Origin of the sequence: Oribacterium sp. P9, from assembly GCF_046365365.1 — a bacterium.
Taxonomy (GTDB): Bacteria; Bacillota; Clostridia; order Lachnospirales; family Lachnospiraceae; genus Oribacterium.
Window position 1 is genome coordinate 1 of record NZ_JBKEIS010000004.1, and the last position, 57671, is coordinate 57671.

38 protein-coding genes and 3 tRNA genes (1 of these 41 running past the window's edge) are annotated in these 57671 nt (G+C 56.2%); 1 reads left to right on the forward strand and 40 read right to left on the reverse strand.

Features of this window, described 5'->3' with window-relative positions; genetic code table 11:
- Positions 1–990: IS4 family transposase (locus ACK8P7_RS04135; protein ID WP_410042968.1), on the reverse strand; the 990-nt coding region annotated here is incomplete at its 3' end.
- Between the two features lie 399 nt (positions 991–1389).
- On the opposite strand from ACK8P7_RS04135, the gene ACK8P7_RS04140 reads away from it, so the two are divergent.
- Entirely contained in the window at positions 1390–2481 is a 1092-nt protein-coding gene (locus ACK8P7_RS04140) for a prephenate dehydrogenase/arogenate dehydrogenase family protein (RefSeq protein WP_410042969.1), read from the forward strand.
- 145 nt (positions 2482–2626) lie between these two features.
- Here the strand turns inward: ACK8P7_RS04140 and ACK8P7_RS04145 are convergent, their stop codons facing one another.
- The 39 genes from ACK8P7_RS04145 to ACK8P7_RS04335 all read right to left on the reverse strand — a co-directional run.
- Positions 2627–7231 carry a PolC-type DNA polymerase III gene (locus tag ACK8P7_RS04145; RefSeq protein ID WP_410042970.1) on the reverse strand — a complete coding sequence of 1535 codons (4605 nt, stop codon included), beginning with the start codon at positions 7229–7231 and terminating at the stop codon, positions 2627–2629.
- 169 nt (positions 7232–7400) lie between these two features.
- The gene (gene ispG, locus ACK8P7_RS04150) at positions 7401–8459 is read right to left on the reverse strand and encodes a flavodoxin-dependent (E)-4-hydroxy-3-methylbut-2-enyl-diphosphate synthase (RefSeq protein WP_410042971.1); all 1059 of its coding nucleotides are present in this window, start codon (positions 8457–8459) and stop codon (positions 7401–7403) included.
- 126 nt (positions 8460–8585) lie between these two features.
- Positions 8586–9893, reverse strand: a complete 1308-nt coding sequence (locus ACK8P7_RS04155; RefSeq protein WP_410042972.1) for a M50 family metallopeptidase — start codon at positions 9891–9893, stop codon at positions 8586–8588.
- A 114-nt stretch (positions 9894–10007) separates the two neighbouring features.
- Positions 10008–11168: a 1-deoxy-D-xylulose-5-phosphate reductoisomerase gene (locus tag ACK8P7_RS04160; RefSeq protein WP_410042973.1), complete on the reverse strand. Its 1161-nt coding sequence runs from the start codon at positions 11166–11168 to the stop codon at positions 10008–10010.
- A gap of 135 nt (positions 11169–11303) precedes the next feature.
- The gene (locus ACK8P7_RS04165) at positions 11304–12155 is read right to left on the reverse strand and encodes a phosphatidate cytidylyltransferase (protein WP_410042974.1); all 852 of its coding nucleotides are present in this window, start codon (positions 12153–12155) and stop codon (positions 11304–11306) included.
- Between the two features lie 148 nt (positions 12156–12303).
- Positions 12304–13041, reverse strand: a complete 738-nt coding sequence (locus ACK8P7_RS04170; protein WP_410042975.1) for an isoprenyl transferase — start codon at positions 13039–13041, stop codon at positions 12304–12306.
- Between the two features lie 107 nt (positions 13042–13148).
- Positions 13149–13703: a ribosome recycling factor gene (frr, locus tag ACK8P7_RS04175; protein WP_410042976.1), complete on the reverse strand. Its 555-nt coding sequence runs from the start codon at positions 13701–13703 to the stop codon at positions 13149–13151.
- A 213-nt stretch (positions 13704–13916) separates the two neighbouring features.
- Positions 13917–14627: a UMP kinase gene (gene pyrH, locus ACK8P7_RS04180; protein WP_410042977.1), complete on the reverse strand. Its 711-nt coding sequence runs from the start codon at positions 14625–14627 to the stop codon at positions 13917–13919.
- 82 nt (positions 14628–14709) lie between these two features.
- Positions 14710–16269: a hypothetical protein gene (locus ACK8P7_RS04185; protein ID WP_410042978.1), complete on the reverse strand. Its 1560-nt coding sequence runs from the start codon at positions 16267–16269 to the stop codon at positions 14710–14712.
- A gap of 107 nt (positions 16270–16376) precedes the next feature.
- Positions 16377–17861 (reverse strand): DUF1846 domain-containing protein, encoded by a 1485-nt coding sequence (locus tag ACK8P7_RS04190; RefSeq protein WP_410042979.1) that lies wholly within the window; start codon positions 17859–17861, stop codon positions 16377–16379.
- 412 nt (positions 17862–18273) lie between these two features.
- Positions 18274–19341, reverse strand: a complete 1068-nt coding sequence (rsmH, locus tag ACK8P7_RS04195) for a 16S rRNA (cytosine(1402)-N(4))-methyltransferase RsmH (RefSeq protein ID WP_410043074.1) — start codon at positions 19339–19341, stop codon at positions 18274–18276.
- A gap of 116 nt (positions 19342–19457) precedes the next feature.
- A complete protein-coding gene (locus ACK8P7_RS04200; RefSeq protein WP_410042980.1) occupies positions 19458–21977 on the reverse strand; it encodes an EAL domain-containing protein in 2520 nt (839 codons plus the stop codon).
- A 306-nt stretch (positions 21978–22283) separates the two neighbouring features.
- The gene (gene fliB / locus ACK8P7_RS04205) at positions 22284–23297 is read right to left on the reverse strand and encodes a flagellin lysine-N-methylase (RefSeq protein ID WP_410042981.1); all 1014 of its coding nucleotides are present in this window, start codon (positions 23295–23297) and stop codon (positions 22284–22286) included.
- A gap of 6 nt (positions 23298–23303) precedes the next feature.
- A complete protein-coding gene (locus ACK8P7_RS04210) occupies positions 23304–24458 on the reverse strand; it encodes a tRNA dihydrouridine synthase (RefSeq protein ID WP_410042982.1) in 1155 nt (384 codons plus the stop codon).
- A 118-nt stretch (positions 24459–24576) separates the two neighbouring features.
- Positions 24577–25440 (reverse strand): patatin family protein, encoded by an 864-nt coding sequence (locus ACK8P7_RS04215; RefSeq protein WP_410042983.1) that lies wholly within the window; start codon positions 25438–25440, stop codon positions 24577–24579.
- Positions 25441–25623: 183 nt separating this feature from the next.
- A complete protein-coding gene (locus ACK8P7_RS04220) occupies positions 25624–26355 on the reverse strand; it encodes a L,D-transpeptidase family protein (protein ID WP_410042984.1) in 732 nt (243 codons plus the stop codon).
- A gap of 120 nt (positions 26356–26475) precedes the next feature.
- Positions 26476–27252, reverse strand: coding sequence for a tRNA pseudouridine(38-40) synthase TruA (gene truA, locus ACK8P7_RS04225; protein ID WP_410042985.1), 777 nt, complete (start codon positions 27250–27252; stop codon positions 26476–26478).
- Positions 27253–27507: 255 nt separating this feature from the next.
- Positions 27508–28452, reverse strand: a complete 945-nt coding sequence (gene tsf / locus ACK8P7_RS04230; RefSeq protein ID WP_410042986.1) for a translation elongation factor Ts — start codon at positions 28450–28452, stop codon at positions 27508–27510.
- 114 nt (positions 28453–28566) lie between these two features.
- Positions 28567–29316, reverse strand: a complete 750-nt coding sequence (gene rpsB / locus ACK8P7_RS04235) for a 30S ribosomal protein S2 (RefSeq protein ID WP_410042987.1) — start codon at positions 29314–29316, stop codon at positions 28567–28569.
- Between the two features lie 257 nt (positions 29317–29573).
- Positions 29574–31613 (reverse strand): type I DNA topoisomerase, encoded by a 2040-nt coding sequence (gene topA, locus ACK8P7_RS04240; protein ID WP_410042988.1) that lies wholly within the window; start codon positions 31611–31613, stop codon positions 29574–29576.
- A gap of 229 nt (positions 31614–31842) precedes the next feature.
- Positions 31843–32739, reverse strand: a complete 897-nt coding sequence (gene dprA / locus ACK8P7_RS04245; RefSeq protein ID WP_410042989.1) for a DNA-processing protein DprA — start codon at positions 32737–32739, stop codon at positions 31843–31845.
- Positions 32736–34289, reverse strand: coding sequence for a YifB family Mg chelatase-like AAA ATPase (locus ACK8P7_RS04250; protein ID WP_410042990.1), 1554 nt, complete (start codon positions 34287–34289; stop codon positions 32736–32738). The genes dprA and ACK8P7_RS04250 overlap by 4 nt, the downstream gene beginning before the upstream one ends.
- A gap of 434 nt (positions 34290–34723) precedes the next feature.
- A complete protein-coding gene (locus tag ACK8P7_RS04255) occupies positions 34724–35917 on the reverse strand; it encodes an RluA family pseudouridine synthase (RefSeq protein WP_410042991.1) in 1194 nt (397 codons plus the stop codon).
- Between the two features lie 146 nt (positions 35918–36063).
- Positions 36064–36936 (reverse strand): SDR family NAD(P)-dependent oxidoreductase, encoded by an 873-nt coding sequence (locus ACK8P7_RS04260; RefSeq protein ID WP_410042992.1) that lies wholly within the window; start codon positions 36934–36936, stop codon positions 36064–36066.
- Positions 36937–37108: 172 nt separating this feature from the next.
- Positions 37109–37192, reverse strand: a tRNA-Leu gene (locus ACK8P7_RS04265).
- A 113-nt stretch (positions 37193–37305) separates the two neighbouring features.
- Positions 37306–39900: a PIN domain-containing protein gene (locus tag ACK8P7_RS04270; RefSeq protein WP_410042993.1), complete on the reverse strand. Its 2595-nt coding sequence runs from the start codon at positions 39898–39900 to the stop codon at positions 37306–37308.
- A 325-nt stretch (positions 39901–40225) separates the two neighbouring features.
- Positions 40226–40311 (reverse strand) — tRNA-Ser (locus ACK8P7_RS04275).
- A gap of 184 nt (positions 40312–40495) precedes the next feature.
- Positions 40496–41452, reverse strand: a complete 957-nt coding sequence (locus ACK8P7_RS04280) for an ABC transporter ATP-binding protein (RefSeq protein WP_410042994.1) — start codon at positions 41450–41452, stop codon at positions 40496–40498.
- The gene (locus ACK8P7_RS04285) at positions 41436–42530 is read right to left on the reverse strand and encodes an ABC transporter ATP-binding protein (protein WP_410042995.1); all 1095 of its coding nucleotides are present in this window, start codon (positions 42528–42530) and stop codon (positions 41436–41438) included. Before ACK8P7_RS04285 ends, ACK8P7_RS04280 begins: the two co-directional genes overlap by 17 nt.
- Position 42531: 1 nt before the next feature.
- Positions 42532–43611 (reverse strand): ABC transporter permease, encoded by a 1080-nt coding sequence (locus tag ACK8P7_RS04290; protein WP_410042996.1) that lies wholly within the window; start codon positions 43609–43611, stop codon positions 42532–42534.
- A 2-nt stretch (positions 43612–43613) separates the two neighbouring features.
- Positions 43614–44549, reverse strand: coding sequence for an ABC transporter permease (locus ACK8P7_RS04295; RefSeq protein WP_410042997.1), 936 nt, complete (start codon positions 44547–44549; stop codon positions 43614–43616).
- Positions 44550–44808: 259 nt separating this feature from the next.
- A complete protein-coding gene (locus ACK8P7_RS04300) occupies positions 44809–46539 on the reverse strand; it encodes a peptide ABC transporter substrate-binding protein (RefSeq protein WP_410042998.1) in 1731 nt (576 codons plus the stop codon).
- A gap of 351 nt (positions 46540–46890) precedes the next feature.
- Positions 46891–48834 carry an ABC-F family ATP-binding cassette domain-containing protein gene (locus ACK8P7_RS04305; RefSeq protein ID WP_410042999.1) on the reverse strand — a complete coding sequence of 648 codons (1944 nt, stop codon included), beginning with the start codon at positions 48832–48834 and terminating at the stop codon, positions 46891–46893.
- 125 nt (positions 48835–48959) lie between these two features.
- The gene (locus ACK8P7_RS04310; protein ID WP_410043000.1) at positions 48960–50123 is read right to left on the reverse strand and encodes an MBL fold metallo-hydrolase; all 1164 of its coding nucleotides are present in this window, start codon (positions 50121–50123) and stop codon (positions 48960–48962) included.
- A 170-nt stretch (positions 50124–50293) separates the two neighbouring features.
- Positions 50294–50364 (reverse strand) — tRNA-Trp (locus tag ACK8P7_RS04315).
- A gap of 61 nt (positions 50365–50425) precedes the next feature.
- The gene (radA, locus tag ACK8P7_RS04320; RefSeq protein ID WP_410043001.1) at positions 50426–51811 is read right to left on the reverse strand and encodes a DNA repair protein RadA; all 1386 of its coding nucleotides are present in this window, start codon (positions 51809–51811) and stop codon (positions 50426–50428) included.
- A 71-nt stretch (positions 51812–51882) separates the two neighbouring features.
- Entirely contained in the window at positions 51883–54453 is a 2571-nt protein-coding gene (locus ACK8P7_RS04325; protein ID WP_410043002.1) for an ATP-dependent Clp protease ATP-binding subunit, read from the reverse strand.
- Positions 54454–54567: 114 nt separating this feature from the next.
- Positions 54568–56169 carry a cadherin-like beta sandwich domain-containing protein gene (locus ACK8P7_RS04330; protein WP_410043003.1) on the reverse strand — a complete coding sequence of 534 codons (1602 nt, stop codon included), beginning with the start codon at positions 56167–56169 and terminating at the stop codon, positions 54568–54570.
- A gap of 123 nt (positions 56170–56292) precedes the next feature.
- Positions 56293–57671 carry the 3' portion of an SH3 domain-containing protein gene (locus ACK8P7_RS04335; RefSeq protein WP_410043004.1) on the reverse strand. It continues 697 nt past the right edge of the window, so only the last 1379 of its 2076 coding nucleotides appear in the window; the start codon falls outside the window, past its right edge; it ends in the stop codon at positions 56293–56295.

Here is a 57671-nt window from a genome sequence, read left to right on the forward strand (position 1 = left end):
AACATTGATATAGAATTCCTGCATGATCGAGACGGCAGTTGCTCCTGAAAATTCTTCAAGGCATAGGCGGGTTTTGAGCTCTCTGTACTTTACTTCGATCGGCCAGCGATAGAAATAAAGTTCACGGAACATCGACGGCGTGATGCCTGGATCAAAGATGTTTGTGGCGAGATATTCTTTGGTTCCATTCGGAAGGTCGACCTCGACGACTCGTATCTTTACATCTTTCGTTCCGAGTTTCGGGTTGCCAGACAGGATGGATATAGTGTCTCCTTTGCAGTTTTTAACTATCTTTGCGTTGTTTTTCAGGCGCATAAGGCAAAGATGATTTCGCTCAGAAAAGAAGCGAAACATACCTTCAGAGTAATAGCCTCGATCAAAGATGACGATGCTGTTATCGGTGAAGATATCAAGTGCTTCAAGATTTGCGATGTGCTCCTTCGCTGCCGTACGCTCTGAGGCAAAATACGGGCTGAGAGAAGCGTGAACGATGTAATCATCCAGAACATCATAGATGATCGATGCCAGCCCCGAAGTGAAGCGTCGCTCTGGATTTGGATAGGTCGACATTTCGCCAAAGAATTCGAAATTGGATTTCGAATTCGGCAGTTCGATCTTGGAACCATCAACAGCTAAAAGATGGTAACCATTCCATGTCCGTCTTTGAGGCTGCTGCTTATAAAACAAATCTACGGAGATGTTAAAGAGTGAAAGGAATAAATCCGGATGAATGGACTGGCGGGCTTTGGAGAGCGCCTGCTTGGAAACATCAGGAAATTCAAGGTTTTTCAGCTCCGTTCGGATTTTGAAAAGGTTCTGATACATGGACGCTTTCGAGGTGAAGAGCAGGTACATGATTACATGAAAAATCGATAGTTTCCGCTTACGGACGAAGCGATTTTTTTCACGATAAGCATCGAGGTTATCCGGATTTGTGATATAATCACGGATGGATTGAATAATGTTTTTGCAGATGTTGATTCGATTCATAAGACTGACCTCCTTGAAGTGCGGTTAAGGGTTCGCGCCGCTGCGAACATCCCCTTGATTGACAAGGTCGCGAAGCGACCTCACTTTTGGGAGGTTTTGTCAAGTCTTTTGATAAATATATTTGCAAAAAATAAGACCCACGCTTTCGCGTGAGTCTAAGTGTTAAGTTGACGACATTGGGGTCTGACCCCATTAATTTTTTATAAACAGATTATTAACTGAAGTTTATGGGGTCTGACCCTCTGCACATCTGTAATAATATATGCTTGATAAACTTATCGAATACCTTTCATTTGGTTGACTTTAGCACTTTTTAGTGCTAAAGTCTCGTGTGTTTGGAATAATCACATCTTATGTTATCATGTGATATATGATCACTATCAAAGGGAGTGTAACGATATGACAACAGTAGCATTTATCGGTTTTGGTCTCATCGGTGGTTCCATCGCGAAGGGTCTCAAGAAGGCGGACCCGACGACCAGAATCTTCGCCTATGCGCGTAATAAATCAAGTGTCGAGGTGGCGCAGGAGGACGGGATCGTAAACGTCGTGCTCGATTCGCCGTACAGCGAGCGTCTGAAGGAAGCAGACATGATCTTCCTCTGCGCTCCGGTCGAGGTCAATGTCTCCTACATGGAGGGTGTGGCGAAGCTCATGAAGGACGGCGCGGTTCTTACGGATGTGGGGTCCACGAAGACTGCTATCTGTGAGAAGGCCATCGAGCTTGGTCTCGGGGACAAGTTCATCGGCGGTCATCCGATGGCCGGCTCCGAGCAGACCGGCTACGCTGCGGCGACCGACTACCTCTTCTCAAACGCCTACTACATCATCACGCCGATCTCGGAGAATCCGGCCCTCGTGGACGCACTCCGCAACGTCGCGACGACCCTCGGTGCGATTCCGATCGTGGTCAATGCGGAGAAGCACGATGCAGCCACCGCAGCGGTTTCTCACCTACCGCATATCATCGCAAGCTCTCTCGTAAACATCGTGAAGGATTCCGATGATGAGACCCAGCTCATGAAGACCCTCGCTGCCGGCGGCTTCCGTGATATCACACGAATCGCCAGCTCCAGCCCGGAGATGTGGGAGCAGATCTGCGACACAAACAGTAAGCCGCTCGTCGAACTCCTCGACCGCTACATCGCGGAGCTGCAGGACATCTCGGCCTCCCTCAAGAAGGATGCGTCTGACCAGAAGATCCTCCATATGTTCGAGTCCTCCCGTGCGTACCGGAACTCGATCAGTGCGAAGAACAAGGGTGTCCTTTCAGCCGATTACAGCTTCTCCGTCGACATCGAAGACGAAGTCGGTGCGATCTCGACCATCTCCGTCATCCTCGCATCGAAGGGCGTCTCCATCAAGAACATGGGCATCAACAACAGCCGCGACCACGGCGAAGGCGCGCTCCGCATCTCCTTCTACGACGAAGAATCCGAAGAGAAGGCCCGCAAGGTTCTCGAGCGCTACCGCTACGACATCCGCGCTTAATAAAAATTTAATGGGGTCTGACCCCATTAAATTTTTCTAAACAGAATCTAAACTGAAGTTTATGGGGTCAGACCCCATTACGAAATTCTTAAGAAACAGGAACCCCGGAGGACAGTCTGTCCTCCGGGGTCTTTTATTACGGGCATCATCCCAGCATATCAAAAATACTCATCTGGTTCGACGACGGGATGTCGCCGAGCAGTCCAAGCTCCGAGAATTTATCGACGAAGCCCTTCGGGCAGTGCGTCCGGTTCATGAAGTCGTCCTTACTGAGGTAGCGCGCACCACTCTTCGCACCGTCCTCGATGCCCTGTGCTACGGCCTCGCCGAGCCCGGCCATGGAGGTAAAGCTCGGCATGATCTTCCGGTCCGGTGTGATCGTGAAGTCCTTCGCCTTCGCCTTATAGATGTCGAGCGGCGCGAACTCGATGCCGCGCGCATACATTTCCTCGCAGATCTTCATATCGCGGAGACACACCGCTTCCGTATTCGTCGGATGCGGGATCTTCATATACTCATCGATGTAGTAGCGGAGCTTGTCGATACCGCCGCACATCTTATCGTAGTCGAAGCCGTCCGCACGGATACTGTAGTACGCAGTGTAGTACTCGACCGGATAGAATACCTTACAGTAGGCGACACGCCACGCCATCATGACATAGGCGGCGGCATGGGCCTTCGGGAACATGTACTTGATCTTCTTGCAGGCATCGATGTACCACTGTGGGACACCGTGATCGAGCATGTCCTGACACCACTCGTCCTTCAGGCCCTTATGCTTTCGAGTGAACTCCATGATGGTGAAGGACTCACCCGGGTCCATGCCCTTATGCATGAGGTAGACCATGATATCATCTCGACAGCAGATCGCCTCCTGCAGGGTGGTCGTGCCGTTCTTGATGAGGTCCTGTGCGTTGTTCAAGTAGACATCGGTACCGTGGCTAAGGCCCGAGATACGCACGAGGTCCGAGAGGTACTTCGGCTTCGTATCCTCGACCATCTGCATCGCGAAGGAGGTACCGAACTCCGGGATCCCGAGGCAGCCGAGCTTGACGCCGTGGATGTCTTCAGGTCGGATGTGCAATGCTTCCGTCGAAGCAAAGAGGCTCATCACCTCCTTGTTATCAAGCGGGATGTCGTTAACCGGATCGATCCCCGTCAGATCCTGCAGACGCCGGATCATGGTCGGATCATCGTGACCGAGGATGTCGAGCTTCAGCAGGTTATGGTCGATCTTATGGTAATCGAAGTGGGTGGTGATGATCGGGCTTTGCATATCATTGGCCGGATGCTGTACCGGGGTGAAGGTGTTGATCTCCTCGCCATGAGGCAGTACGACGATACCGCCCGGGTGCTGGCCCGTGGTCCGGCGCACGCCGACACAGCCCTGTACGAGACGGTCGATCTCCGCACTTCGCTTATCGATGCCCTTCTCCTCATAATACTTCTTCACCATACCGAAGGCCGTCTTGTCGGCGAGGGTACCGATGGTGCCTGCCTTGAAGGTGTGGCCGTCGCCGAAGATGACACCGGTGTAGGCATGGGCCTTCGCCTGGTATTCACCGGAGAAGTTCAGATCGATATCCGGCTCCTTGTCACCGTTGAAGCCGAGGAAGGTCTCGAACGGGATATCGAAGCCCATACGGTTGAGCTCCGTACCGCACTTCGGGCACTTCTTCGGCGGCATGTCGCAGCCCGCCATACCGGAATACTTCTTGACCTCCGGTGAATCGAAGTCGTACCAGTAGCACTTCGGACAGACATAGTGCGGACTCAGCGGATTAACCTCGGTGATGTGCGCCATGGTAGCCGCAAAGGACGAGCCGACGGATCCTCGCGAGCCGACGAGGTAGCCGTCCTCTTTCGACTTATCTACGAGCTTCTGCGCGATGATATACATGACGGAGTAGCCGTTACTGATGATCGAGTTCAGCTCCGTCTCGAGACGGTCGGATACGATCTTCGGGAGCTCCGGTCCATAGATGCGGTGCGCGGTCTCGTGGCAGATCTGGCGCAGCGTCTCGTCGGAGTGCTCGATGACCGGCGGACACTTATCCGGACGGACCGGACGGATCTTATCGCACATGTCGGCGATCATGTTCGGGTTGTCGATGACGATTTCCTTCGCCTTTTCCGGCTCAAGGTAACTGAACTCGTCGAGCATCTCCTGCGTCGTACGGAAGTAGAGCTTCGCATCACTCTCCTCCTCGTCGAAGCCACGGCCGGCCTGGATGATTCTTCGGTAGATGTCGTCGTCCTCGTCGACATAGTGGCAGTCGCAGGTCGCGCAGACCGGCTTCCCGAGCTGCGATGCGATGTCAATGATCTTCAGATTATAATCGATCAGGTCCTGCGTACTGTTCGCGGTGTACTTGTCACTCGCGATCATGAAGCTGTTGTTTCCGAGCGGCTGCACCTCCAGATAATCGTAGAAGGAGGCGATGTTCATGAGCTGCTGCTCATCCGCTCCGCGGGTCATCGCCTGGAACACTTCACCGGCGACGCAGGCACTGCCGATGATGAGACCCTCCCGCAGTTCCCGGAGCAGGGACTTTGGGATACGCGGACGGGATTTAAAGTACTTTAAGTGGCTCTCGGAGATGAGTCGGTAGAGATTGATCCGGCCGACGTCGTTCTTCGCGAGCAGGACGATATGGTAGGAAGGAAGCTTCATGACGTTCGCGGCATGATCGAACTCGAGATGATCGATGTCGGACAGCAGCTTCGCACCCCGTGCCCGCACCATCTCGATCTCCTTTATGTAGATCTCCGCTGTGCATGCCGCGTCGTCCACGGCACGGTGATGATGCTCGAGCGAGACCCCGAGCTCCTTCGCGACGGTGTCGAGCTTATAGCGGTTCAGCTGCGGCAGCAGCAGACGGCTGAGACTCACAGTGTCGAGGATCGTCGGGGCATACGGAAGTCCGAGCCGCTTCGCGTTCTTCGCAACGAAACCGGTATCGAAGCCCGCGTTGTGTGCGACGATCACGGCATCCCCACACCAGTCAAGAAAGTCCGGGAGAACCTTCTCGATCTGATCTGCGTCCATGACCATGCTGTCGTCGATGCTCGTGAGCTGGGTAATGCGGAACGGAATCGGCACGCCCGGGTTCACAAAGACATCCATGCGGTCGACGATCTCGTTATTTCGAAGCTTCACCGCACCGATCTCGATGATGTGGTCGGTCTCGGCACTGAAGCCGGTGGTCTCGATATCGAAGACCACCGTGTCATGGTCGAGCCCCTGCCCCTTCTCGTTCTGCACGATCGTCTCTAGGTCATCGACGAGATAGCCCTCGCAGCCGTAAATCAGCTTGAAGTCCTTATCGTGCTTGATTTTCTTCAGGTAAATGTTGGCATCCGGGAAGGCCTGCACGACGCCGTGGTCGGTGATCGCCATCGCCTTCATACCGAAGGAAATTGCGGTGTCGATGTAGTCATTGACATCCGTAACACCGTCCATATCCGACATCTTCGTATGCAGATGCAGCTCCACACGCTTCTCCGGCGAGCGGTCCTCCCGCTTCGCGCGGTTCAGCTGATAGCGTACGATACCGTCGATGAAGCTCATCTCGACCTGCTTATCGAAGGAGTCGTAGGACACGGTGCCCTTGATCTTCAGCGCGGTGCCCGGCTTTACGAAGCTCTGCGCGAGCTCCATATCCTCGTCCTCGACGAAGATCTTCACGGAGATCGAGTCGGTGAAATCCGTGACGTCAAACTTGAGGATGTTCTTACCGGTACGGGTATGCACCGGATCGTGCACGAGGAAGATCTGACCGGCGACGATGACGTTACCGGAGCTCGCATCGACGTCCTCGAGCTTCACAGCATCGCCCTCGAAGTAACGACCGTAGAGCACCTCCTCGTTCTCGGACATCTTAAACGCACGCTTCCGCCGCTGGAAGGAGCCGTTACCGCCCCCGATGCCGCCGAAACGGCTTCCGGAGCCGCCCTCCCGCTGCGGAGCGCCTGTGTTCCGGGCGTTTGCATTGGCCGCCGGAGCTTCCGAAGCCGGATTCGCACAACGTTGCGCCGACGCAGCATTCCCCTGGGTTAATCCAAAGGAACCGCCACCGTCGATGGCGTCGCCGGCAGCATGGGCCATGCCGCTCAGATTGAACGGGTCGCGGGTATCCATGAAGTCTTCGCTCTGCTGCAGCGCCTGACGACGGCGCTGAGCCGCCTCCTCGTCCACCTCTGCGCCCGGCACATAATCGCGCGCGAGCTGCTCCGGGGCCACCATCTTTCGCGCCTCGTAGTGTATGTCAAGAAGAAGCTCCAGATGACAGCGCTTCTCGAAAATACTGTGAAGCGCAGCCTCGAGCTTCTTCGCAGCGGTCTTATAGAGATTCGACTCCGGCACGGTCAGCGACATCGTATCATCCGCGGTCCAGCTGAGCTTCCCGCGGGTCAGCATGTTGTAGAGCACGATGTCGTAGTTCTTCATCTCGAGAAGGATCGAATCACGGTACAGATCGTAGAGCGTACGCGGATTATACTGCGCACTCAGGTGGAACTCCTCGGCGATGCGGACCGTGATCTCCTTCCGGCCGAACAGCTGCTCCTTGATCGCCTTCTCGAGCGCGTAGACGCTCCGCTTATCGATGAGATGCGCGCTCAGGATATGGATACGGATCAGCTTCCGGTCACGCGTGATCGTCACCCGCGTCACATACGTATCCGTCACCAGCGCCTCGATCTCCTTCGGCAGATTCAAGCTGTCGAAAACTTCAAAAAATTTCTTCATAACGTTCCTTTAAGTGCTGATGGACAGGCGGTGGTGCGGAGAACTGCTTTACGCTTCTCCGCCCTCACTGCTTGCCATCACACCCTCTCAAGCTATCGTTGTGTAAAGCAATTCAAGGGGTCTGACCCCACAAAGGGGGTCAGACCCCTGTCTGTCAACCACTTCAAAATCAGAATTTTGCGATTTCCTCCCGGAGCACTTCGAGCAGCTGATCCTCCGGTACCTTGCGGATGATCTCGCCCTTCTTGATGAGGAGGCCCTCGCCCTTACCGCCGGCGATGCCGAGGTCGGCTTCCTTCGCTTCACCCGGGCCGTTCACGACGCAGCCCATGACCGCAACCTTCAGTGACTTATCATCGAACTCCTCCACCATGGTCTGAGCCTGATTGGCGAGCCCGATCAGATCGATGTTCGTACGGCCGCAGGTCGGACAGGACACGACCTCGATGCCGCCCTTCCGGAGCCCGAGGGTACGGAGGATGAGCTTCGCGGACTTGACCTCCTCGACCGGATCCGCGCTCAGCGATACACGGATGGTATTGCCGATCCCCTGGGAAAGGATCATCCCGAGGCCGAGGGCGGACTTGATGTTGCCGGACCACATAGTGCCGGCTTCGGTGATGCCGACGTGGAGCGGGTAGTCCGTCTGCTGGCAGATGAGCTCGTGCGCGCGGGTGCACATCAGGACATCGGAGGACTTGATGGAGATGACGAGATTATCATAGCCCATGTCCTCGATGAGATGGACCTTATCGAGCGCAGACTCCACGATGCCCTCAGCTGTGACGTGACCGCCATACTTCGCGATCAGGTCCTTCTCGAGGGAGCCGGAGTTTACGCCGACACGGATCGGGATGTTCCGCTCCTTCGCGCAGTCCACGACAGTCCGGATCTTTTCGTTCGAGCCGATGTTGCCCGGGTTGATGCGGATCTTATCCGCGCCGTTTTCCATCGCTTCGATGGCCATGCGGTAGTCGAAATGGATGTCGGCCACGAGCGGAATCGAGATCTGCTTCTTGATCTCGCGGATCGCCAGCGCGGCCTCGTGGGTCGGCACGGTGCAGCGGATGATCTGGCAGCCGGCCTTCTCGAGGCGGTGGATCTGCGCGACGGTCGCCGCGACATCCTCGGTCTTCGTGTTGCACATGGACTGGATTGCGATCGGGTTCTCCCCGCCGATCTTTACATTTCCGATCGAAACCACACGGGTCTTCTCTCTTGCTAACATCACATTTCCTCCTGTATATGCGGCCAATGCTCCGGCCTTCTATATCTTCACTTCGCGTTGCGGTTCCGATCGCGGTAGCCGCTTTGCGCACGCCTCTCCTGCTTTTTATCCTGCGGACAAGTGCTTTCAGTGCCCCAGCATCGCGCTGTATGCGCCGGTGAACAGATTCAGTATATCGTTCGACATGACCACGGCCATCAGAAGCAGCAGCAGGATCATGCCGATCTGGTTGATGCGCTCCTCGAGCTGTGGGTCGAGGCGTCGTCTTGAGATCATCTCGAGCAGGATGAACAGCAGGCGTCCGCCATCGAGGGCCGGCACCGGCAGCAGATTCATCACACCGAGGTTTGCCGAGAGCATCACGAGGAGCTCCAGCAGTACGAGGAAAGCATTGAGCGCACCGTACTGGGAGGACTGCTCGACCGTGGAGCCCATGACCGTCACCGTGCCGACCGGTCCCATGACCTCCTGGCGCTGTACGCGGCCATGGAACAGAAGTCGCAGGCTCTGGAGCACGACGGTCGTGTTGTAGCGAACCTCGTAAAAGGCATCCTCGACGAACTTCCGCGGGTCGGACGGCAGGAAGCGACCACCGTAAAAGCTGATACCGAGCTTATACTTCTGCTGCGTTGCATCATAGTACGGCTGAAAGTCGAGCGTCTTCTTCACTCCATCCCGAAGCACCACGGCCTCCAGCTTCGTGTTCTCATCGAAGTCGGTGGCATTTACATAGAGCCAGATGAAGAGGTCCCGGTAGCCCGGTACTGCACTCTTCGACTTTCCCTCATAGCCGATCGACTGCAGTGCATCCCCGCGCACGAAGCCGGCCTCCGCCACGGGTGTATCCGGCGTCGTGTCCATGACGTAAAGACGGTCATAGCCACAGAAGCCGACCAGCACGAAGGCGAGGATGGTCGCGAGGATGAAGTTGTTCAGCACACCGGCGATGCAGATGAAGAAGCGCTGCGGCGCCGACTTCTCGTTGAAGCTGTACTTCGCGATCTCATCACTCCGGAAACGGACACCGTCGTAGTCGACCCAGTGCAGTTCTGAACCGGCTTCCCGGTTCGGAAACGTGTCGGCATCTGTGCTGGATGCAGGACGACCGGCCTCAGGCTGGACATTCTCCCGACATTCTATGCCTGCATCATCGCCAGTGACAGCACGCTCCTCCGCGCGGCCCTGCGGGGTCGAGAAATCGCCGGAGCCGGCGTTGTCCTCTCCGAGCATCGCACAGCTTCCGCCGAGCGGCAGAAGCTTGAGGGAGTATCGTGTATTTCCGACGACACGGCTGAGAATCCGCGGCCCCATCCCGATGGAAAACTCGAGGACACCGACGTGACAGAGCTTCGCAGCCAGAAAATGACCGAGTTCATGGAAGAAAACCAGGAAGCCGAGGCCGAATATAGCGATGATAATACTGATAATAGTCATAAACTCCTTAATAAAAAGGGTCCCGGAGGGGCGGCAACAGAGGCCATACGTAGAGGCCGTGTGAAATCAAGCCGGGTCCCCTTAGCTGAACTGTTACTTAGCCGAAGAAGATACCTACACTCGTACGATTTGTGAGTGTGTCCGTACGAAGTCGCGGGCCCAGGCTTCGATCTCGAGGATCTCCGCGAGGGTCGGTGCCGCGAGGACGTGGCCCTCATGGGCGTCCATGGCTTCTTCGATGACGTCGGCGATCTCCAGAAAGTCGATGCGGTCCTGCAGGAACATCGCGACCGCTTCTTCGTTCGCGGCGTTGTAGACGGTCGGCATGGAGCCGCCGGTCCGGCCGGCGCGGTAGCCGAGGGCGAGGCCCTTAAAGGTCTCCATATCCGGATTTTCGAACGTAAGCTGCATCAGTGCTGCGAGGTCGAGTCGCTCGTCCTCCTTCAGCGCACGGCGGTTCGGCGCATACAGGGCGTACTCGATCGGGATACGCATGTCCGGCAGGCCGAGCTGCGCCTTCACCGCGCCGTCAACATACTGTACGGCAGAATGCACGATGGACTGCGGCTGCACGACGACCTGAATCTTATCGACCGGTACATCGAAGAGCCAGCTGGCTTCGAGGACCTCGAGACCCTTATTGACCATCGTCGCGGAGTCGATCGTGATCTTCCGTCCCATCGACCAGTTCGGGTGCTTCAGCGCATCCTCCTTCGTCTTCCCGCGAAGCTCGTCCCGCTTCTTTCCGCGGAATGGTCCGCCAGAGGCCGTGAGCAGGATCTTTTCGATGGCGTCATGTGGCTCGCCGGTGAGGGACTGCCAGATGGCACTGTGCTCGGAGTCGATCGGCTTGATCTCGATACCACACGACGCGGCCAGCGGCATGATGATGTGACCGGCGCAGACGAGGGTCTCCTTGTTCGCGAGGGCGACCTGCTTATGGGCCTTCAGTGCTGCGATGGTCGGCTGGATACCGATCATGCCGACGACGGACACCACGACCTCATCGCAGTGCTCCATGGTCGCGAGCTCGATCAGCCCGTCCATCCCGCTCAGCACCTTCACCGGGAGTCCGTAGCTTCGGAAGGCCTCCGCCTTCGCTTCATCATAGATGCAGACGGCCTCCGGATGGAGCTTCTCCACCTGCGGTTTCAGCTGCTCGATGGAGCCATAGACGGCGAGTCCGGTGACCTGGATCTCGGGATCCCCCTCGATCACATCGATGGTCTGGGTTCCGATGGAGCCCGTTGATCCCAGTATGACTAATCTTCTCATAATTTTCCTCGATTCATAAAGATTTCAATATCCTTCACTGCTTTCACAGAGACCACGCATCCTGCCGTGGCTGATGCAGGCAGCGGATGGGTATATGCTTCCTGGCGGCTGCATTGGCCACAGACAGCGACGGCGTCAGATCAGGAAGCTCAGGGCGAAGTAGACCGCCGGAGCCGTGAACAGGACAGAGTCGAAGCGATCCAGGATGCCGCCGTGGCCCGGGATCAGGTGCCCGTAGTCCTTCACCTCGTAATCGCGCTTGATGCCGGAGGCGGTGAGGTCGCCGACCATGGAGATCAGCGCGCCGATCGCACAGGAGATACCGCAGGCGATGCCAGGGTTTGCGATGATAGCGAAGCCGCGCCGGAAGACGGTCGCATAGAGACAGCCGAGCAGCGCTGCACCGAGGACACCGCCGAGGGCACCCTCCACGGTCTTCTTCGGGCTCAGGATCGGGGTCATCTTATGACGCCCGAAGAGCATGCCGGCGCAGTACGCGCAGGTGTCGGAGCCCCAGCTCGCGAGGAAGATGAGCCAGACGAGGTACTTGCCGTCCGGCAGCGTACGGGTCTGGTAGATGTAGCTCATCATGATGCCGGCATAGCAGAAGCCCATGAAGGCCTTCGCAACCTGAGAAATCTTGTAGGCCGGGTAGGTGATGACGTAGAAGGCCATCAGCGCCATGAGGCTGAGCACGATCATCAGAGGGTAGTACTCCTCGACATGGAACCAGACGATGATGTAGTAGCCGATGGTCGTGAGATAGCCGACCAGTCCGAGGGACGTGTGCTCGATGCCGAAGACGCGGTAGAGCTCGAAGAGTCCGATCATGGAGATCAGAAAGGTCAGGACAAACAGCGGGAGTCCGCCGCGTGGGACGGTGAGGATCGCGATCAGGACGAGCACGATACCGCTCAGAAGCCGCGTGACGAAGGACTTCATCTTCTTTTCATTTTGATCTTTCTTTAAGTTCTCAGTTTCTGCCATAGTGTACCTCAAAATACAAAGGACAGGCCACCCTTACACACTGTTGATACAACGCAAAAGGAAGCCTGTTCCGCTCGGATATTTATATTTTCTGCTGCCGAAGCGTCACGCCCGACTGACGGGAGCATTGTAGACCTTCAGAAGCACATCACTTTTTCCGACCACCGAAGCGTCGCTCCCGGCTGTTGAAACTGTCGATCGCCTTCAGAAGCTCATCTTTCGTGAAATCCGGCCAGAGCACTGGCGTGATGTAGTACTCCGCGTACGCACTCTGCCAGAGCAGGTAGTTCGATATGCGGAACTCACCGGAGGTGCGGATGACGAGATCCGGATCCGGCATACCGGCCGTGTCGAGGTAGCCGGCGAAGGCCTGCTCGGTCAGCGCCTCGATCTCCTCTTCACTCTTTCCTGCGCGGATCGCCTCGATCGTGTACTTACGAACCGCACGGACGATCTCGTCGCGTGAGCCGTAGTTCACGGCGAAAACGAAGGTCATGCCGGTGTTCTGCTTCGTCTCCTCCTCGAGACGGCGGATGCCCTCCTGGATGTCCGGTGCGAAGCGGCTGCGCTCACCGATCATGCGGGCGCGTACGTTATGCTCGTTCGCGACCTTGATGAGCTTCACCATGTAGAAGCGAAAGAGCTTCATCAGGGCACCGACCTCCTCCTCAGAGCGCTTCCAGTTCTCAGTCGAGAAGCCATAGACGGTCAGGTACTGCACGCCGAGACGCGCACAGTCGGCGACGGTCTTCTCCAGCGTCTCACAGCCCTGCTTATGGCCCATGGCACGCGGGAGGCCCTTATGCTCCGCCCAGCGTCCATTGCCATCCAGTATGATGGCGATATGGGCCGGGATGTTCCGGCCCTCAGAATTGATGATATCCACTGAAATCTCCTCTAAGACAGGGTGCGCAGGCCCGCGAACACGCACGGAGCGTGTCGCAATCCTCCTTCTGTCTCTCCAGATCGCTGTGCTCGTTACGAAGCCACCGATTAAACGGTCATGAGCTCCTTGTTCTTCGCCTCGACAGAGGAGTCGATCTTCTCACACATGTGATCCGTGAGCTCCTGGATGTCCTTGGTCGCTCTCGTAAGATCATCCTCGGTCATCTCGGAAGATTTCTCGAGCTTCTTTGCGAGATCCATGGCATCACGACGGATGTTACGGATGGCGATCTTCGCTGCCTCACCCTTCTTCTTAACATCCTTCGTCAGCTCCTTACGTCTCTCCTCGGTGAGCTCCGGGAATACGAGACGGATGACGGTACCATCGTTTACAGGATTGATACCGAGCTCGGACACATTGATGGCCTTCTCGATCTCCTTCAGCATGCTCTTATCCCATGGCTGAATCTGGATGAGACGTGCCTCCGGGACGGAAACATTGCCCACCTGCTGGATCGGGGTCGGTGTGCCGTAGTAGTCCACCGTGATACGGTCGAGTACGTGCGGGTTCGCACGGCCTGCGCGGATGGTCGCAAGCTCGTCCATCAGATTATCGTGGGTCTTGTGCATCTTTTCGATGTAAATGGTAAATTGATCATCCATGATCTGCTCCTCCTATTGTTACCCTTTTCGGGTTGTTGATAAGTTCAGTTCGGCCTGTGGGCCAATGCTTCTGTCCTCGTGCTGCATCTCTTCGCGCTGCGTCATCATCAGCACTGCGCTGGGATGTGCTGTGTATCTCTTCGCGCTGCGTCATCGACAGCACCGTGCTGTGCATGCTTCGCGCGGCGTTCTCGTCGGACATGTTGGGCATCCTCAGTCTGCGCTTACGCGGGTGCCGGTAATCTTTCCCTTCAGTGCGTTTGAGATGCCGTTCTTCTCGTTCAGGGAGAAGATCGCGAGCGGCATGTGGTTCTCCATGCACATGACGGATGCGGAAAGGTCGATGACGCCGAGGCGCTGGTCGACGACATCCTGGATACGGATGGTGTCGAACTTCTTCGCGTTCGGATTCGTCTTCGGGTCGGAATCGTATACACCGTCGATGGCCTTCGCAAGCAGGATCTCCTCGCAGTTCAGCTCGACGGCACGGAGTACGACGCCGGTGTCGGTCGAGAAGTACGGGTGGCCGGTGCCGCCGGCACAGAAGATGACTGTGCCCTTCTCCATCGCCTTGATCGCCTTATCCTTATTAAACAGCTCGGCCATGTCGCCGATCTGGATCGAAGACATCACCTTCGTCTTCATGCCCTGTGTCCGGAAAATCTCGGAAACATAGATGCAGTTCATCACGGTTGCGAGGATGCCGACCTGATCTGCCTTATAGCGATCGACCTCCACGGACTGACGACCACGCCAGAAGTTACCGCCACCGATCACGATGGCCAGCTGTACGCCGGCATCGACTGCGGTCTTCACTTCCTGTGCGACGGCCCGAATCGTATCATCATCAAAGCCGAAATGCTTTTCACCTGCCAGTGCCTCACCGGACAGCTTCAGCATGACTCTTCTATTCTTCTCTGCCATAGTATCTCCTTTTCATAGTGCGCGCGGGGCGTACGGAAACGACGCGTATCACGATCCCCCACAAGCTTCTATCTGAAGTATTCTACCATACTACAGGGCCGCGTGCTAGCTTAAGTTTTTCTTCGAATCGTTCCCTTAAGCGCGTTGCTTTCAGGAAATGCCCTGAAAGCACAACGTGCTTTCCTGCACAGTACTGAACGCAGATCTTTGCGAGGGCGTCGAGGAGGAACCAGGCGAGGAGGCGGCTGTTGTCGTCGGCGCTGCCTGCGTCCGGGTGCTTCCGATTCAGCGGGTGGTCGTAATTGCGTTTTCCTAGGCTTGTAAGGTAGCGGATCCGTTCGTCGGCGAGGAGGCGGATCAGCTGCTCTGTGTGGAGGATGTCCGGATGGTCGTCGGCGTTGGTTTCGCTGAAGGCACCGTCGTCGGTGTCTTCCCAGAGGTCGCCCGGCTCGAGGGTTGGGTCGTCCATCTCTTCGGCGGCCGCGATGAGCTTCTCGAGCTTCGCGTAGAGCGCGTCGATCTGCGCCTTATATTTTCCACGCAGAATGATCGATTTTCGGTCTCGTTCGGCGCATCCATACATTTCGCTTTGTGCTGCATTTCGGATATCCGTAGATCCATGCAGGTCATTTTCTACATATGGCTCGGTGTTTCCCGAAACCGCCTGCTGTTCGAACGCTTCCGCGGTTTCGGTCAATGCTTCCATCGCTGTTCTTCCCGTCGGTGTGCTGATGCGCTGGAAACCGAGGATGGCTGCGGCGGCGTCGAAGAGGCCGCTCGCTGAGGTGGAGCGGGTGGTGTTTTTATTTCGATCCTGCGCGATATACTGAGCGCGGGCGTCGTTCAGGCTGCAGAGATCGAGGAGGTGAACCTTTTCGGAGGCCGCCTGCTTCGCGACGAAGTCCCGGATGGCTTCATCCTCGTTATGGGCCATACGCGCGAGGTCATAGAGCATCGATACGGCGATCTGCCATGGCGCCGAGCTGTGAAGCTCCATATTCGTGCCGATCAGCTGATAGGGATGGATCGAGGCGAGACGTGTGAAGCCCTCGCCGGAGATCTCGAGGATCTCGCCGCCCCAGAGCGTGCCGTCGGAGCCGTAGCTGAGGTCATCGAGGCAGATGCCGAGCACGGCAGTGCTCGCGTGACGTACGTCCGCTGCTGCGGCTGTGCTGTGCGTTTTCAGCTGTTCGATGCGATGGGACGCTGTATCCATCTTCTCTGCATCTGCGCTCATCTGCCCATCCTCGCGAAGCGATGGAGTTCGCGTTGCATCGGACTGCATACTGGCATCCATCGCGTCGAGAATCGCGCGGTGACACTTCTGCATACGAAGCATCGGCACCCGATAGTGCTCCGCGAGGACTTCAGCGGCGTAGGTCGTTGGGAACTTCGGGTAGAGGTCGCAGGCGATGCGATCCGGCTGCTCCTCTCTCTCATCGAGGGTTGCGATGACCTGTGCAGCGAGGCGCTCCCCGAGCTGCTGCGGCGTTTCGAGCCCCAGCGTCATCGCTGTGAATGTGAAGTGCTCTGCAGGGTGCAGCTCATAGCGCAGCACATAGCCTTCACTGACATCTGCCCCGAGGGAGACGGTGATCCGACTGTTTCCGCTGTTTTCTTTTAGTTCACTGGTTCTGGTCATATTTTTCACTCTATAGTAGGCATGGTGTGCATTTTCCCGCCTCATCATGCCTACGATTGATCTCAATGATTACAAAAAACTGTGCCGTTGCCGGCACAGTTTGGAATTTACTTGTGGAAGAGCTTCTTCGTCTGGTACTGCGGCTCGCAGGTCACGTTGACGCCGAGCTTCTTAAAGGTGTTTTCGTCGACTTCAGACAGGATGACAGAGCTGTGTGCCTCACAGCCGCGGAGCTTCTCGAGCTGCTGCATCGCGGTCTCGGCGTTCGGGTCATGGGTCGCGCAGATGGTGAGGGCGATCAGCATCTCATCGAGGTGGAGACGCGGATTGTGGTTGCCGAGGTGCGCCGTCTTCAGGTGCTGGATCGGCTCGATGATCTCCGGGGACATGAGGTTCACGGAGTCGTCGATGCCACCGAGAACCTTCAGGGCATTCAGGAGCATCGCGCTCACCGCGCCGAGCAGCGAGGAAGTTTTTCCGGTGATGATGGTGCCGTCCGGGAGCTCAATCGCTGCGGCCGGGTCGCCGGTCAGCGCCGCCTTCTGCTTGGCCGCTGAAATCACCGGGCGGTCGTTCGTGGAGACATTGGCCTTCTCCATCAGAAGCTCGAGCTTATCAACGATGGACTGTGCGCCGTTTCCCTTGCGAAGATCGCAGAGCGCCGTGTAGTAGCGGCGGATGATCTCGAGGCGGGAGGCATAGCAGCAGTTCTCGTCGTTTTCGATGCAGTAACCGGCCATGTTGACACCCATGTCGGTCGGGGACTTGTACGGGCTCTCGCCGTAGATGCGCTGGAACATCGCGTTCAGGACAGGGAAGACCTCGACGTCACGGTTATAGTTGACCGTGGTCTTGCCATAGGCTTCGAGGTGATACGGGTCGATCATGTTGACGTCGTTGAGGTCGGCGGTCGCCGCCTCGTAGGCGAGATTGACCGGATGACTCAGCGGGATGTTCCAGATCGGGAAGGTCTCGAACTTCGCGTAGCCGGCCTTGACGCCGTGCTTGTTCTCCTGGTAGAGCTGGCTCAGGCAGACGGCCATCTTTCCGGAACCCGGGCCCGGTGCGGTCACGACCACGAGGGAGCGGGTCGTCTCGATGTAGTCGTTCTTGCCGAATCCCTCCTCGCTGATGATGAGCGGTACGTTGCCAGGATACCCGGAGATCGGGTAATGACGGTAAACCTTGATGCCGAGGGACTCGAGCTTCTTCTGGTAAGCGATCGCACTCTCCTGCCCATCGAAGCGGGTGAGCACGACGGAGCCCACATAGAGGCCATAGCCGCGGAACGCATCGATGAGTCGCAGCACGTCCATATCGTAGGTGATGCCGAGATCCCCACGGACCTTGTTCTTCTCGATGTCGCCGGCATTGATGACGATCACGACCTCCGCGTCATCCTTCAACTCACGCAGCATGCGGATCTTACTATCCGGCTGAAAGCCCGGAAGCACACGAGATGCATGGTAATCATCGAACAGCTTGCCGCCGAACTCAAGATAGAGCTTACCGCCAAACTTCGAAATACGCTCACGGATATGCTCCGACTGCATCTTAAGGTACTTATCGTTATCGAAACCCTTTTTAAACATCGTACTACTCCCTCTTATTCCCTGCTTCGCCGGTGCCACCCTGCACCGATCCACCGTTATTAAATATCAAAAAACAAATCGCAATTAGTATAAAAAAGTCAGTCTGTCTTGTCAATTCATATTGGATGCAAAGCAGCCCGAAGGGATGACAATAGTAACAGTTCAGGCAGGGGACCAGAAGGGGCGGCAACGGAGGCCATACGTAGAGACCGTGTGAAATCAAGCCGGGTCCCCTTAGCGGCACTTGGTACTATTTTCCTTAGCACCCTCTGCAACGCTGAGTTTTCATAAAGAAAACTCAGCGATTGCAGAGGGCCTAGTGCCGCTTAGGGTCCCCGGCTTAGAGTTCACCGGTCTCGGAGTACTGTGCCTCCGTTGCCGCTCCTTCGGGCCACTTACCGATATGTAAAGCTTATTTGATCGCCCAGCGGAGCTTCGTCGAGTGCGCCCGCGGGTTGATGAAGCACTCTTCCTTTCCCGGGCGGATGACGTCACGGGAGACCTCGCGATAGATGCCGGCCTTCTGCATCTCCTTGAAGAACTTCTTCACGAGACGGTCCTCACCGCTGTGGAAGGTAAGGATGGCGACGCGGGCACCCGGATTCAGACAATCCGGCAGCTTCTCGAGGAAGTCATAGAGCACCTCGAACTCACTGTTTACGTCGATGCGCAGTGCCTGAAAGACACGCTGGCAGGACTTCTTCACGGCGTCCTTCTGCTCCTTCTCCGGAAGGAAGGCGAGGGCCTTCGCGATGGTGCCCCGAAGCTCAGTCGTCGTTTCAAACTTCATCCCCTTATGGAGACCGCGGTCGATCTCCCTCGCGATACGCTCAGCATACGGCTCATCGGAATTCTCGATGAACATGTTCACCATGTCGTCATAGGACAGCGTGCGCAGGCGCTCGGAAGCCGATTCGCCGGCTTCCGGATTGAGTCTCAGGTCCAGCGGACCGTCGGTCTTATAGCTGAAGCCCCGCTCCGGATTATCGATCTGCATCGAGGAGACGCCGAGATCCGCGAGGACGAAATCGAATTTGTCGCCATTCCCCGTGACCTGGTCGATGTCCCGGAAATTCAGATGACGGATGGTGAGAATATCCTCCCCGTAGCCCTTCTCACGGAGACGCTTCTCGGTCTTCGCCGACTCGATCGGATCGACGTCCGTCGCGTAGAGGTGCCCCTGTCCATGGAGCTGCTCGAGCATCTTCTCCGTGTGCCCGCCGTAGCCGAGGGTGGCATCCATGCCGATCTCGCCCGGCTGAATCTTCAGCACATCGAGGATCTCCTTCGCCATGATCGAGATGTGCATCCCTGCCGGAGTCTTCCCCTTCTGGATGATCTTCACGATGTCGTCCTGGTACTTCTCCGGGTTCAGCTCTTTATACTTTTCGTCGAAGCGGCGCGGATACTTCCCGCTGTAGCGCTTCCGCCGCTGATGCTTCACTGGCTCTCCGCCTGCCGTAGAAGTAGTGGCAGACATCATTGTGTCAGCATTGTCCGCTGACTGTGCGCTGGCACCTGCTTCCGCGTCGTGCCGGATGTCGGCATTGCCCGCCTCCTGTGTATCGTTGGTCAAATGTTCGATTCTCTTCTCTGTCATGAATCCAGAAACTCCACTCTATAATATGGGACGGCATTGCCATCCATCGGGCGACTGAAGAAGTAGCCCTGAACGTCGTCACAGCCGAGGGCCGTGGCGAGGTCATACTGCGCGCGATTCTCGACACCCTCGATACAGAGTGTCATATTGAGGTCATGCGCGATGTTGACGATGTTCTTGATGATGTTGGTCTTTCCCTGCTGGAGGTAGGTGTCCGTCATCTTCTTATCCAGCTTGATACGGTCCGCCGGGATGAAGGTGAGGTAGTTCAGCGACGAGTAGCCCGTGCCGAAGTCGTCGAGGGCGAGGCCGATCCCGAGCTCCCGAAGCTGCCGGAAGAGCATGTTCGTCTGCTCCTTATACTCCATATAGAGACTCTCCGTAACCTCGATCTCGATGAGATCCGGCGAGATGTTTTCCTTCTGAAGCAGGGACTTCAGGTACTGCACGTACTCTTCATCCTGCAGCTGCTTCGCCGAGTAGTTGATGGACACCTTCTGAAGCTCCACGCCCTGGGCGCGCCAGACGGCCATCTGATGGATGACCTTTTCGGTGACGATACGGCCGATCCGGATGATCATGCCGTACTTCTCTGCTGGGGCAATGAAGCGGTCCGGATAGTATGCACCGCTCTTCAGGCGTACGAGGGCCTCGTAGCCGATGACTTTGCCGGTTTTCGTCGAGATCTGCGGCTGGTAGACGATCCGGAAACCGTCGTGATCACAGGCATCATGCAGGGTCAGGACGATATTGTCCTCCTCGAGGATGCGCTCATGCATCGTCGCATCGAAGAATACCGCCGTATGCTTGCCGCGGCTCTTCGCCTCTGTCAGCGCCTTGTCTGCCTCGGAGAAAAGCTCATTGATGAGGTGTTCCTTCCCGGCCGACGTCGTTACACCGATGCTGGAGGTAACGGTCAGATGCTGCTCTTCATAGATGTATGGTTCATTCAGGATGTTTCGGAGATACGATAGCATCTCGCCGCTGTCCTGGTTGATTTCATTCGCAAACAGGATGGCGAACTCATCACCTCCGTAACGGGAAACAAAGCCCTGGTACTTCACCGCGACGAGGCGGAGGCGACGGGCCATCTCCTTCAGTACATAATCGCCGGCGCCGTGGCCGAAGGTATCGTTCAGGGTTTTAAAGTTATCGATATCGATGAGCATGAGGGTATGGGTGCCGCCCTCCTGCAGCAGCTCCTGCATGCGCACATCGGCATGGCTCCGGTTCGGCAGCTGTGTCGTCGTATCATGCTCATACATATACTGCAGCTTGTTTCTGGAGTAGGTCAGCTCGCGGGTCTTGCGCCGCTTCTCTTCGTTTGAGATTTCGAGAACGATCAGCCCGATAAAGAGACCGGTCATGATATAGGCACTCGGCAGGATGATCGCCTTATATTGCCTGAAGTAGCTCAGCGGCTCGTTGATGAATTCGGTATCCTTCGGAAGGACATAGGTGCTCAGTCCATGCTTCTTCAGGACATCATAATCGAAGGCATAGTGGCTGACGTTCTCATAGTCCACCGGCATAGCATCCGCCGATGCACCATTCAGGATGTCAATGACGGTACGCGCAGCGATCTCTCCTGCCGCTTCGTAGTCGAAGTAATGTCCGCCGGCGAGGCCGCAGCCGAGACCGCCGATCGAGGCACGGAAAACCGGCACCGGACAGTGCTCTGTGATGAACGCTGCACTCGTTTCGACATCATAAATCGAGCCATCTGCATTTTCGAAGGCATCCATGAAGATTACGATGGAATCCTGGTCGATGCTTTCGAGCTGCTGTGTCAGCTCGTCGGTATAGAGCATCGAGGTATTGATATACTGGAAGCTATAGTCCGGGAAATCGGCTTCGAGCTTCTGCATCTGCTTTAAGTCACCGAGTCCGGAGTCGGTTTCATCATAGATGGTGACGATCGTATCCGCCTTCGGAAGAAGCTTTGCCGCGACTTCGATCGTGCCCTTCAGGTCGAAATTCTCCGTTTTACCGGTGACATCATGATAGTTCATCGCGCCACGTGCGTGGTCGAAATCATTGATGCACATAAAGACCATCGGGCTGCCCTTAAAGAGGGTATCGCGATAGCGGAGACCGAACTTCAGTGCAGCATCATCCGCGAGGATGATGGCGTCAAACGCATCCTGATTCCGATACTTATAGAGCAGACTGTTGTAGACATTCTGCAGATTCCCTTCCGCCGGGTAGTTTCGGGTATCCATGAACTCCTCGGTCACGTTGATCCCCGGGTACTGGTCGAACACCTTCAGCATCCCCTTCTCCTGATCCGGCACGGTGATGAAGCTCCGGCTGTAGGAGCTCAGAAAGAGAACGTCCGCACTCGAAAAAGAAGCCTCCTGCACGGTGGCAGCAGACGTATCCGGCGCATAGGTCGAGTTGTAGAAGTCCTGGATGAGCATCACGAGGCCACAGAGGATAAAGCCGGCCGAGAGGGTACACAGGATGATATGGATATGTTTTCTTGAGAATTCTTTCAACGTTCTTTTTCGTCTCATGGATGCGAGGCGCTCCTATTAATCATTTTAACGTAGAACGTTGATTCGGGCAAGTTGATTGTGCAGAATGACCGGAGCCACGGAGGGGCGACAACGGAGGCCATACGTAGAGAACGTGTGAAATCAAGTCGGGTCCCCTTAGCGGCACTTGGTACTATTTTCCTTAGCACCCTCTAGCAACGCTGAGTTTTCATCAAGAAAACTCAGCGATTGCAGAGGGCCTAGTGCCGCTTAGGGTCCCCGGCTTAGATTGAACCGGTCTCGGAGTACTGTGCCTCCGTTGTCGCCCCTCCGGGGCTCCGGTCATCAGATTGATTTCAGCAGATTCACATTTCCTTCATCATGCTCGACCTCCTTCGAGAAGAGGTGCGCGACGTCGATGATGTCCGCGACGTCGAGCTGCTGCTGTCCGGTCCAGCGGCTGTAGAGCATGAAGAGGATCATCATGAGGCTGCGGTGGACGAGGCAGAGCTCGATTTCGATATCGCCGTCGATGCAGGTGTCGATGAAGTAGCGGTAGACGAAGTAGACGGCGAGCTTCGTGAACCAGCGGTCGAGCTGCGCGGCTTCCGCCTGCATGAACAGAGGAAGTGCATCGAGGAAGTGCGGATCTGCGATCTTCTGCTCGTAGTCTTCGACGAGGGCATCCCACTCCGGACGGAGGGAATCGAGATGCTTCATGCACTCGACGAGGGCCGGGAAATCCTCCTTCAGATAGCTTCGCTCCGCGTCGGCTTCCTTCGGATCGAGGCCCTGCGCGTCCGCAACGAGGGCACGTACGGCCTGCCATGCATCAAGGAAGGCACCGTCGTGATCCTGGAGAAGCGCGATGCAGCGGTTTCGAAGTGCAAGCACCTCGATGAGGGTCTCCTGCTCTTCTTCACTGATCTCCTCACCCGGGATCTCATTCTCGGAGCGGATATACTCGATCCGCGCACACTCCGTGAAGAAGATGCGGCCGAGCTCCATGCAGCTCAGGCTCATGTCGATCTGCTCATAATTTCCGACGTCCATGAAGTAGCGCGGGTACTCCGTGCAGGTCTGACAGAGACTCTCCTCCCCGAGCTGTATATACATCTCACAGAGAAGGTCCTTCCGAAGAAACGGGCAGCGACCTTCCTTCGTGAGCGGGAAGAAGCAGTCGCCGTCCTCTTCCCGTATATGGGCGCGCAGCGTATCTCCGAAGCTGCCCTCCACGCTGCGGTAGTATGCGCTCGACGCCTCGTCGACGTCGACCTCCCAGCCGGCACAGCAGGTGTCCGGGCAGCGACCGCCGATGCAGCGGAACTTTTCATAGTAGGATGGATATTCGATGATCATGATGTCTTACACCTCTCCCTTCAGTGGACAGTTCGCGAGCAGATTTCGTACCGCCGCACGGTAGCGCACGATAGTATCTGCCTTCCGGATCTCCTTCATGTAGCGATCGCTGCCTTCGAAGGACTGACTCAGCCAGTTCCAGTACTCCTTCATCTTAAATAGGGTGTTCCGTTCACTCTGCATCTCCGTCATATAATTTCCGAGGAGCTGCTCATGAAAGGCCTTCAGCTCCTCGAGCGTGGCCGCTGCCCCGCCCCGGATTTCACGTACCAGCGCCGGATTTGTGAGGAGTCCGCGGCCGATCATGATACTGTCAATCTCCGGGAACATCCGGGTGATCCGCTCATAGTCTGCGACGGTGACGATGTCTCCGTTATACACGAGGTGATGCTTCGACGCCTCGACGAACTGCCGGAAGACGTCGAGATGCACCTCTCCGCGGTAGATCTGCTTCTGCACACGCGGGTGAACGATGAGGTCCTTCAGCGGGTAACGGTTGTAGACACGGATCAGCTCGCCGGCTTCGTCCGGTTCCCAGCCGCCGATCCGGGTCTTCACGGAGATGCAGACATGCGTCCGGCCATCTGCGGTTTTCACCGGCTTCGGGCGGATCGCGCCGTCTCTCTCTTCCGAGTCCAATGTCTCTGCCGTTTCGTTCATCTCGTCGCGCGATGCCTCGGATGCCTCCGCGTATTTCGAGTCCAATATCTCTGCCGAAGGCATCTTCACGAACAGCGGTACCTCAGGTGCGTCCGCGACATCATAGCAGATACCTTCTTTCTCCAGAAGCTCGAAGGTCTGATCGAGGAACTCGTCGAGGCGATCCGGGTCCCGGAGCAGACCGGCGCCTTTCCCCTTCGCGACGACCGTGCCACTCGGGCAGCCTGCATTGAGATTCACCTCGGTATAACCGAGCTTCGCCATCTCCCGGATGGCCCAGGCGAACATCTCTGCGTTATTCGTGATGATCTGCGGCACGACGCGCATGCCGAGATTATGCTCCGGTGCGACATCGCGCTCCTCACGGTGTGTAAACTGGAAGGTATCATTCGCCGAGAGAAAAGGCGTATAGAAGCGATCGAGGCCTGGGAACGCGGCGTTGTACGCGGTCCGAAAACAATAGCCGGTGACGCCCTCCATCGGTGCGAAATAGAATTTCATAAAGTAAATCCTTTTGTTTGCAATAGGCGGAGTTATGGTTCAGATGTAGTTAAGTCAAGGCGTGGCCCGGAGGGACGGCCCCTTGGCTGAACTGCAATGATCTATCACTGTGCACATCTCAGCCGAGAAAGGCACGGACCTCCTCCAGTCGCTTCTCTGCCTCGCTGCGTCCGATCTGGTATACGCGCTCGAGTGCCTCCGGATCGTGCTCGACGCGGTGGATGCCGAGAGGCGCTGGCGGCTGGATGACCAGTACCTGACCGGTGGTCTCCTTCGCGTGCACATCCGCGAGCTGATCGTTGTACATGAAGTGACGATTCTTCATCGCCTCATAGCAGAGCGGATACTGCTTCTGCAGCTTGCGGAAGGCCTGCATGCCCGCCTGCGGTTTCTTCTGGTAGCTCCGGTCCTGTGTGAGGATGACGACATTGCGCTCATAGCCGATATGCTCCATGAAGGAGAGCGGGATCGCGTTGCTGATACCGCCATCGAGGAGCGTCTGGCCACGGATCACGACCGGCTTCGACACGAGCGGCATGGAGGCACTCGCACGGAACCACTCCATCTCCTCCGGATTCGAGCTCTTACACTCATGGTAGACCGGACGCCCGGTATCACAGTCCGTCGCGACCATGTAGAACTTCATCGGATTCGCGAGGAAGCTGTCCCAGTCGAAGAGATCGATCGTTTCCGGAAGCGTATGATAGCAGAACTCGGCATTGTAGAGGTTTCCGGTCTTCAGCAGGGACTCAATGCTGCAGTAGCGGCGGTCCTTCGCGAAGCGCTTATTGTAGCGGATCGTGCGTCCGATCTGCCGCGACTTGAAATTGCAGCCGAAGGTAGCACCCGCCGACACTCCGACCATACCGTCGAAGCGGATCCCCTCCTCCAAAAATACATCGAGCACACCCGCGGTGAACATCCCGCGCATCGCGCCGCCTTCACATACCAGGCCCGTACGGACCGTCTTTTCTTCTTCCATCCTTCTGCCTCCACTTTTCCGTCTGTTTCTGCTCCGTCTCTTATGCGGAAACGAAATTCTCCTGCCTGAGCTGTCCGGCCCGGCTTATGACGCCGTGACCGGATCCTCCTGTCTGGACGGTTCGCCTCACGACATCTTTTTCATTCGGCGGACGATTTCCGCCGGAACAGGCTACCGAGCTCCTTAGAAATTCGCGATCGACGCCTCGTTCGGCACGATCATCATGTAGCAGCCGTTATGACACTGCTGCAGCAGCGCGATCATATCCGCTTCCTCGACGGAAACGCAGCCCGCCGAGCCCCAGTCTGCCGGATTCTTGCAGTGCAGGAAGATCGCAGACCCGCGCTTGTAGACGGTCGGGTTCACATTGAAGCCGACGGCCATCGCATACTTATAGCAGATCGTGTACTCGCTGAGATGCTCTCCGCTGATCGGCGTCGCGCTCTCGACCCATGTGTTATACGTCGCCTGCTCGCCGGACCAGTAGGAGTTCGGCGTCACATCGCGCCAGCTCATCTGCGTGCCCGGATTCGGGGAGATGCCGAACGCATGGAGGATCGGGAAGGAGCCGACCGGCGTCGTCTGGTCGCCCTCGTGCCGCTCGTTCCAGGCCTTCAGTCCGTTTCGCCCATAGCCGCAGTAGGTTTCCATCGCCTTCTGCCAGCTGCCGTCCGCCTGCTTATTATAGAGGGAGAGGCTGTGGTCCACGACGAGGATGATCTGGTCTGTGATCTGTGCGGTCAGCGTTTTCGCCAATGCTTCTGCCTTCGCATCGTCACCGCTCGGAGCGCTCGTCACAGGCCCCGTGGTATCGATGATGGTTGGTCCGAACTCTGCCAGTGAAGTAAATGCGCTGCTTACGAAAAGCATCACTGCGATCAGACAGGCCCCGATGAAATTCTTTCTCATTTTCATACTGTATATCCTTCTATAGTCCATATCCTGCATCCCATGTTCTCATCCGTCTCATATCACCGACGATGAAATGGGATACAAGCATCCGTATGGTCTGCGATGATCTCATCCCCATGCGAATCAGTCATAATCCACCTTCATCAGGCAGAGCCCCTTCGCTTCCATCGTGACGCCGGCCATCTTCCGGTCACGGGAGGCGATGATGTCCTTCATCGATTCCGGACTCCGCTTTCCGAAGCCCACCTCGAGGAGGGTCCCGGTCATGATGCGGATCTGGTTCTGCAGGAAGCCGGTGCCATGGAAGTAGAGACGGATGTAAGGGCCGTTCTCCGTGATCTCCACGGTATCGATCTTTCGCACGGTCGACTTTTTCATCTTGCTGTTACCGCAGAAGCACCTGAAGTCATGCTCCCCGATGAGGTACGCGGCAGCCTCCCGCATCGCTGCGAGGTCCGGGTGCTTCTCGAGAACCGAGACATACTTCCGCTCGAAGACCGGCTTCTGATCACTGTACCAGCAGCTGTAGCGGTAGGTCTTGCCGGACGCCTTGAAGCGGCTGTGAAAGCGCTCTGCGCAGAGCTTCAGCTCATTGATGCTGATATCATCCGGGAGGTACTGGTTCATGTAGCTCCGGATCTCCTCTTCTGTTTTATCGGTATCGAGCAGCACATTGGCGGTCATCGCACGTGCATGCACCCCGGCGTCGGTCCGTCCCGCGCCGATGACGGTGATCGGGAAGGAGGCACAGTCCGCTGCCTGGTACTGGTCGCCGTAGATCATGCGGGTCAGTACCTGCTCGAGCTTTCCCTGGATCGTGAGCTCGGTGTTCGGCTGGTGCTCCCAGCCATAGTAGCGGGAACCGTCGTAGCTTAGAATCATCTTATAGTTTCTGGTCATAGTATGCTCCGTTTTTTTGTTTGGGAACATTGTAGCGCACTCGGGCGGTGAAGGTCAATTTACAAAATCCGGTCAATGTTCATTCGAATCTCCGAAGGGCAGCAACAGAAACACAGTACTCCAAGACCGGTTCAATCTAAGCCGGGGACCTTAAGCGGCACTAGGCCCTCTGGGGATTCGATCTGAACAGTAGGCGAGTAACAAAAGAGCTTCGGGACATGCCCGAAGCTCTGGTGAAATTATCATCTTTGAAGATTAGTTCTTCTTTGCAGCTGCCTGCTGTGCAGCAACCTCTGCTGCGAAGTCCTCGCTCTTCTTCTCGAGGCCCTCACCGGTCTCATAACGTACGAAGGTTACGAGCTGGATCTTCGCGCCCTGAGCCTTGGCTACAGAATCAACATATTGCTGAACGCTCTGCTTGCCATCCTCTGCTTTTACGTAGGTCTGATCTACGAGGCAGATCTCCTTGAGCTCCTTGTTGAGACGACCCTGAACCATACCGTTGAGAACCTTCTCCGGTGCGTTCGGCTTCTCGTTCTTGGCAGCCTCTGTAAGGATTGCGGTCTCGTGTGCGAGATACTCCTGGTCAACCTCTGCACGAGTGGTGTACTTCGGGTTCAGAGCAGCGATCTGCATCGCGATGTTCTTCGCCATCTCAGCGACAGCGTCGTTGACAACGTCGGACTTCACCTGAAGGATGACACCGATACGTCCACCAGCGTGGATGTAAGCGGATACGAGACCCTCGTTCTCAACGAGCTTGTGGAAACGACGGATGTGCATGTTCTCACCGATGATGGAGATCTCCTCGGAAAGCTGCTCAGCGACGGTTCTGGTCTCATCGAGGTTCCACTTCTCAGCGAGGAAAGCGTCGATGTCTGCAGCGGAAGTTGTAAGAGCCTGATCACAAACCTGATCAACGTAAGCCTGGAACTTTGCGTTCTTTGCTACGAAATCGGTCTCAGCGTTAACCTCTACGACAACACCAGTGTGCATGTCCTCAGAAACCTTTGCGAAGGAAACACCCTCTGCTGCGATTCTGCCGGCCTTCTTCTCAGCGCCTGCAAGGCCCTGCTCTCTAAGGAACTCTACGGCCTTATCCATGTCACCCTCGGTAGCAGCGAGTGCCTTCTTACAAGCCATCATACCTGCACCGGTAATATCTCTTAACTCCTTAACCTGAGCTGCTGTAATTGCCATCTTTTTATCCTCCTGGATGTTTATTTGATGGAAGCCCCACCGGCTCCCTTTGAAACAAGAAAAGCCAGCATTCTGCAATTTATGAAATTGTCGAATGCTGGCGTTATCAATTAATTAAGCCTCAGTAGAAACGACAGTCTCGTCGCCAGCAGTTGCTGCTGCAGCCTCTTCCTCTGTCATATCGCCCTGCTTAGCCTCGATGACAGCATCTGCCATCTTGCCGACGATCAGCTTGATCGCACGGATAGCGTCATCGTTACCCGGGATTACATAATCAAGCTCCTCAGGATCAGCGTTGGTATCTGCGATACCGAAAAGGGTGATGCCGAGGTTATGAGCCTCCTTCACGCAGATCTTCTCCTTCTTAGGATCTACAACGAAGATCGCGTCCGGAAGAACCTTCATCTCCTTGATGCCACCGATGTTAGCCTCAAGCTTCTCCCACTCCTTCTTGATCAGCGCAACTTCCTTCTTCGGAAGAACGTCGAAGGTGCCATCCTCTGCCATCTTCTCGATCTGCTTCAGACGCTCGATACGAGTCTCGATGGTCTTGAAGTTTGTAAGCATACCGCCGAGCCATCTCTCGTTTACGTAGAACTCACCACAACGAAGAGCCTCTGCCTTTACAGCATCCTGTGCCTGCTTCTTGGTACCTACGAAAAGAACAGTACCACCGTCCTGTACGATCTTTACCATCGCGTTGTAGGCATCGTCTACCATCTTTACGGTCTGCTGAAGATCGATGATGTGGATACCGTTACGCTGTGTGTAGATGTACGGAGCCATCTTAGGGTTCCATCTTCTAGTCTGATGACCAAAGTGTACGCCAGCCTCAAGGAGCTGCTTCATTCCAATTGCACTCATTTTAATACCTCCTGGTTGTTTCTTCCATCTCAGCCTTCGTGCTTACCGGCTTTCGCCCTGTGCGGGTACCTTCCGGTGTTTGCTGAGATGTGCTGTTTATGTTCTTCTATAAAAGAAGCCGCGTCTCAAAAAGACGCGACTTGTAATATAACATAAAGCTTTGATTGCTGTCAATATTTTAGACGGGCGATTTTTCGTGAATTTGTAATCCTCGCTGCTGTCCGCCGAGCCATATCTGAACGGTAACGAATCCTCGATCAGTCCGGCATCACCGGCTCTGGATTCGTATCGGTGGATGGTGCCACGAAGATGTCGCCATCCTTCTTCTCACCGACGACGGCTTCCTTCGGCTTGCTCCAGGTCATGTATTCACACTCCGGATAGCGGGAGCAGCTGTAGAAAATCCGGCCCTTCTTCGAACGACGCTTCACGCACTCTGCGCCGCAGTCCGGGCAGGTGAAGCCGGCATACTCGACATACGGCTTCGTGTTCCGACACTCCGGGAAGCCCGGGCATGCCAGGAACTTGCCATGTGGACCGTACTTGATGACCATGTGGCGTCCGCACTTATCACAGAGCACATCGGTCTCCTCATCACGAATCGTGATCTTCTCGACCTCCGCCTGTGCCTTCTCAACGGCTTCCTCGAGATCCGGGTAGAAGTTCTCGACGATCGTCTTCCACTTCGTCTTACCAGCTGCGACACTATCAAGCAGGGACTCCATATTCGCGGTGAATGCGGTATCGATGATGGTCGGGAAGTTCTTCTGCATCATATCGTCGACCGCGAGACCGAGCTCGGTGACGAAGATGTTCTTCTTTTCCTTCGCGATATAACGGCGCGCCAGCAGGGTGCCGATGGTCGGTGCATAGGTTGACGGACGACCGATGCCATCCTCCTCGAGGGCCTTCACGAGTGAAGCCTCGGTATAGTGTGCCGGCGGCTGTGTGAAGTGCTGCTCCTTATCGAAGCTGTCGAGCGAAAGCTGCTCGCCGACCGTAAGCTCCGGGAGCGAAACATCCTTCTCCGCCTTATCCTCCTCCGTCATGTAGACCGAGAGGAAACCATCGAAGCTGAGCTTCGAGCCGTTCAGTGTGAAGACATACTCGCCAGCACGCAGCTTTACGGACTCGGTGCTGTAGAGCGCAGCCGACATACGGCTCGCGAGGAAGCGCTTATAGATCAGCTGGTACAGGCGGAACTCGTCACGCGGGAGCTTCGACTTCGCCTCCTCGGGACTAAGCTCTAGGCTCGTCGGACGGATCGCCTCGTGTGCGTCCTGGATCTTCACTTCGGCCTGTGCCTTCGACTGTACGCTGGAACCACCGTTCACATAATGCTCGCCGAACTGTGCCGCGATGAAGCTTCTGGCCGCCGCATCCGCCTCGTCGGCGATACGTGTACTATCGGTACGCAGGTAGGTGATATAACCATCCTCATACAGGGTCTGTGCGAGCTTCATGGTCTTACTGGTGGCGAAGCCGAGGGACTTCGCCGCCTCCTGCTGCATCGTCGAGGTCGTAAATGGCAGCGGTGCCTTCTTGCGACGCTCGGACTTTCGGATGTCACTCACGATGAAATCATCCTTCCCGATCTTCTGCAGGATCGCATCGACCTCAGCCTCTGAGCTCAGTGCCTGCTTCTTCTCGCCACCGTAGAAGGCGGCGGTGAGCTTCTTCTTTCCGTGCAGGAGGATTGCATCGAGGGACCAGTACTCCTCCGGTACGAAGGCCGCGATCTGGGCTTCACGGTCACAGATCATACGGAGTGCGACGGACTGTACACGACCGGCAGAGAGGCCCTTACGGATTTTCTTCCATAATAATGGACTGATGGTATAACCCACGAGACGGTCGATGACACGACGTGCCTGCTGCGCATCTACGAGGTCCATATCGATATCGCGCGGACTTTTCAGCGCGTTCTTAACGGCATTCTTCGTGATCTCGTTAAAGGTGATACGCGTGATCTTCGCTTTATTCTTCTCATCCTTCTCGAGTTCGTTACGGAGATGCCAGCTGATGGCCTCCCCCTCACGATCCGGGTCGGTTGCGAGATAGATGCGATCCGCCTTCTTCGCTTCTTTCTTCAGCTTCGCGAGGAGCTCACCCTTGCCGCGGATCGTGATGTACTTCGGCTCATAGTCATGCTCGACATCGACGCCGAGGGAGCTCTTCGGCATATCGATGAGATGTCCCATGGTGGCATCGACCGTATACTGCTTGCCGAGAAATTTTTTGATCGTTTTCACCTTTGCAGGCGACTCTACGATAATCAGATTGTTTGTACTTGCCATTCAGACTCACCTTTTATTTATACAAGATCTGCGCCGGATGGCTGATTTCATACAGAAATCGGTATACCGGTGCAGATAAACGTTCTTTCCCGAAAGGGTAAATCTCAGACAATATACAACACTCTTTTTTGTTTTGCAAGACGCGCATCTGGTATACAAGGCATTCCGGCGTCGCAAAACCGGTTTGGATTCAGCAGGTAACCCGGCGGGACCCTTGTACTGTCTGTTTCTAAATTCGTCGCCGGTAAAAGCCGAGCTTCGGGCTCTCGGAGAAGCCGAGGATCTCAAGCTCGAGGAGGATGGAGCTGAGCTCCTGTACCGACATCGCGAGCTTTCCGATCAGCTGGTCGAGATGCTTCGCCTCGACATCGAGGGCCGCATAGACCTTCTGCTGCTTCGGATTCAGCATCGAGACATCCTTCTCGAGCATCTGCTGTTCCTTATGATATGTCAGATGCAGGTACTCGAGCACATCCTCCGGACTCGTCAGGATGTCGGCCCCCTGCCGGATCAGCTGGTTGCAGCCCTTCGAGAGTCCGTCCGTGACCCGCCCGGGCAGAGCGAAGATCTGCTTCCCCTGGTCGAGGGCATCCCCGACGGTGATGAAGGTACCGGATTTTTCACGGGCTTCGAGGACGAGCACGGCATCTGCGAGGCCGGCGATGATGCGGTTCCGGCTTGCGAACTGCTTTCCGATCGGCGGCGCATCCAGCGGAAGCTCCGAGATCGCGCCACCGCCATACTCGAGGATCTTGTCGTAGAGCAGAAAGTTGCGGGCCGGGTAGCAGACATTGAGGCCACAGCCGAAGACGGCATAGGTTTTCGCCTCCGCATCGACGGCACCCCACTGCCCTGCACTGTCGATCCCCGCCGCCATCCCGCTGATGATGCCGATCCCCTGCATCGCCAGCGCTCGACCGAAGGAGCGGGCGACTTGCAGCCCGTAATCGCTCGCGCTTCGTGCGCCGATGATGGCGACGGTCGGCCTGTCGTCCGGCGGAAGGCTGCCGCGGACATAGAGTGTCCGTGGAGGATCCGGTATGTTTCGGAGACGCTCCGGATAATCCGCATCCAGCGGCGTCAGTTCTCGTATCTCCTGTTTAAAATGTAAATCTCTCACCGTCATGGTTTTCCTCCTGTCCCGTACAGCTGATCCTCGATGCCGCGGTAGTTCACGGCCTCACTCAGATGGGCGATCTGGATCCGTTCCTCCTCTTCGAGGTCCGCGATCGTCCGGGCGACCTTCAGGACCTTATGATAGGTGCGCATCGACATCGATCTAAGCTGAAAAATACGCCCGATAAAGGCGAGTTCCTTCGATCCGAGCGTGCAGTAGCGTTCGATTTCCCGTATACCCATCTCTGCATTCACCCGTATCTTCGATTCTCCACGGAAGCGTGCCGTCTGGATCTCCCGCGCCCGGAGCACCTGTGCGCGGAGTTCTGCCGAGCTCGGACCACTGTCCTTCGAAACTGCATCTGCGAAGGCCACCGGTGAGGCTTCGACGCAGAGGTCGATGCGCTCGAGGATCGGCTTACTGATGCCGCGCTGGTACTGACGGATCTGGCTTTCGGTGCACTGGCACTTATTCCGGTCCGGAAAGTAGCCGCACGGGCAGGGGTTCATCGCCGCGACGAGAAGGCAGTCTGCCGGATAGCGGAAGGTGCCGTTCAGACGTGAAATGATGACCTGCTTCTCTTCGATCGGCTGCCGAAGTGACTCGATCGAGGCCTTTGAAAAGAGCGGGAGCTCATCGAGGAAGAGGACTCCACGCGATGCAAGGGCGAGTTCACCGGGCACGACGCCACCCTGGGCGGAGCCGCCGACGAGCGCTGCTGTCGTGATCGTGTGATGCGGGGTCCGGAACGGGCGGTGATTGAGCAGTGACTGCCCCGGTGGAAGCAGCCCCGCCACTGAGTACACCTTCGTGATCTCGATATTTTCCTCACGGCTGAGCGGTGGCAGGATCGTCGGGATGCGCTTCGCGATCATGGTCTTCCCGGAGCCGGCGACACCGGACAGGAGCAGATTGTGGCCACCCGCGGCCGCGATGAGGGCTGCACGGACACCGTAGCTCTGACCGTGCACCTCGGCGAAGTCCACAGCATAGGATTCGTGGACTTCGGTCTGCACCGCTTCCTCGCGCGGGTAACGGAGAAAGCTCTCCTTTGACTCGATGAGATTACAGAGATCGACGAGATGCTCGACGCCGATGATATCCATGTCCTCGACGACCAGTGCCTCCTGAATGTCGACGAGCGGCACGACCGCCCCGCGCAGTCCGGCCCGCTTCATCTCGGAAACGAGCGACAGCACGCCATTCACATGCTTGATGGAGCCGTCCAGCCCGAGCTCACCGATGAATCCGTATGCATCGAGTGAAAAGCTGTCGGTCAAAAACACAGAACGTAAGATCCCGGTCACGATGGCCAGGTCGAAGCAGGTCCCGTCCTTGCGCCGGTCTGCCGGGGCGAGGTTGATGGTGAGCCGGCGTGGCGGCATGGAAATCTGCGCGTTCCGAAGTGCGACATCGCAGCGCTCCAGCGCCTCCCGCACCGAGGGCGAGACATTGCCGACGATGACGGACCTGGGAAGCCCATGACTCTCGTCGACCTCTACGGACACAGAATAACCATCCAGTCCGGATAAACCTGCACTATTAATTTTTGCCAGCATAGAATTCCTCTTTCCGGCGATTCAGAAACTAAAACGACCTTACCATGGAATCAGATTCCTGGTAAGGTCGTTAAGTGGACTATAGTCTGAAAACAGACGCGAAAAAGTGGCGGGTTTCCGGGCCAGACGCCACTTTTTCATCCCCAAAAAATATTTTGTTAGCCAGAAGGTAGCGGTTCCGCGGGAGTGACCGGGGTCAGACCCCGTGTGCCAGATACTTCTTCGAATATCTGGTCGGAACGAAATCTCGATACTTATGGGGTCAGACCCCCTGGCCGCCCGAAAGGTCATGCAAGGCGAGATCAGCCCCCGCCGGAGTGACCGGGGTCAGACCCCGTGTGCCAAATACTTCATTGAAAGTCGAGTCGAAATGAAACCTCGATACTTATGGGGTCAGACCCCCTGACCTCCCGGAAGGTCATACAAGCCGGGGATTACTGGAGAAACGGGCGGAAGTCCTTCGGTGGTTCGGCGGTGAGGGTCTGGCCGGCGAGCTTCTGAAGCGGGCCGTCAAGGTTTTCCGGGAAGTGCAGTTCCCACGCGTGGAGGAGCTGTGACTGCACGCCACCATGGGTACGGTAGTAAGCATTGGCGTCCTTCCGGCCGTACTTCGGGTCACCGATGATCGGGTGGCCGATGGCACGGAGGTGTGCACGGATCTGGTGGGTCTTACCGGTGATGAGGTGGACCTTCAGAACGGTGTATTCCGCACTGCGCTTCAGCGGTTCGTACGCGGTATGGATTTCGACGGCGTCCGGGAATGGCTGCGGGCGGATCTCGACGCGGTTCGTACGTTCGTCCTTCGCGAGGTAGCCGTCGATGCGCTGTGCGTGGTCAATGTCTCCATTTACGATGGCGAGGTAGTACTTCTCCATCGTTCGGTCACGGAGCAGCGTGGCGAGCGCCTGCAGCGCCGGGAGGGTCTTGCCGAAGAGGATGAGGCCGGAGGTGTTCCGGTCGAGGCGGTTTGCGATGCCCGGCTTGAAGGTCTGGAGCTGTGCTTCCGTGAGGGCTCCTGTCGCCATCAGGTACTGGAGACAGCGCTCGTTCACTGACGGAAGACCGGAAGCATCCGACTGGCTGAGCCATCCGGATGGCTTGTTCAGCACCAGCAGGTTTTCGTCCTCGTAGACGATATGCTTTCGGAATCCCTCTACGTCAAACGCGCGCTTCTCTCTTCTTTCAGAAGTATTTCTGGAAGATCCGTTACGATACGTCTGTGCGTTGCCGTCAAAAGCACGCTTCTCTCTTCTTTCAGAAGTATTTCCGGAAGATCCGTTACGGTACATCTGTGCGTAGCTCTTTCCTGCGGATGATGTCTGATCCGATGCCGGACAGGCACACTTAGCGGATGCATTCGCTCTCGCCTCCCGGTTCTTTTCAGCACTTCCGAAATACTGCCCCGTCCGCCCCGTCATGGTGGCGAAGGTTTCCTCGGAGAAGTACATCTTCACGGAGTCTCCTAGGTTCAGGATTTCCTTCCCCTCGGCCTTTTTATCGTTCAGCACGATATTCTTCTTCCGAAGCATCTTATAGATGAAGGAGGTAGTTGCATTTTTCAGGTATTTCCGCAGCAGCTTGTCGAGGCGCTGCCCGGCTTCGTTGGTCGATACGTTGATTTCTCTCACAGAGGTTCCTCACTGTCAATTTATGATGTGCGCTCGTTTTCTCCTTGGTTGTAACAGATCAGGCAGGGACCCCGGCTTAGATATTTCACCGGTCTCGGAGTACTGTGCCTCCGTTACCGCTCCTCCGGGTTCCGTCCCTGCCTGCGTCAGGCCTTCACGTCAGCGCGATCGTTTCCTTCCGGCTTTGAATGATGGAAGGCGGAGCCGGTGACGAGCTGGTCGCCTGCATTGGCCGCATCACCGTCGTAGGCACAGCGGCCGTTCAGGAGTCGCATGCTCAGCATGATCAGCTTCGTCGGCAGGAGCTTACTGAGGATGCGGAACAGCTTCATGCTCACGCCATATACGGACATGCCCTTTCCGAGCACACTGTCCATCAGCGCGAGGTGACAGACCTTCTCCGGGTTCGCCATGAAAAGATACTTATAGAACGGGATGTGGCCGCTGGTCTCGGCGCGCTCGAAAAACTCGGTTTTCACCGGGCCAGGGCAGACGGCGGTGACACGGATGCCGGTCGTCCTGAGCTCTTCGGCGAGGCTCTGGCTGAAGCTCAGCACGTAGCTTTTCGACGCGGCGTAGACGGCGAAATTCGGCTGCGGCAGGAAGGCAGCGCTGGACGCGAAGTTCAGGATGCGGGACTTTGGGGCCATGAACGGCAGGCAGAGGCGCGTGATCGAGGTGAGTGCGCCGATGTTCAGGTCCACCATGCCGAGCTGATCCTCGAGGCTTAATCCCCGGATGGTGCCGATCTGGCCGAAGCCCGCGGCGTTCACAAGGAAGACGATCTCCGGTGCCTCCTCCGCGAGGGCACGCTGCAGAGTATCCCGTGCGGCACTCGTCTGGAGGTCGTCGGTGAAGAAGCGGCACGGCTTCGTGAGCTGCTTCTCGAGGGCTTCCAGGCGCTCAACGCGACGTCCGAACAGCCAGAATGCCTCGATGTTCGGGATGGTATCGTTCAGTTCGATGGCCATACGCCGACCCATACCGGAGCTTGCGCCGGTGATGATCGCAATTTTCATATCTGCACCTCTTCTTTTCTTTGATACCCAGTATACCATGCCGACGCAATGCCATCCCGTTAAAGAATCATTTCCGCCATAAAACCTTCTCTTCCGTGGTGGTCGGCATGCTGCGCGATATACGGACTAGGGCATAAAAAAACCGGAAGCTCTACAGCTTCCGGTTCATTCCTGCGGGAGATGGGACTTGAACCCACACGTCCTATCGGACACAAGATCCTTAGTCTTGCCTGTCTGCCAATTTCAGCACTCCCGCGCGACAAGGTGTATATTAGCACAGCGGAAGCCGGTTGGCAACAACTTTTTTCATTTTTCGTTTTTGCTCCGGAGCTTCTTCGTCTCCCGGGGGTCTGACCCGTGGGCCACTCGTTAATTTTCTTCTGCTTCCGTCGTGGTCGGCTGCGCGGCGAGCTGTGCCTTGCGGGCCTTGATGTCCTCCTGAACGGATTTCTTCGTGCTTTCGTAGATGGCACGGCCCTGCTCACGACCGAAGGCCTTCATCAGGCGCACGTAGTAGGTGTGTAAGGTGTTGATGCCTTCACTGTACTTTTTCTTCGTGAGCTGGATGTCTTCTTCCGTCATCTGAAGAGCCGGCTGAGCCTCCGCAGCATCTACGGTCACGTCGTCTTCAATCTTCTTCGATGATTTTCCAGACTTCTTCGAAGCGGGAGCCGTAGACTCCGACTTCATTTGCGTCATTTCCGAAGCGTTCGCTGCATCCTCTAAAGACGTCTTTACTGAAGCACTGGCATCCTTGTCCGAAGCCTTTTCGCGCTTTACAGCGGCTTTCTTTTTCGCTTTCGGCTTACTGGAGGTCGCAGCCTTTTTTGTATCTGCAGGCTTTTCCGAAGCGTCGGACTCCTTCTTTACAGAAGCGGACCTCTTCGACTTACGATGTGCACCGGACTTCTTCGTCTCGACATCCGGTTTCATGTCATCCGTTGCTACATCCTGTCCTGCCTGCACATGTTCTGAGTCTGCCTTCTCTTCCGTCGCTGTTACAGCATGCTCTGTAATGACCGTTTCCAGTGTCTTCTCCGGAGCGGTTTCAAGCTGCTCTGATGCAGTTTCCGCAGCTGGCTTCTTTACATTTTCTGGCTTCGAAGCATCTACAGCTGTTTTTTCTTCCATCGTAGTCTTTGCATCGTCTGAGACGTCTGCCCGAAGATCAGCTGCAGCTTCCCCAGCCTGCGCTGTCACAGCGATCAGGCGCTCTTTTTCTGCTACTTCATCCTTCGCTGGAGCAGCACCGGAAACGTCTGCGGTTTTCGTGCCTGCTGCGCCCTGGCTGTTTTCTGTATCCGCCGCTGTGTCCTTCTCTGCCGTATGGTCCGCAGTGCTCTCCGCCACTGCTTCCGTATTCTTCATAGCATCTGCAACGCTCTTCTCCGTGGCATCTGCGTTTACCTTTACTTCAGCCTCATCTCTCTTCTCAGCAGCATCTGCCTTCTGTGCGTCTTCCTTCTTATCTGCGTTTACTTCCTCTGCCGGGCCGCCGACTCTCTTCATGGAGCGGGTGACCGGATCCCAGACGAACTGTACGCGGTTTGGATCGACCTTTGCTACCGCCGTCGTCTTCTTCTCGGCCTTCACAAGCGCCGTCGTTTCCTGCGTCACCTGTGTCCGTGTCGCAGCGTTCGCGATGTCCTGTGGCGTATTTCCGGAAGTACTATTTGCGATGTTCTTCATCGGATACTCGGAAGCGCTCTTCTCTTCCTGCTTTCGGTTCTCAGAAGTGCGCTGCTTCTCATCGTTTACCGACCTTGCATCCCTGCGGTTCTTCTCTGCCGGCTGTGCATTCTGCTTCGGATGATTTCTGTTCCTTGCGGCAGACGGTTCGTCCTGCTCGTCCTTCCGCTCATCGCGCTCCTGACGCTTATCGAGGGCGATGCGGGAAGCCTCGTTCATCTTCATGATGCCATCATACCCGCCGAAACGCTCCTGTACTGTCTCACTCGTCGTGTTCTGCTCCGCTGTGCCGTTCTGCTCCCGGCGATTATTCTCCTGCTCACGTGTGCTGCGCGCGTTCTGTGTCCGTGCATCCGGCTCACGACCTGTCCGCTGCTCACTGTCGATCTTCTCTGCTGCAGTGGCATCCGAACGATTCTGCGCATTCCGGTCATCGCGCTCCGGTCGATCGTTCCGGTCATTTCGGTTATTCTGATCATTGCGACGGTTGCGGCCATTCCGTCCACGGCCGCCACGCTCACTGCGTCCTACAGCGGTCGAAGCCTCCGCTTCCGTGACCGCAACCACGTCGGAAGTATTGTCCGAGGATATGGACGCGGTCATCGCCGTCTCCTGCTGTGTTGCAGATTCCGACTGTGCCTCACGTGCAGTGTTCTCGGACTTCGCTACGGCACTGCTCAGTTCCTTCGCGAGCTGATCGGCCGGGGTCTCGGTCATGAGCGGATTCGGCAGGATCGCAACCGGCTCACTCACTTCCATGAAATTCCGGGTATCGTTGCGACGACGGCGCTGGTTGCTGCGGCTGAGCGTCGGACGGGTCGGAATGGTGTTCATCGTCGTGAATGTATCGACGAGCATCGCCTTCTGCTCGCGCTCCTTGCAGAGACGGATCCGTGCCTCGTCGTTCAGCTCCGAGCTCAGCAGGCACTGCTTGATCGTCTCGCCGAGCAGGATCTCTGCGCCGCGCAGGCTGTGCCAGAAATCGCGTACGGCGGCATAGCCATGGTCCTTCGATACGATACAGATCTTCTCGCCCGAATCCAGGAACATGCCGGTCGTCGACGCGATGTACATGTCAAGCGCGTTGCTGTGCTGCTTCAGCAGCTTCACGAGACGCACATGCACCCCGTTCTTCCGAAGATCATCCACGACGCCCTTCGTCACGGCACTGTTCTCATCACTGTAGTACATAACGAGCGTATCACTCTCATTGAGGTAAGTGTAGCCCTCGAGTCCCGATGCATGGGTATTCTCAAAATCAACTAAAATAATCACTGTAGCTCCTTCTGCTTTCGCTGATGTTCCCTCATGGGTTCCAGCCTCTGCGTCCCGCAGATACTTCAGTACAGTCGCTCTCCGCTCATGCATCCCGGAAGAAGCCTGCATGCGATACACATCACATACAGAACACCTCCGCTCTTCTCCAGATGAAATCCGATCCGTTCCATCAGGATCGAAACAACACGTCCGTCTCATCCGGTTCATATACCCCTGCATGAAATGAAATTTCAGCCTGTACAAACCCAGGGTTTCTAAACATAATTTTAAATCGTGACTAGTATAACAAAAAAACCGGTTCAAATGAACCGGTTTTTTCAAGCGACGAGGATGAGACTCGAACTCACAACCCGCATACACGGGCACCAACTTTCCAGGCTGGCCGACTACCAATTATCACACCTCGTCATGTGTTGTGCTGCATCAATTCAGCTCGTTTATAATAGCAAAGCATCACGCCCACGTCAAGCACTAATTAAAATATTTTTCGGACAGCAAGTAACAGTTCAGCTAAGGTGACCCAGAGGGGCGACAACGGAGTACTGTGCCTCCGTTGCCGCCCATCCGGGTCACCGGCTCGAGACATGCTCACTTAATCATAGACCAGTGGTGCTTTCTTCATCCACTCGCTGAACTCTTCGTCCGTGCAGCGTACATAGTGGCTTCCCTCCACGAGGTGCTTCGTGCCCTTCGTGTAGTCGATGCCGGAGGTCTTATAGTCATAGGTTTCCGCGACACGCTTCTTCTCGACCACCGGGTTCGGGCTCGGGATCGCGCTCAGCAGTGAGCGGGTATACGGGTGCACCGGATGGTTAAAAATCTCCTCGGTCGTACCGGTCTCGAGCAGATGTCCGAGATGGAGGACGCCGATGCGGTCGGAAATATACTTGACCATCGAAAGATCATGCGCGATGAAGAGGTACGCCGTGCCGGTCTCCTCCTGGATGTCCTTCATGAGGTTCACGACCTGCGCCTGGATCGAAACGTCGAGCGCGGAGATACACTCATCCGCGATGATCAGCTTCGGGTTCATGATGAGTGCACGGGCAATGCCGACACGCTGACGCTGTCCACCGGAGAACTGGTGCGGATAACGGGTCGCATGCTCCGGTGCGAGGCCGACCTTTCGGAGGATCGCCTTCACCATCTGATCACGCTCTGCCGCACTCGCAAACTTATGATGGATATCGAGGCCCTCTCCGATGATGTCCTCGACCTTCTTACGCGGATTGAGCGAAGCCATCGGATCCTGGAAGATCATCTGCATATCGTTGCGGAGGAGCTTCTGCGTATCCTTACTCATCTTTCCGCTGATATCCTTCCCCTCGAAGAGGATCTTTCCTGCGGTCGGATCATAGAGACGGATCACGGAACGGCCGATCGTCGACTTACCGGAACCGGACTCACCGACGAGGCCGTAGGTCTCGCCCGGATAGATCTCGAAGCTGACGTCATCGACCGCCTTCACCGTGAAGGAATTCGAGACCTTGAAATACTGCTTTAAGCCGTCCACTTTCAGGATCGGCTCCTGATTATAATTCACTGCCATCGATGCCGGCTCCTTTCTTCATACGTTCGATTCTTGCGCGAAGCTCCGCCGGCATCTCTACCTTCGGTGCACGCGGGTCCAGAAGCCAGGTGGCTGCATAGTGCGTATCGCTGATCTTAAACATCGGCGGATCGGCCTTGTCGTCGACCTCGAGCGCAAACCGGTTACGCGGTGCGAAGGCGTCGCCCTGCTTCTCGTGGAGAAGGTTTGGCGGTGAACCCGGGATCGTATAGAGACGCTCGTCGGCGGTGTCGAGGTCCGGCATCGCACTGAGGAGACCCCAGGTGTACGGATGGCGCGGATCGTAGTAGATCTCGTTGATCGTACCCTTCTCGACGATCTTTCCGGCATACATGACATTGACATAATCCGCAACCTTCGCCACGACACCGAGGTCGTGGGTAATGTAGATAACGGAAATGCCGCGCTCCTCCTGGATCTTCTTAATCAGCTCCAGGATCTTCGCCTGAATCGTCACATCAAGTGCGGTCGTCGGCTCATCGCAGATCAGCAGGTCCGGATCACAGGCCAGCGCGATCGCGATCACGACACGCTGCCGCATACCACCGGAGAGCTGGTGCGGATAGTTCTTCATCCGCTTCTCCGGCTCCTCGATGCCGACCTCTCGAAGCAGCTCGACGGCACGCTTCCAGGCATCCTCCTTCTTCGTTTTATAGTGCCAGATCATGCCCTCCATGATCTGCTTCCCGATGTTCATCGTCGGATCGAGGGAGGTCATCGGATCCTGGAACACCATGGAGATCCGCTTACCGTTGATATGTGTACGGATCCACTTCTTATCCTTTTCGAGGATTTCGACCGTCTCGGTCTGTCCATCTGCGTGGGTGTAGGTGAAGCGGATGGAGCCTGCATTGACCGTCGCGTTCTTCGCGAGGATGCCCATGGCGGCCTTCATCGTCACCGACTTACCGGAGCCGGACTCACCGACGATGGCGACCGTCTCCCCCTTGTAAAGGTCAATGTCTACGCCCCGGATGGCATGCACCATCCCGGCCGTCGTCTTAAAGCTGATATCAAGATTCTCGATCTTGAGAATTTTTTCTCTCTGTTCTGCCATCTTACATCTCCTTCATCTTCGGATCGAGCGCCTCACGGAGACCGTCGGCGATCAGGTTAAACGAAAGCATCAACAGCGCCATGACGATGATCGGCGGGATGATCTGATACGGATGGGTCGTAAAGCTGTTATAGCCATCGGAAATCAGGGAGCCGAGGGAGCACTGCGGAACCGGGATACCCAGTCCGACGAAGCTCAGGAACGCCTCGGTGAAGATGGCGGTCGGGATCGAGAACATGACCTGGGTGATGATCGGTCCGATGATGTTCGGCAGGATCTCCTTGAAGATGATATGGAATGCGCCGGCACCGAGGGTTCTCGAGGCGAGGACGAACTCCTGTTCCTTCAGCTTCAGCATCTCGGCACGGGCGATCCGGCTCATGCCGACCCACTCGGTGAGCATCAGCGCGAAGATGATGGTCACCATACCCGGCTTCAGCACGAGAAGCAGCAGGGTCACGATGACGAGTCGCGGGATACCGTTCATGATCTCGAGGATACGCTGCATGATGATATCGGTTTTGCCGCCGAAGTAACCGGAAATCAGTCCATAGGACATACCGATCACCATGTCGATGATGGTCGCGGCGAAGGCGATAATCAGGGATACACGAGTACCGGACCAGGTTCTCGTAAAGATATCACGGCCATAACGGTCGGTTCCGAACCAGTAGAAGGTATCGTAGAGCTTCTTCGCTGCATACTCGTTCACGAGCTTCGTGCCGGTAGTGGTCTTCATCTTCTCGGAGCCGTCGAGGATGCCGAGATTCTCGATCACCTGCATACGAGGTGCGAGGTTCTTCATCTGCAGATTCTGCGCAGAGAAGCTGTAACCGGAGATCTTCGGCCCGATGATCGCCATGAGGGTGATCAGGATGACGAACACGAGACCGATGACGGCACTTTTCTTATGGATGAAGCGCGTCGTCACATCCTTCCAGAAGGACTGGGAGGAGAAGTTGCTGTCGATCGCGATCTCGCCGGCATTATCCTTCCGGACGAAGTCACTGTCGACCGGGACATAAACATTGACCGTACCAGCCGTCTGGGCTGTCATGAGCTGTTTTTTCTTTCCAAACATACTTATTTACCGTCCTTTGCGAGTCTGATACGCGGGTCGATGATGCCATAGAGGATATCAACGACGAGCATGATGCCGATGTACATCGCCGAATAGATAAACGCGAGGGAGATGACGACGTTGTAGTCATTCGACTGGATCGCGTTTACGAGCAGTGAGCCGACGCCCGGGATGGCGAAGATTTTCTCGACGACGAGGGAACCGGTCATGAGGTCGACGATCAGCGGTGCCAGGACCGTGATGATCGGGATCAGGGCATTTCGAAGTGCATGACGGAAAATCAGGGCGAATCCGGAGATACCCTTCGACTCCGCGAGCAGCATGTAGTCGCTGTCGAGGACCTCCATCATCTCAGAACGGGTGAAACGTGCGATGGAGGCCATCGTGAACATCGAGAGTGAAATACTCGGCAGTACGCTCGAGGCCATCGCCCGCTTCGCATCGAACAGCATCGGGAACAGCTTCATGTTGAAACCGAGCTGGTAGCTGAGGAGCAGTGCGAATACATAGGACGGTACGGATACACCGATGACTGAAATCACGGTGCAGAGGGTGTCGACCCAGGTATCGTGGCGCAGCGCCGCGATGAGGCCGAGGATGAGGCCGACGACAGCACCGAGGCTGACCGCAGCACCACCGATACGGATGGAGATCGGAAGACGGGTTGCGATGAGCTGGGAAATCGGGGTGTTCTTCGAGATATTGTAGCTGACACCGAAATCACCGGTCAGCATGTTTTTTACATAGCGGAAGAACTGCACGACGACGGGCTGATCGAGTCCATACTTCGCATACAGTGCGGCGCGCTGTGCATCATTCAGCTTCTCATCATTGAACGGTGATCCCGGCATCAGCTGCATCAGGATAAAGAGCACCAGTAAGATGACGAGGAGGGTGAAGATCGAGGTTAACACTCGCTTGGTTACATACTTTTTCACAATTACCTCCCTTTGGACAAGAGTGCGTACACTCTTCTGCCCTGCGTACTACGGTTTAAGCCGTAGACACGCTCGAAAGCGCGGCCGTCTTCGATTTTCCTCCAAAGTTTTCCTGTTTTGCAGGAGCACTCCGGGATGTACGTCTCCGTACGTCGAAGCAGTGCGTTTCTGAGCCTGTCTATGGCATAAGCCTGAAATGATACAGGCCGCATTTTCATGCGGCCTGCTATCAAAAGAACTGTTTCAAACAATCAGATAATCAGCCTTCGGTCTTTACAGCGTTCTTGTAAACTCTGTTGAGGGCTACCGGATGGAATGCAACGCCGGTGACATTGGTGCTCAGCATCTCTGCATTGCACTGTGTGTACAGCGGGAAGATCACGGACTGATCCATAACGATCTTCTCAGCATCGTACATTGCGGACCAGCGACCCTCCGGATCGGTTGCAAGCTCGCCGGTCGTGCACTTTGCGATGATGTCATCGTAATCGGTGCTGGACCATAAACCGTAGTTGTTGGAGCAGCCGGTCGTCCACATGCCAAGGTAGGTCATCGGATCTGCGTAGTCCGGACCCCATCTGGTAAGACCGAGCTGGTAGTTACCATCCTGAAGATCCTGTACTCTCTGCTTCTTCGGCTCTACCGTCAGGTTGATGGTGAGGCCAGGAAGAGCGGTCTGCCACTGCTCCTGAAGAACGGTAGCAACCTTCTGAGGTGCATCATCTGCATCGACAACCATATCAAGGGTGAGGGAGGTGATACCGAGCTCGTCGAGTCCCTTCTGCCAGTACTCTGCTGCCTTTGCGGTATCATCTGCACATACATCCTGGAACTTGGTCTGGTCTGCGGAGAAATCAGATCCATCCGGACCTGCTGCAAAATCCATCGGAACAGCTGTATAGGTCGGCTTCGAGCCATCCTTCAGCACGTCCTCACAGATGGCGGTACGATCGATCGCGAAGGTAAGTGCCTTACGGATGTTGTCATTGGCCAGCTCTGGAACAGCGCTGATGTTCGGTGTTACATACCAGAGGTATCCGGCACCGACCGCCTTGAATGCAGGGTCGTCCTGTACCTGGTCAACCTGGTCACCGTTGAGAAGAGTGAGATCGAGGTCGCCGCTCTGGTAAGAAAGAAGTGCCTGCTGAGAATCCTGGATCACCTGATAATCGATACCGGCAAGCTTGATCTTGTCTGCATCGTAATAATCCGCATTCTTTGTGAGGTGAATCTCCGTCGCTGCCGGCTCATAGGAGTCGAGCACGAAGGCACCGTTCGAAAGGGTGGTCTCCGGAGATGTACCGTAGGTATCCGGGCAGGTGTTGAAGAACTCTTCGTTGACCGGATAGTAGGTCGGGAAGTACATCAGGGACAGGAAGTAGGAAACCGGCGCGTTCAGCTCCACCTGTAAGGTGTTGTCATCGACCGCAGTTACACCGAGCTCAGACTTGTCCTTCGTGCCGTCGATGATCTCAGCGGCATTCTTTACCTGGCCGATGTCGGAAAGCATGTATGCGTACTCGGAAGCAACATCCGGATCCACGGCTCTCTGCCAGCCGAATACGAAATCCTTCGCAGTGACCGGTGTGCCATTGGACCACTTCGCATCCTTACGAAGGTGGAAGGTCCAGGTGAGACCATCGTCGGAGGTCTCCCAGCTCTCTGCGATGGCAGCTACAGCTGCACCACTGTCGTCCATCTGTGTCAGACCGTCGGTGTAGTTGGCCATCACCTCAAAAGAGGTTCCATCGGTTGCCTGCTGCGGATCGAGGGACATAACCGGGGTCTCCAGCATAACCTTCAGGTCAGATGAAGAAACGGTTCCGGTCGCCTCTTGAGCGGCAGCGGTTTCACCAGCTGCTGCAGTGCCGGCAGCCTCAGTCGCAGCAGCGGCGGTCGTCTCCTGGTATGCAGAAGATCCACAAGCCGCCATGCTGAGGACCATCGCACCAGCAGTTACGGTCGCAACAAGTGCTCTTGTCTTTTTCATAACTTACTCCTCCTTAAAAAGTAGAAAACGCAATGGCTTCACCGGTCAAAAACTAGCACTCCATTGCGCGATGATGAAAGTATATAACTTTACACCGTTAAAGTCCAGCGCATGAATTCGTAAAAGCATAGCGATTAGTAAAATCAAATATAACGCATATGAATAGTAATCGATTAAGTTATATCAAAAACGAGTTATTAGACACATTTTTGTATGTCTATAAATATATTTTTACAATAGTAATGCAATGCATAAAATTTATTTATTCATCTTGAATTCATAAGAAAACAGGCGTCGAGTGCTTTTTACTGTAGAGCATTTCGATACCAGCCATTTAAATTCCTTAACATTTTACAATCCGTTTTTATCGATCTGTTCCTGAAGATCAGAGAGATATGCCCAGCGTTCCATCTTTTCATCCAGGAGATTTTCTTTTTTTTCTTTCTCCTGTGTGAGTTCGTGGAGCTTGATGAAGTCCTGGGCGTACTTCATCATTTCGTCGTCGATGGCGGCGATGCGGGTTTCGAGAGCGTCGATGTCGGCCTCGATGGTTTCCCACTCCTTCTTCTCCTTGTAGGACATGCGTAGCTGGTGACGGTCACGATTGGAGCTTGACGGGCTGCTGTCGCCGGACGCCGCAGCTGCGGTATCACCGGAGGCGCTGCTGGTCGTTCCGTCCTGAGCGGTGACGACACCGCGGTCGCCGGCATTGACTGACGATTTCGAAGACGCCAGGCTGTTCCCGCCGGTACCTCCGATCGAGCCGGCCTTCGCAAAGCTCGGGTCCTCCTCCGGGTGGCGACGCAGATACTCGACCTGATAATCGGTGTAACCACCCTCATACTGGCTGATCCGGCCATCGCCCTCGAAGGCGAAGATGCGGTTCACGACACGGTCGAGGAAGTAGCGATCATGGGATACCGTGATGACGATCCCGTCGAAGTGATCGAGATAATCCTCGAGGATCGTCATCGTACGGATATCGAGGTCGTTCGTCGGCTCATCGAGGATGAGGACATTCGGCTCGGACATGAGGACGCGGAGCAGATAGAGGCGACGCTTCTCGCCGCCGCTCAGCTTCTCGACCTTCATATACTGCACGGAAGGTGGGAACAGGAAGCGGTCGAGCATGTTGCTCGCACTGATGAGACCGTCCACGGTGTGCACGTACTCGCCGATGGAGGTCATCGCATCGATGACGCGCTGATTTCCATCGAGCGCCTCGTTCTCCTGACTGAAATAACCGATGCGCACGGTCTGTCCGACGTTGATCTCACCACTGTCTGGTGTTTCCCAGCCGGTGATCATCTTGACGAGGGTCGACTTGCCCGCGCCGTTCGGTCCGATGATGCCGACGCGGTCGTTTCGCAGGAAATTATAGTTGAAGTGATCGAGCAGCACATGCCCGTCGTACGCCTTCGAGACATCGACGAGCTCGATCGTCGACTTGCCGAGGCGGGTCCGGATGGAGCTCAGCTTCAGCTCCTCTTCCTCCGTCGGACCGTGCATCGCTGAGAGCTTTTCATAGCGCTGGAGGCGTCCCTTCTGCTTCGTGGTACGTGCCTTCGCACCGCGCATCACCCACTTCAGCTCGTTCCGGAGAATATTCTGACGTGTCCGCTCCTTCGCACGGGCGATGTCCATACGCTCGGCCTTCAGCTCGAGGTAGCCGGCGTAGTTTGCCTTATAGCTGTAGAGCTTGCCCTGATCGAGCTCGACGATGCGGTCGCAGATCTCATCGAGGAAGTACCGGTCATGGGTGACCATCAGCAGTGTCCCCTTATAGCGCTTCAGGTACTCCTCGAGCCACTCGGACATCGCGCCGTCGAGATGGTTCGTCGGCTCGTCGAGGATCAGCAGATCAGCGGTACTGAGCAGTGTACTCGCGAGCGCCACACGTTTCTTCTGTCCGCCTGAGAGTTCCTTGATCTTCCGACTGAAGTCGTTCTCACCGAGCTTTGACAGGAACTTCTTCGCTTCTGTCTCCAGGTCCCATACATGCTGGTGCCCCTCGTTATCATGCAGGATCGCCTCCAGGATGGTATCCTCCGGGTCGAAGGACGGCGTCTGCGGAAGAAAGCGGATCTCGAGCTCGCGGCGCATCGCCATGCTGCCCTCATCCGGCTCCTCGAGCCCCGCGATGATGCGGAGAAGTGTCGACTTACCGGTGCCGTTCACGCCGATCAGCGCGACCTTCTCGCCCTCGTTGATGGAAAAATCTGTATCCTGCAAGATCTGCCGCTCGGTATAGACCTTGCTGAGATGTTCGATCGTAACGATGTTGTTCTGTGCCATACCCTTCCTTACTTCACCCGGACGAACCGGGGATCCTGTCGGTGCGCACACCCTCCCTTTCGGGAGACCGCTGTGCACACAATTCTGTATCTGAACTGTTCTGAAACTGCCGCTCTCGGAGATTCTTATTCCGTCGGTTCCACCGCACTCCAGTAGAGCACACCATTCCGGTCGATCCGCCGGACGAAGCCCTCATCATGGAGGTACTCCAGCAGGCTGAAGGTTTTCGTGATCAGCATCTTATAGGAGAAAAATACCTCCTCGTCCTCCGGATGGTCCTCCATCCGGTAGATGGCCTTCGCAACCTGGCGTACCGTCCGCTCCTGCGGCTGATGCCCGTCATCGATTTCGTCCTTCGCCTGACTGAGCTCGCTTCCACTCTTTCCTTCGGCCGATGTCTCCGTCCGGCAAGCAGTCGCCCTGGCTCTTAAATACTCGAGTGCCACCGTGCTCTTATTGAGATAGCTGTAGACGATGCTGTCGACATCTGCAGGGACATCCTGAATGATCTCACCATGGGATGGGATGATCGTCCAGTCGGCATGCTCCTCCTTGATCTTTCGAAGCGATGCGAACATCCCCTCCAGAAGGTGTTCATCCGGATAGGTCGTGACCACGATCGGAGAGATACCGTGAATCAGCTGATCCGCGGTAAAGAGGATGTGCTTCTCTTCCTCGATCAGTCCGATCTGCCCATAGGTATGTCCCTTCAGCGGGATACTACGGAAACGGTAGTCGCCATAACAGAAGACATCCCCTTCCTTCACCGGCGTATATGGGAAGCCGCTGATCGACAGCGCCCACTCGCCATGGTCCTTTACCCGTTTCGAAAAGCGCAGAAAATTCTCCCAGGCATACGGCGTGTGATCCGGCGTGATACCGACCCATCGCATGACCTTCGTCTGTGCACGCTGGCTGTCGCCACTGACACGATAGGACAGACAGTCGTACGGATGACGCTCCTCCGCCGGATTCATGAACAGATGGACACCATCGGCAGCAAAGGTCTCGGCGAGACCGGAGTGATCATGGTGACGATGTGTGAGGTAGAGATCCAGCTGATCCACCGGAATCTCCAGCTCCGCCAGTGCCTTTTTCAGCTTCTGATAGCAGCCCGGGTCCTTGAAGCCCGCGTCGATCATCAGGCTGCGGCCGTCATGGACAGTCGGTGATCCCTTGATGATAAAAATCTGAACTCGATTTACGCCCTGCTGAACCGTCATATCTTGAAGGCTCACACGATAAATGCCAGGAAGAATTTCCGTATAAAGCTCTGCTTTGTTCGTCATGCTACACTCCGTCGTAAAGAGGTGATCCGATATCCGGATGGAAATGATGATTCTGAAACATCCGTTGTTTCAGAATCCCTGCTGTGTTCGCCCGCTCGTACTGCAGCTACAACACGAGCAGACCATATAAAAAAAAGGAACCAGACCAACGTCTGATTCCTTCTCCTTCGCAGGGGTTGAGGGATTCGAACCCCCATGAGCGGTTTTGGAGACCGATATCTTACCATTGGATGAAACCCCTGTATGAGTCGTCGTTTTGACGACTCGTTTATAATACTCATTTTGCACCTGTAAGTCAAGCACTATTTCTTGAGAATTTTTACCGCTTCCCGGATGCTGCGCACCGGGACGAGCTCGCAGGCCGACAGGTTCGGCTGACGCAGCTTCTTCATATGAAAGGCCGGAAGCACGATCTTATGGAAGCCAAGACGGGCCGCCTCTTCGATCCGCTGGTCGGCGTTCGATACGGCACGTACCTCGCCACTCAGTCCGACCTCACCGAAGATCATCACATCCTCCGGGATCTCGATATTCATATAAGAAGAAATCAGCGCCATGATGACGGCGAGGTCCATGGACGGCTCGGCGATACGCAGTCCGCCGGTGATATTGACATAGGCATCGTACTTCCCGATCTCGAGATTCAGCCGCTTTTCGACGATGGCGATCAGCAGGTTCAGGCGATTATAATCGATGCCGTTCGCCGTACGTCGCGGCAGATTAAAGGCACTCGGTACGAGCAGGCCCTGAATCTCGATCAGCAGCGGGCGCGTGCCCTCCATGCCACAGGTGACGACCGAACCGCTGGCGCCGATCGGTCGACCGGAAAGCAGTAGCTCGGACGGGTTCAGCACCTCATGCAGCCCGGCACCATCCATCTCGAACACCGCGATCTCGTTCGTCGAACCGAAACGGTTCTTCTGCCCATGCAGGATGCGGAGGCTGCTTCCGGACTCGCCCTCGAAAAAGAGGACGACGTCAACCATATGCTCGAGGATCTTCGGACCGGCGACGGTCCCGTCCTTCGTCACATGACCGACGAGGAAGATGGCGATGCCGCACTCCTTCGCGGTGCGCAGCAGCTGAGCGGCCGACTCACGCACCTGACTGACCGAGCCCGGAGCCGCCGTGACGCTCTCGGTATACATCGTCTGGATCGAGTCGATGACGACGAAGTCCGGTTTTTCCTCCCGGATGGTCTCGATGATGTTCTCGATATTCGTTTCCGTCATGAAGTGAAGATCTCCGGAGATCGGCCGAATGCGCTCTGCACGCAGCTTGATCTGCTTGAGGCTCTCCTCACCGGAGACATAGAGAACCGATTTTCCATCGTCCGCTGCCAGATTTCGCGATACCTCGAGCAGGATCGTCGATTTTCCGATGCCCGGGTCACCACCGAGCAGTACCATCGAGCCCACGACGATACCACCGCCGAGCACACGATCGAGCTCCTGGAAACCGGTCGGGATACGATCCTCCTTTTCGAGGGCGATTTCATCGACACGCACCGGTCGCTGCCGAGGCGGACGCGTGCCGGTGTTTCGGCTGAAGCCGGAAGCCGGAGATGCTTTTACGACCGGTTCCTCCACGAAGGTATTCCATGCGCGGCAGCTCGGACACTGACCGAGCCACTTCGCAGATTCATAGCCACATTCCTTACAGAAGTAGCGCGATGTACTTTTCGCCATAGTATTTCCTCTTATAAACAGCACGCACGGACATCGGGATGTTCGTGCGTAGCTGTGCATATGATACAGATTTACTTGTTTTCTGCCTGTTCCGCCGCGATCTGCGTCGCATCGATCGGTTGCGTTTCCATAGCCTGATCCTTCACAGCAGTCGTCGATTCCTTCTTCGCATGACGAGCGCCGGCAGATGGCAGACGACGCCCCTGAAACTTCAGGGTCTTGCCATCCTTATCGACGCCGATCCGAACACTGGAATTCTTCGCGATGTGTCCACTCAGGATCTCCTCTGCGAGCTTATCCTCAAGCTCAGTCTGAAGCACCCGGCGCAGCGGACGTGCACCGTACTTCGGATCGTAGCCACGCTCGATGAGGAGGTTCGCTGCATCCGCATCGAGGTGAAGCCGGATATTGAGCTCCTCGAGTGCGTTCTTCACCATATTCCTCATCATGATGTCGAGGATCGCACGGAGGTCCTCCTTCGTGATCGGCTGGAAGACGATGATGTCATCGACACGGTTCAGAAACTCCGGGCGGAAAAGACGATGCACCTCTTCCATCACACGGGATCGGATGATCTGGTAGTTCTTCGCCTTCTCATCCCCACCGGTGTCGAAGCCGAGCCGCTTCGGGCTCACGATCTGCTCGGCGCCGGCGTTTGACGTCATGATGATGATCGTATTCTTAAAGGAAACCTTCCGGCCCTGGGCATCGGTGATGTGACCGTCATCGAGCACCTGGAGAAGCACGTTCAGTACATCCGGATGTGCCTTCTCGATCTCGTCGAAGAGGATGACGGAATATGGGTTCCGGCGCACCTTCTCACTGAGCTGACCACCCTCATCGTAGCCGACATAGCCTGGCGGCGATCCGATCATCTTAGAAACGCTGTACTTCTCCATGTACTCAGACATGTCGACGCGGATGAGATCCGCCTCGGAGCCGAACATCGCCTCGGCCAGTGCCTTGCTGAGCTCCGTCTTACCGACACCGGTCGGTCCGAGGAACATGAAGGAGCCGATCGGACGCTTCGGATCCTTGAGACCCACACGTCCGCGACGGATCGCCTTCGCAACGGCAGACACCGCTTCAGTCTGTCCGATGACGCGTTTATGCAGCGTCTCCTCGAGACGCATGAGGCGTTCTGCCTCACCCTCCGTGAGCTTCTCTACCGGGATACGGGTCCACTCGGAGACCACACGCGCGATGTCGGCCTCGGTGACGTGAAGTTTATGCTCCTCCTTCTCCGACTGCCAGCTCTGTAGTGCACGCTCCAGCTTTGCCTTCTCCCGCTGCTGCTTCTTCTTGATCTGGGAAGCCGCTTCGAAATCCTCACGGCGGATACAGTCTTCCTTCTCCGCATCCATCGCGTCGATCTTCGCACGGAGCTTCTTTATGTTCTCCGGTTCGCCGGAGTGAAGGATCCGGATTTTCGACGCTGCCTCATCGATGAGGTCGATGGCCTTATCCGGCAGATAACGGTCATTGATATAGCGGACCGAAAGGGTGACGGCTGCCTTCAGCGCTGCTTCGTCGATCAGCACCTGATGGTGCTCCTCGTACTTCGATACGATGCCCTGCAGGATCGCATAGCTCTCCTCTTCACTCGGTTCATCGATCGTCACCGGCTGGAAACGACGTTCGAGCGCTGCATCCTTTTCGATGTGCCTCCGGTACTCATCGAGGGTCGTCGCACCGATGATCTGGAGCTCACCACGGGCCAGGGCCGGCTTCAGGATATTCGCCGCATCGAGTGCACCCTCAGCACCGCCAGCACCGATGATGGTATGCAGCTCATCGATAAAGAGCAGAACCTGTCCGTTCTTCACGGTTTCGGCGATGACGCGCTTGATGCGCTCCTCAAACTCACCGCGGTACTTCGAGCCCGCGACCATGCTGGAGATATCGAGAGACATGACACGCTTCTGCAGGATGGTATCCGGGACATCACCGGCGACGATACGCTCCGCCAGTCCCTCAACCACGGCAGTCTTGCCGACACCCGGCTCACCGATCAGACATGGATTGTTTTTCGTGCGTCTGGACAGGATCTGGACGACACGCATGATCTCCCGCTCCCGACCGATCACCGGGTCGAGCCTTCCTTCCGCTGCCATCGCCGTGAGATCCCGCGCATACTGATCCAGCGTCGGTGTATCCGATACCGGCTGCTGTGCTGCCTGCGGGCGGCTCTGATCATCGATCACGACATCGTCCCCGATGACCGCCATGATCTGCTGGTACATACGCTGCGCGTTCGCGCCGAGTGTCGCGATGATACGTGAAGCGACGCAGTTTGTATCCTTCAGCATCGCGATCAGGATGTGCTCTGTCCCGACGAGACGGGCCCCGGCGCGCAGCGATTCCTGCATCGCATTCTGCATGAGACGCTTCGCCGATGGCGTATAGCCTGCACGCTCACGGATCGTCACCTTCGTATCCGAAGAGATGAACTTCGCGATCATATCGAGGATCTTCTGATCATCGATGCCATTGGACTGCAGGACCTTCGCGGCCACCGCCGTGCCCTCACGACGAAGACCGAGAAGGATGTGTTCGGTTCCTATGTACTGATGGCCCAGCTCCTCTGCCGCTTCGATCGCGAGCTGCAGCGCACGCTGTGCCTGTATCGTAAACTGATTCATGCTTTACCACCTTTCATGAAGGATATTCTAGTGCATTTCAGGATTTGAATCAATCTTGATTTAAGAAGGAGAGCCTGCAGCTTCAGCTGCAGGCTCTCCTTCTGCTCTTATGATTTAAAGATCCTCGATATCCAGTCCGGGATCCTTCGGCATCTGGAAGGCTCTTGTGTGCTCGAGATCCTCCTCCGGCTCCGTCGGTGCGTGCTGCACGCCACCGAGATCATGGAGTGCGATCGTCGGCTCATCGACGTCGTCGAGGTCCTCGATATCGAGGCCATGCGTGCGCTCGGAAGCATCGCTGCCCGAGATCGCAGCACGGTCTTCCGGCTTCAGGACGCATGTTGCATCGAGATCGCTTTCCTCCGTATCACGGTCGTCTGGAAGGTCTGTGCTTCGCTTCGGAAGCTCTCCGAGCTTATGAAGCGGGATCGTCTCCTCCAGTGAGGTAGTCTCGGCTCCGACGGCATCCATACCCTCATCCTCGATGGAGACCGGCTTCACACGGTTCTTTTCAGACGCATTCATGCGTCGAACCGTGCTGCTTCCCTGACCATCATGACGTCTGGTGACGAGTACGATCACAAATACCAGCAGGCCCAGGACAGCCACCGCCAGGATACAGGTCAGGATGAACATATGATTATACTGACGAACCAGTGCGTCATAGCGGGATACCAGCTCAGGGTACTGTTCTGCATCCGCCTTCAGCTGCTGCTCGACCGGATCCTCGAAATAGCGCTGGATGGTCTTCTCCGTCAGGTCATAGCGGTAGAAATTCAGCTCGCCCGCCTCGTTCATGCCATACACGATGCAGTACTGGTGATCGGTATCGAGCTTCCATACCCAGCCCTTCACCTGATGCCCGTCGATGTCGATCGTGCTTTCTGCGAAGCCCTCCGGAATCTCGACATCGGAGCCCGGATTCATGATGGTGATGGTCTTATCCTTTGCGCTGAGCTTTACACCCTCGTTCGTCGTTGCGGTCGTCGTATCACCGACATTCGGTCCACCCTCCTGCTTCGTAACGTCCAGTGTATAAACCGCCTGGCTCGTACCATCGGCGGCCGTCACTGTGATCGTCACGGTATTCTCGCCCATGCTTAACTGCTCATTGCCACTCACCTGAACGGAGGCGGTGCTGTCTGCGGCGATCGCATTGATTGCCAGGGTATCAACCTCTGTACCGACGATCAGTGAATAGCTGGTCGTATCGGCTGAAAATGCCGGGCTCAGGGTGCCTGGTGAAACCACGAGCGACGACAGCTGTGTATTCGTCGATGCGGCGGCTGCCGAGCTGATCGTCACGGTGGACGAGCCCTGGTGCTCGAGCTCTGCGAAGCTCTCATCGGCATCGTAGATGTTGAAATTCTGAATCGTCAGGGTAGCGGTGCCGGCAGACAGGGTATGGAACTTCAGATTATACTCGAGGGTTCCGGTGCCGCTGCCATTGGTGCCGCCATTGATACGTACGGTGCCGGCGCCTCCCGATGCGTCTGTACCACTGACAAACTCAAGCAGATTCGCATCATAGGCGAGGGTCACGTCGGCACGGGCCAGCGTCGTCTCGCCACTCGACACCTTCATCGTGACATTGACATCCGACCCGACCGTGACGCTCGGGTCCGAGAAGGTGATGGCCGCGCTCGACGCAAGTGCCTGCATCGACAAAAGCAGTGTGAAAAGAACGGTTGTTATGAAATATGAAAAACGTTTCATGCGTACCTCTATCTTAAGTGGATTATCATCGTAGATCATGCCGCCTTCACAGCGGCGGACGGAACATATGGCGAAGCCGGGCAGCATCCTCCGCTGCCCAGCTGTTTACCACATGCTTTTATTTTACATCGGGCCGTTTGTTCCCGCAACCACATCCGTCACGACGGTTCCGGTCGGGCTCACGCCGACCGCCGGTGTCTGTGCACCCGTTACGGTCGTCGTCATCCCCGGCATCGACGTACCCGTCTGGAGGCTGACATCGCTGCTGCCGGTCATGCCCATCTGCAGCGTATTTCCAAGCTGTCCGCCTGCGGACTGGCTGATCGTGATCTGATAGTTGCGCTGATCCCCGTTCTGTGCGGTCACGGTTATCGTCACGACCTTCGTCGGCGTATCCAGCAGGATCTGTCCGGCACCGCTGATCTGTGCAGCGCTGTGATAAGCCACGGCAGAGACATTGACCATCTGCACGGACGGATCGACGACGAGCGTATAGGATGTCGTATCGAGGTTGAAGCTCGGGGTCAGGGTGAAGCCATCGACCGCGAGATACTGCAGCTTGTTGTTCGGGTTGCCATCCTTCGTCGGCATCGGACACGGAGTCTCCGGCATGCCGTTATAAACCGGGATGTTGAAAACGAGGATCCCGGCACGCATCGTGTCGGTGTAGGCCTTCCCGAGGTTCTTGCCCTCCTCAGCGGCTCCGGCGGTGTTCGTCATGTACTGATGCTTGAACATATTGGAGCCCTGGACGTTGAAGCGCTTGAGATACAGCGTATTCTGTCCGGCCGAGAGGTAGTTCTGTGCATAGAAGAGCGCACCACCCACGATGGCCTTCTCCGGTGTATTCCATGGACGGTTATAGCTGCCGGACTGCGCAGCATACCAGAGGCCGCGCTCGACCGCGGTCATACCGTTCGCCGCATAGGCACCGACATTGAAATAATTATAGTAGCCGGTCGCTCCGGAGATCGAGCCGGATGTACCCTTACTGCCCTGCTCCTGGAGGATCATCGCTGCGAGCATGTACGGGCTCACCTTCGACTGCTCCGCTGCCTCCATGAGGATGTCGGCATACGAAACGGTCACGGTGCCGCCCATCATGTTCGTTGCGTTCGTCGTCCCCATCGCGGCGTTCCCCATGCCCGGACCGCTGGTGCCTGGCATCACGCTCGTCGACATCGAATCCGTGCCCTCGAGCACATTCGTGGCGGTAATGGCTGTTGTTCCGGCTGGCGCCTGTGTATCGCTGGAGGCATTGGCCGCGCTCGTGGCCCCCGGTCCTTCATAGCCGAGCAGGGACTCTCCGCTGCCCGTCTGTGTCGTTGTGCCACTGACGGCGTCCGTCACCGTCTGACCACCCACCGCGTTCGTGGACGCACTCAGTCCCTGTGCTGCGACCGCCGCCGCATAGAGCGGACTCGAAGCATCGATCGCGACCTGCCCACTGAGGAAGGTACCCTGCAGCATGGATCGGAGTCCATCGATCGTCTGAAGCTCTG

Excerpts from the sequence above, each read along its gene's own strand:
- ACK8P7_RS04305 (WP_410042999.1), bottom strand. The coding sequence starts at position 48,834 with ATGGCACAGAACAACATCGTTACGATCGAACATCTCAGCAAGGTCTAT.
- ACK8P7_RS04280 (WP_410042994.1), bottom strand. The coding sequence starts at position 41,452 with ATGGCAGTGAATTATAATCAGGAGCCGATCCTGAAAGTGGACGGCTTA.
- ACK8P7_RS04165 (WP_410042974.1), bottom strand. The coding sequence starts at position 12,155 with ATGGCAGAAACTGAGAACTTAAAGAAAGATCAAAATGAAAAGAAGATG.
- rpsB (WP_410042987.1), bottom strand. The coding sequence starts at position 29,316 with ATGAGTGCAATTGGAATGAAGCAGCTCCTTGAGGCTGGCGTACACTTT.
- ispG (WP_410042971.1), bottom strand. The coding sequence starts at position 8,459 with ATGTTAGCAAGAGAGAAGACCCGTGTGGTTTCGATCGGAAATGTAAAG.
- ACK8P7_RS04215 (WP_410042983.1), bottom strand. The coding sequence starts at position 25,440 with ATGGAAGAAGAAAAGACGGTCCGTACGGGCCTGGTATGTGAAGGCGGC.
- ACK8P7_RS04155 (WP_410042972.1), bottom strand. The coding sequence starts at position 9,893 with ATGACTATTATCAGTATTATCATCGCTATATTCGGCCTCGGCTTCCTG.
- pyrH (WP_410042977.1), bottom strand. The coding sequence starts at position 14,627 with ATGGCAGAGAAGAATAGAAGAGTCATGCTGAAGCTGTCCGGTGAGGCA.
- ACK8P7_RS04310 (WP_410043000.1), bottom strand. The coding sequence starts at position 50,123 with ATGACGAACAAAGCAGAGCTTTATACGGAAATTCTTCCTGGCATTTAT.
- dprA (WP_410042989.1), bottom strand. The coding sequence starts at position 32,739 with ATGACGGTGAGAGATTTACATTTTAAACAGGAGATACGAGAACTGACG.
- radA (WP_410043001.1), bottom strand. The coding sequence starts at position 51,811 with ATGGCGAAAAGTACATCGCGCTACTTCTGTAAGGAATGTGGCTATGAA.
- ACK8P7_RS04210 (WP_410042982.1), bottom strand. The coding sequence starts at position 24,458 with ATGAAATTCTATTTCGCACCGATGGAGGGCGTCACCGGCTATTGTTTT.
- ACK8P7_RS04260 (WP_410042992.1), bottom strand. The coding sequence starts at position 36,936 with ATGAAAATTGCGATCATCACCGGCGCAAGCTCCGGTATGGGTCGGCGT.
- ACK8P7_RS04300 (WP_410042998.1), bottom strand. The coding sequence starts at position 46,539 with ATGAAAAAGACAAGAGCACTTGTTGCGACCGTAACTGCTGGTGCGATG.
- topA (WP_410042988.1), bottom strand. The coding sequence starts at position 31,613 with ATGGCAAGTACAAACAATCTGATTATCGTAGAGTCGCCTGCAAAGGTG.
- ACK8P7_RS04190 (WP_410042979.1), bottom strand. The coding sequence starts at position 17,861 with ATGTTTAAAAAGGGTTTCGATAACGATAAGTACCTTAAGATGCAGTCG.
- fliB (WP_410042981.1), bottom strand. The coding sequence starts at position 23,297 with ATGATCATCGAATATCCATCCTACTATGAAAAGTTCCGCTGCATCGGC.
- truA (WP_410042985.1), bottom strand. The coding sequence starts at position 27,252 with ATGACCAGAAACTATAAGATGATTCTAAGCTACGACGGTTCCCGCTAC.
- ACK8P7_RS04290 (WP_410042996.1), bottom strand. The coding sequence starts at position 43,611 with ATGTTTGGAAAGAAAAAACAGCTCATGACAGCCCAGACGGCTGGTACG.
- ACK8P7_RS04200 (WP_410042980.1), bottom strand. The coding sequence starts at position 21,977 with ATGAGACGAAAAAGAACGTTGAAAGAATTCTCAAGAAAACATATCCAT.
- ACK8P7_RS04160 (WP_410042973.1), bottom strand. The coding sequence starts at position 11,168 with ATGAGAAGATTAGTCATACTGGGATCAACGGGCTCCATCGGAACCCAG.
- rsmH (WP_410043074.1), bottom strand. The coding sequence starts at position 19,341 with ATGTCTGCCACTACTTCTACGGCAGGCGGAGAGCCAGTGAAGCATCAG.
- ACK8P7_RS04145 (WP_410042970.1), bottom strand. The coding sequence starts at position 7,231 with ATGAAGAAATTTTTTGAAGTTTTCGACAGCTTGAATCTGCCGAAGGAG.
- ACK8P7_RS04330 (WP_410043003.1), bottom strand. The coding sequence starts at position 56,169 with ATGAAACGTTTTTCATATTTCATAACAACCGTTCTTTTCACACTGCTT.
- ACK8P7_RS04250 (WP_410042990.1), bottom strand. The coding sequence starts at position 34,289 with ATGCTGGCAAAAATTAATAGTGCAGGTTTATCCGGACTGGATGGTTAT.
- ACK8P7_RS04285 (WP_410042995.1), bottom strand. The coding sequence starts at position 42,530 with ATGGCAGAACAGAGAGAAAAAATTCTCAAGATCGAGAATCTTGATATC.
- ACK8P7_RS04325 (WP_410043002.1), bottom strand. The coding sequence starts at position 54,453 with ATGAATCAGTTTACGATACAGGCACAGCGTGCGCTGCAGCTCGCGATC.
- frr (WP_410042976.1), bottom strand. The coding sequence starts at position 13,703 with ATGGATGATCAATTTACCATTTACATCGAAAAGATGCACAAGACCCAC.
- ACK8P7_RS04220 (WP_410042984.1), bottom strand. The coding sequence starts at position 26,355 with ATGAAAATGAGAAAGAATTTCATCGGGGCCTGTCTGATCGCAGTGATG.
- ACK8P7_RS04185 (WP_410042978.1), bottom strand. The coding sequence starts at position 16,269 with ATGACCAGAACCAGTGAACTAAAAGAAAACAGCGGAAACAGTCGGATC.
- tsf (WP_410042986.1), bottom strand. The coding sequence starts at position 28,452 with ATGGCAATTACAGCAGCTCAGGTTAAGGAGTTAAGAGATATTACCGGT.
- ACK8P7_RS04140 (WP_410042969.1), top strand. The coding sequence starts at position 1,390 with ATGACAACAGTAGCATTTATCGGTTTTGGTCTCATCGGTGGTTCCATC.